This is a genomic window from Oharaeibacter diazotrophicus (genome assembly GCF_004362745.1).
GTDB classification, from domain to species: domain Bacteria; phylum Pseudomonadota; class Alphaproteobacteria; order Rhizobiales; family Pleomorphomonadaceae; genus Oharaeibacter; species Oharaeibacter diazotrophicus.
The window spans coordinates 338,938-395,709 of sequence record NZ_SNXY01000007.1 but is presented as its reverse complement, the minus strand read 5'-3'; the positions used below and the strand labels follow the sequence as shown (position 1 = coordinate 395,709).

Annotated in this window: 51 protein-coding genes (2 of these 51 cut by a window edge); 16 read left to right on the top strand and 35 right to left on the bottom strand. The window is 70.7% G+C overall.

The genetic code is table 11. The annotated features are described in order from the left end of the window. From EDD54_RS10365 to EDD54_RS10345, 5 genes are all read right to left on the bottom strand, one after another. A protein-coding gene (locus tag EDD54_RS10365; RefSeq protein ID WP_126541099.1) for an SMP-30/gluconolactonase/LRE family protein crosses the window boundary here: on the bottom strand, positions 1–726 show its 5' portion. It extends 195 nt beyond the left edge of the window; the window shows 726 of its 921 coding nt (coding positions 1–726); it begins with the start codon at positions 724–726; its stop codon lies off the left edge, out of view. Positions 727–746: 20 nt separating this feature from the next. Beyond that, positions 747–1,688 carry an ABC transporter permease gene (locus EDD54_RS10360; protein WP_126541098.1) on the bottom strand — a complete coding sequence of 314 codons (942 nt, stop codon included), beginning with the start codon at positions 1,686–1,688 and terminating at the stop codon, positions 747–749. Beyond that, positions 1,685–2,629, bottom strand: a complete 945-nt coding sequence (locus tag EDD54_RS10355) for an ABC transporter permease (protein ID WP_126541097.1) — start codon at positions 2,627–2,629, stop codon at positions 1,685–1,687. The genes EDD54_RS10360 and EDD54_RS10355 overlap by 4 nt, the downstream gene beginning before the upstream one ends. Beyond that, a complete protein-coding gene (locus tag EDD54_RS10350) occupies positions 2,626–4,083 on the bottom strand; it encodes an ATP-binding cassette domain-containing protein (RefSeq protein ID WP_126541096.1) in 1,458 nt (485 codons plus the stop codon). Before EDD54_RS10350 ends, EDD54_RS10355 begins: the two co-directional genes overlap by 4 nt. Before the next feature lie 103 nt (positions 4,084–4,186). Then, positions 4,187–5,203 carry an ABC transporter substrate-binding protein gene (locus EDD54_RS10345; protein ID WP_126541095.1) on the bottom strand — a complete coding sequence of 339 codons (1,017 nt, stop codon included), beginning with the start codon at positions 5,201–5,203 and terminating at the stop codon, positions 4,187–4,189. A 578-nt stretch (positions 5,204–5,781) separates the two neighbouring features. On the opposite strand from EDD54_RS10345, the gene EDD54_RS10340 reads away from it, so the two are divergent. The 5 genes from EDD54_RS10340 (at position 5,782) to EDD54_RS10320 (ending at position 11,439) form a co-directional block, all read left to right on the top strand. After that, positions 5,782–8,148, top strand: a complete 2,367-nt coding sequence (locus EDD54_RS10340) for a HAMP domain-containing methyl-accepting chemotaxis protein (protein ID WP_126541094.1) — start codon at positions 5,782–5,784, stop codon at positions 8,146–8,148. 187 nt (positions 8,149–8,335) lie between these two features. Next, entirely contained in the window at positions 8,336–8,641 is a 306-nt protein-coding gene (locus EDD54_RS10335; protein WP_126541093.1) for a ribbon-helix-helix domain-containing protein, read from the top strand. Positions 8,642–8,775: 134 nt separating this feature from the next. Further along, positions 8,776–9,171, top strand: coding sequence for a VOC family protein (locus tag EDD54_RS10330; RefSeq protein WP_126541092.1), 396 nt, complete (start codon positions 8,776–8,778; stop codon positions 9,169–9,171). 66 nt (positions 9,172–9,237) lie between these two features. Next, positions 9,238–9,810 (top strand): gluconate 2-dehydrogenase subunit 3 family protein, encoded by a 573-nt coding sequence (locus tag EDD54_RS10325; RefSeq protein ID WP_126541091.1) that lies wholly within the window; start codon positions 9,238–9,240, stop codon positions 9,808–9,810. 60 nt (positions 9,811–9,870) lie between these two features. After that, positions 9,871–11,439 (top strand): GMC family oxidoreductase, encoded by a 1,569-nt coding sequence (locus EDD54_RS10320; RefSeq protein ID WP_126541090.1) that lies wholly within the window; start codon positions 9,871–9,873, stop codon positions 11,437–11,439. An 80-nt stretch (positions 11,440–11,519) separates the two neighbouring features. Here the strand turns inward: EDD54_RS10320 and EDD54_RS10315 are convergent, their stop codons facing one another. Next, the gene (locus EDD54_RS10315) at positions 11,520–13,187 is read right to left on the bottom strand and encodes a HAMP domain-containing methyl-accepting chemotaxis protein (protein WP_165644426.1); all 1,668 of its coding nucleotides are present in this window, start codon (positions 13,185–13,187) and stop codon (positions 11,520–11,522) included. A 464-nt stretch (positions 13,188–13,651) separates the two neighbouring features. Here EDD54_RS10315 and trhA point away from each other — a divergent pair, with 464 nt between their 5' ends. Together trhA and EDD54_RS10305 are read left to right on the top strand one after the other, a co-directional pair. After that, entirely contained in the window at positions 13,652–14,317 is a 666-nt protein-coding gene (trhA, locus tag EDD54_RS10310; protein ID WP_126541088.1) for a PAQR family membrane homeostasis protein TrhA, read from the top strand. A gap of 124 nt (positions 14,318–14,441) precedes the next feature. After that, positions 14,442–15,146 carry a c-type cytochrome gene (locus EDD54_RS10305; protein WP_126541087.1) on the top strand — a complete coding sequence of 235 codons (705 nt, stop codon included), beginning with the start codon at positions 14,442–14,444 and terminating at the stop codon, positions 15,144–15,146. 149 nt (positions 15,147–15,295) lie between these two features. Here EDD54_RS10305 and EDD54_RS10300 read toward each other — a convergent pair whose 3' ends face one another. Then, a complete protein-coding gene (locus EDD54_RS10300) occupies positions 15,296–15,658 on the bottom strand; it encodes a DMT family protein (RefSeq protein ID WP_126541086.1) in 363 nt (120 codons plus the stop codon). A gap of 209 nt (positions 15,659–15,867) precedes the next feature. Here EDD54_RS10300 and EDD54_RS10295 point away from each other — a divergent pair, with 209 nt between their 5' ends. After that, a complete protein-coding gene (locus EDD54_RS10295) occupies positions 15,868–16,596 on the top strand; it encodes a polysaccharide deacetylase family protein (protein ID WP_126541085.1) in 729 nt (242 codons plus the stop codon). 113 nt (positions 16,597–16,709) lie between these two features. On the opposite strand, the gene EDD54_RS10290 is transcribed toward EDD54_RS10295, so the two are convergent. From EDD54_RS10290 to EDD54_RS10255, 8 genes are all read right to left on the bottom strand, one after another. Then, a complete protein-coding gene (locus EDD54_RS10290) occupies positions 16,710–17,825 on the bottom strand; it encodes an FAD-binding oxidoreductase (RefSeq protein WP_126541084.1) in 1,116 nt (371 codons plus the stop codon). Between the two features lie 272 nt (positions 17,826–18,097). After that, entirely contained in the window at positions 18,098–19,354 is a 1,257-nt protein-coding gene (locus EDD54_RS10285; protein ID WP_126541083.1) for an aromatic ring-hydroxylating oxygenase subunit alpha, read from the bottom strand. Between the two features lie 44 nt (positions 19,355–19,398). Next, positions 19,399–20,481 (bottom strand): GlxA family transcriptional regulator, encoded by a 1,083-nt coding sequence (locus EDD54_RS10280; RefSeq protein WP_126541082.1) that lies wholly within the window; start codon positions 20,479–20,481, stop codon positions 19,399–19,401. Between the two features lie 77 nt (positions 20,482–20,558). Then, positions 20,559–21,143, bottom strand: a complete 585-nt coding sequence (locus tag EDD54_RS10275; RefSeq protein WP_126541081.1) for a sarcosine oxidase subunit gamma — start codon at positions 21,141–21,143, stop codon at positions 20,559–20,561. Further along, complete coding sequence (locus EDD54_RS10270; RefSeq protein ID WP_126541080.1) at positions 21,136–24,138, bottom strand: sarcosine oxidase subunit alpha family protein; 3,003 nt, start codon at positions 24,136–24,138, stop codon at positions 21,136–21,138. The genes EDD54_RS10275 and EDD54_RS10270 overlap by 8 nt, the downstream gene beginning before the upstream one ends. After that, a complete protein-coding gene (locus EDD54_RS10265) occupies positions 24,135–24,431 on the bottom strand; it encodes a sarcosine oxidase subunit delta (protein WP_126541079.1) in 297 nt (98 codons plus the stop codon). Before EDD54_RS10265 ends, EDD54_RS10270 begins: the two co-directional genes overlap by 4 nt. Before the next feature lie 48 nt (positions 24,432–24,479). Next, positions 24,480–25,733: a sarcosine oxidase subunit beta family protein gene (locus tag EDD54_RS10260; protein ID WP_126541078.1), complete on the bottom strand. Its 1,254-nt coding sequence runs from the start codon at positions 25,731–25,733 to the stop codon at positions 24,480–24,482. 202 nt (positions 25,734–25,935) lie between these two features. Next, the gene (locus EDD54_RS10255; protein ID WP_165644421.1) at positions 25,936–26,511 is read right to left on the bottom strand and encodes a TetR/AcrR family transcriptional regulator; all 576 of its coding nucleotides are present in this window, start codon (positions 26,509–26,511) and stop codon (positions 25,936–25,938) included. A gap of 142 nt (positions 26,512–26,653) precedes the next feature. Between EDD54_RS10255 and EDD54_RS10250 the strand changes: the two genes are divergently transcribed. Further along, positions 26,654–27,814 (top strand): efflux RND transporter periplasmic adaptor subunit, encoded by a 1,161-nt coding sequence (locus EDD54_RS10250; RefSeq protein WP_126541076.1) that lies wholly within the window; start codon positions 26,654–26,656, stop codon positions 27,812–27,814. After that, positions 27,811–30,906, top strand: a complete 3,096-nt coding sequence (locus EDD54_RS10245; protein WP_126541075.1) for an efflux RND transporter permease subunit — start codon at positions 27,811–27,813, stop codon at positions 30,904–30,906. Before EDD54_RS10250 ends, EDD54_RS10245 begins: the two co-directional genes overlap by 4 nt. Positions 30,907–30,998: 92 nt before the next feature. Here EDD54_RS10245 and EDD54_RS10240 read toward each other — a convergent pair whose 3' ends face one another. Together EDD54_RS10240 and EDD54_RS10235 are read right to left on the bottom strand one after the other, a co-directional pair. Next, a complete protein-coding gene (locus EDD54_RS10240; protein ID WP_126541074.1) occupies positions 30,999–31,340 on the bottom strand; it encodes a hypothetical protein in 342 nt (113 codons plus the stop codon). Positions 31,341–31,565: 225 nt separating this feature from the next. Further along, on the bottom strand, positions 31,566–32,081 hold the full coding sequence (locus EDD54_RS10235) for a response regulator (protein ID WP_126541073.1): 516 nt from the start codon (positions 32,079–32,081) through the stop codon (positions 31,566–31,568). Between the two features lie 380 nt (positions 32,082–32,461). Between EDD54_RS10235 and hemA the strand changes: the two genes are divergently transcribed. Next, a complete protein-coding gene (gene hemA / locus EDD54_RS10230; protein ID WP_126541072.1) occupies positions 32,462–33,733 on the top strand; it encodes a 5-aminolevulinate synthase in 1,272 nt (423 codons plus the stop codon). A gap of 160 nt (positions 33,734–33,893) precedes the next feature. On the opposite strand, the gene EDD54_RS10225 is transcribed toward hemA, so the two are convergent. Further along, positions 33,894–34,925 carry an aspartate-semialdehyde dehydrogenase gene (locus EDD54_RS10225; RefSeq protein WP_126541071.1) on the bottom strand — a complete coding sequence of 344 codons (1,032 nt, stop codon included), beginning with the start codon at positions 34,923–34,925 and terminating at the stop codon, positions 33,894–33,896. 400 nt (positions 34,926–35,325) lie between these two features. Between EDD54_RS10225 and EDD54_RS10220 the strand changes: the two genes are divergently transcribed. Both EDD54_RS10220 and EDD54_RS10215 read left to right on the top strand, forming a co-directional pair. Beyond that, positions 35,326–36,012: a YggS family pyridoxal phosphate-dependent enzyme gene (locus tag EDD54_RS10220; RefSeq protein WP_126541070.1), complete on the top strand. Its 687-nt coding sequence runs from the start codon at positions 35,326–35,328 to the stop codon at positions 36,010–36,012. Continuing rightward, positions 36,009–36,332: an MmcQ/YjbR family DNA-binding protein gene (locus EDD54_RS10215; RefSeq protein ID WP_126541069.1), complete on the top strand. Its 324-nt coding sequence runs from the start codon at positions 36,009–36,011 to the stop codon at positions 36,330–36,332. Before EDD54_RS10220 ends, EDD54_RS10215 begins: the two co-directional genes overlap by 4 nt. Positions 36,333–36,423: 91 nt before the next feature. On the opposite strand, the gene EDD54_RS10210 is transcribed toward EDD54_RS10215, so the two are convergent. The 7 genes from EDD54_RS10210 to ccoG form a co-directional block, all read right to left on the bottom strand. Beyond that, positions 36,424–37,041 (bottom strand): DsbE family thiol:disulfide interchange protein, encoded by a 618-nt coding sequence (locus EDD54_RS10210; RefSeq protein WP_126541068.1) that lies wholly within the window; start codon positions 37,039–37,041, stop codon positions 36,424–36,426. Then, positions 37,038–37,241: a heme exporter protein CcmD gene (gene ccmD, locus EDD54_RS10205; protein WP_126541067.1), complete on the bottom strand. Its 204-nt coding sequence runs from the start codon at positions 37,239–37,241 to the stop codon at positions 37,038–37,040. Before ccmD ends, EDD54_RS10210 begins: the two co-directional genes overlap by 4 nt. After that, positions 37,238–37,972, bottom strand: coding sequence for a heme ABC transporter permease (locus EDD54_RS10200; RefSeq protein ID WP_126541944.1), 735 nt, complete (start codon positions 37,970–37,972; stop codon positions 37,238–37,240). Before EDD54_RS10200 ends, ccmD begins: the two co-directional genes overlap by 4 nt. Before the next feature lie 110 nt (positions 37,973–38,082). Beyond that, positions 38,083–38,238: a cbb3-type cytochrome oxidase assembly protein CcoS gene (gene ccoS / locus EDD54_RS10195; protein WP_126541066.1), complete on the bottom strand. Its 156-nt coding sequence runs from the start codon at positions 38,236–38,238 to the stop codon at positions 38,083–38,085. Beyond that, on the bottom strand, positions 38,235–40,547 hold the full coding sequence (locus EDD54_RS10190; RefSeq protein ID WP_126541065.1) for a heavy metal translocating P-type ATPase: 2,313 nt from the start codon (positions 40,545–40,547) through the stop codon (positions 38,235–38,237). The genes ccoS and EDD54_RS10190 overlap by 4 nt, the downstream gene beginning before the upstream one ends. Positions 40,548–40,558: 11 nt before the next feature. After that, entirely contained in the window at positions 40,559–41,065 is a 507-nt protein-coding gene (locus EDD54_RS10185; RefSeq protein WP_126541064.1) for a FixH family protein, read from the bottom strand. A gap of 75 nt (positions 41,066–41,140) precedes the next feature. Beyond that, on the bottom strand, positions 41,141–42,634 hold the full coding sequence (gene ccoG / locus EDD54_RS10180) for a cytochrome c oxidase accessory protein CcoG (RefSeq protein ID WP_126541063.1): 1,494 nt from the start codon (positions 42,632–42,634) through the stop codon (positions 41,141–41,143). Between the two features lie 305 nt (positions 42,635–42,939). Here ccoG and EDD54_RS10175 point away from each other — a divergent pair, with 305 nt between their 5' ends. Further along, the gene (locus EDD54_RS10175) at positions 42,940–45,342 is read left to right on the top strand and encodes a membrane-bound PQQ-dependent dehydrogenase, glucose/quinate/shikimate family (RefSeq protein ID WP_126541062.1); all 2,403 of its coding nucleotides are present in this window, start codon (positions 42,940–42,942) and stop codon (positions 45,340–45,342) included. Positions 45,343–45,408: 66 nt separating this feature from the next. Here EDD54_RS10175 and ccoP read toward each other — a convergent pair whose 3' ends face one another. The 5 genes from ccoP to EDD54_RS10150 form a co-directional block, all read right to left on the bottom strand. Beyond that, positions 45,409–46,275, bottom strand: a complete 867-nt coding sequence (ccoP, locus tag EDD54_RS10170) for a cytochrome-c oxidase, cbb3-type subunit III (protein WP_126541061.1) — start codon at positions 46,273–46,275, stop codon at positions 45,409–45,411. 3 nt (positions 46,276–46,278) lie between these two features. Next, positions 46,279–46,434: a cbb3-type cytochrome oxidase subunit 3 gene (locus EDD54_RS10165; protein ID WP_126541060.1), complete on the bottom strand. Its 156-nt coding sequence runs from the start codon at positions 46,432–46,434 to the stop codon at positions 46,279–46,281. A gap of 12 nt (positions 46,435–46,446) precedes the next feature. Then, entirely contained in the window at positions 46,447–47,178 is a 732-nt protein-coding gene (ccoO, locus tag EDD54_RS10160) for a cytochrome-c oxidase, cbb3-type subunit II (RefSeq protein WP_126541059.1), read from the bottom strand. A gap of 13 nt (positions 47,179–47,191) precedes the next feature. After that, positions 47,192–48,727, bottom strand: a complete 1,536-nt coding sequence (ccoN, locus tag EDD54_RS10155) for a cytochrome-c oxidase, cbb3-type subunit I (protein ID WP_425374993.1) — start codon at positions 48,725–48,727, stop codon at positions 47,192–47,194. A 252-nt stretch (positions 48,728–48,979) separates the two neighbouring features. Then, positions 48,980–50,119: an AbrB family transcriptional regulator gene (locus EDD54_RS10150; RefSeq protein ID WP_165644369.1), complete on the bottom strand. Its 1,140-nt coding sequence runs from the start codon at positions 50,117–50,119 to the stop codon at positions 48,980–48,982. A 75-nt stretch (positions 50,120–50,194) separates the two neighbouring features. On the opposite strand from EDD54_RS10150, the gene hemN reads away from it, so the two are divergent. Then, entirely contained in the window at positions 50,195–51,559 is a 1,365-nt protein-coding gene (hemN, locus tag EDD54_RS10145; RefSeq protein WP_126541056.1) for an oxygen-independent coproporphyrinogen III oxidase, read from the top strand. A gap of 73 nt (positions 51,560–51,632) precedes the next feature. Next, positions 51,633–52,079, top strand: coding sequence for a hypothetical protein (locus tag EDD54_RS10140; RefSeq protein ID WP_126541055.1), 447 nt, complete (start codon positions 51,633–51,635; stop codon positions 52,077–52,079). Between the two features lie 160 nt (positions 52,080–52,239). Here the strand turns inward: EDD54_RS10140 and EDD54_RS10135 are convergent, their stop codons facing one another. The 5 genes from EDD54_RS10135 to EDD54_RS10115 all read right to left on the bottom strand — a co-directional run. Further along, positions 52,240–53,001 carry a Crp/Fnr family transcriptional regulator gene (locus tag EDD54_RS10135; protein WP_126541054.1) on the bottom strand — a complete coding sequence of 254 codons (762 nt, stop codon included), beginning with the start codon at positions 52,999–53,001 and terminating at the stop codon, positions 52,240–52,242. A gap of 324 nt (positions 53,002–53,325) precedes the next feature. Continuing rightward, the gene (locus EDD54_RS10130) at positions 53,326–53,673 is read right to left on the bottom strand and encodes a response regulator (RefSeq protein ID WP_281009833.1); all 348 of its coding nucleotides are present in this window, start codon (positions 53,671–53,673) and stop codon (positions 53,326–53,328) included. An 82-nt stretch (positions 53,674–53,755) separates the two neighbouring features. Further along, the gene (locus EDD54_RS10125) at positions 53,756–54,376 is read right to left on the bottom strand and encodes a response regulator transcription factor (protein WP_126541053.1); all 621 of its coding nucleotides are present in this window, start codon (positions 54,374–54,376) and stop codon (positions 53,756–53,758) included. Between the two features lie 2 nt (positions 54,377–54,378). Beyond that, complete coding sequence (locus EDD54_RS10120) at positions 54,379–55,512, bottom strand: two-component system sensor histidine kinase NtrB (RefSeq protein WP_245515719.1); 1,134 nt, start codon at positions 55,510–55,512, stop codon at positions 54,379–54,381. Between the two features lie 122 nt (positions 55,513–55,634). Beyond that, positions 55,635–56,772, bottom strand: partial view of a pyridoxal phosphate-dependent aminotransferase gene (locus tag EDD54_RS10115; protein ID WP_207620276.1) — the 3' portion only. Its footprint extends 71 nt past the window's final position; the window shows 1,138 of its 1,209 coding nt (coding positions 72–1,209); its start codon lies off the right edge, out of view; its stop codon occupies positions 55,635–55,637.

Sequence of the window (56,772 nt, the reverse complement as noted above, 5' to 3'; positions counted from 1 at the left end):
GGCGACGTCGACGCGCAGGCCGTCGGGCAGGCCGACGTCGATGGTGCAGAACACCCCGCCGCCCGAAAGCGTGCCGTCGTCGCGGACGTCGAAGACGCGGATGTGGCTCGGCCAGGACGGGTCGTGGCTGGAGGCGGAATCGGCGACGTAGAGGCGGCGCTCGTCCGGCGAGAAGGCGAGGCCGTTCGGCTGGCCGAAGTCGGTGCAGACGGCGTCGAGCCGGCCGCTCCGCGGGTCGAGCCGGTAGACGTTGCGGGTCGGCTGCTCGGGCTCGGCGGCGTAGCCCTCGTAGTCCGACATGATGCCGTAGGTCGGGTCGGTGAACCACACGCTGTCGTCGGACTTCACCACCACGTCGTTGGGCGAGTTGAGGCGGCGGCCGCCGAAGGCGTCGGCGAGCACGGTCAGGCGGCCGTCGGTCTCGGTGCGCACGACGCGCCGGCCGCCGTGCTCGCAGGAGACCAGCCGGCCCTGGTTGTCGCGGGTGTTGCCGTTGGTGAAGCCGGAGGGCCGGCGGAACACCGAGACGGCACCCTCGCCGACGCCGGAGAAGCACAGCATCCGCTCGTTGGGGATGTCGCTGAAGACGAGGCAGTTGAGGTCGGCGAACCACACCGGCCCCTCCGCCCATCGGCAGCCGGAATAGAGCTCGTCGAGCCCGGCGCTGCCGACCACCAGGTGGCGGAAGCGATCGTCGTGGATCTCGTAGATGGACGAGCCTGCCATGGAACCCTCCCCTCGCCGCCTCAGCGGCCGAACCGGTACCTGCCGCTCGCCACCAGGATCACCGCGATGATGATCAGCCCGGTCAGGATCATCCGGACGCCGGCGCCGAAGCCGTAGGTGTTGAGCATCGAGACCACCAGGAACAGGAACAGCGAGGCGCCCCAGATTCCCGGCACGTTGGAATTGCCGCCGGCGACCGCCGAGCCGCCGATCACCACCACGGCGATCGAGGTCAGCAGGTATTCCGCGCCCATGTTGAGCGCGGCGCCGCCGGAGAAGCAGGCGAACAGGAAGCCGCACAGCGACGCCAGTACCGCCGACAGCACGTAGGTGACGAGCCGCGTGCCGTCGACCGGGATGCCGGCCATGCGGGCGGCGAAGCGCGACTGGCCGATCGCGGCGATCCAGCGGCCGTAGACGCTCTTCTCGAGCAGGATCCAGGCGACGACCGAGAGCAGCAGCGCCAGGATCGCCACGTTGGGCACGCCGAGGGTCGAACTGGTGGTGAAACTCGCCATGCTCTCCGGCGGCTTCACCCGGAGGCCGCGATTCGACCAGATCGCGGTCGACTGCACCACGAAGCTGGTCGACAGCGTCGCGATGATCGGCGGGATCCGGAGCAGCTTGATCAGGCCGTAGTTGCCGGCCCCGACGGCGACGCCGACCACGAGCGCGATGGCGAGGCCGGCCGGCACCACGCCGACGGCGCCGTCCATGTACTTCAGCGACAGCGTGCCTGCGAGCGTCATGGTCGCGGGCACCGAGAGGTCGACGTTGCCGGGCCCGAGCGTGATCACGAACATCTGGCCGAGGCCGACCAGCACCGAGAAGGCCGCGAAGGTCAGCGCCGCTTCCCCGAGCCCGCCGGCGCTGGCGCCGCCGGTGAACAGCACGGTGACGACGAAGACGGCGACCGTCGCGACGTAGGACCAGATCCAGGGCTTGCGCAGGAGGAGGGTCACGGGTGCTTCTCCCGCCGTTCGGTCCGGTCGAGCAGCAGCCTCAGCCCCAGCACGACGATCAGGATCGCGCCCTGGGCGCCGATCTGCCAGTCGGGCGAGATCCTGAGGAAGGACAGGAAGGAGCCGGCGAGCGCCAGCGTCAGCGCGCCGATCACCGCGCCGACCGGCGAGACCCGGCCGCCGACGAACTCGCCGCCGCCGAGGATCACCCCGGCGATCGAGAGGAGCGTGTAGCGCAGCGCGATGTTGGCGTCGGCGGACGTCGTCAGCCCGACCAGCGCGATGCCGGCGAGCACGGCGAGGAAGCCGGCGGCGGCGTAGGCGCCGGCCCGGATCGCCAGCACCGACCAGCCCGAGCGCTCGACCGAGCGGGCGTTGCCGCCGACGCCGCGGATCAGCACGCCGAAGGTCGAGCGCGTCACCACGAGATGGGCGGCCACCGCGATCGCGACCGACGCGACGATGGCGATCGGCACCAGCGGCGGCTTGGCGGTCATGACGGCGCGGGCCCAGTCCGGCGCCGAGCCGCCGGGCGCGGGCAGGATCAGCACGGCGAGGCCGCCCCAGACGAAGCTCATGCCGAGCGTCACCACGATCGACGGCAGGTCGCGCAGGTGGATCACGACGCCGATCACCGCGTAGGTCGCGATCGCGCCGGCGAGGATGGCGACGCCGAGCACGGGCGTGTCGCGCAGGAAGGTGGCGGCGACGCAGGCGGCGAAGCTGACGAAGGTGCCCATCGACAGGTCGAGGTCGTTGACCGCGATGATCAGCATCTGCGCCACGGTGGCGAGCGCGATCGGCACCGCGAGGTTGAACAGGAGGTTCAGCCCGACGTAGCTCATCGCTCGCGGCTGCAGGTAGAACACCGCCGCGAGCAGCACCGCGAGCGACAGCGCCGGCACGATCTGGCGGATGGTGGAGGCCGAAACGCCGCTCATGCCGCCTCCCCCGCGAAGGAGGCCTCGAGCACGGCGTGCTCGGTGACGGCATCGCCGACGAGTTCGGCGACGATGGCGCCGTCGCGGAAGACGTAGACGCGGTCGCAGAGGCGGATCTCGTCCATCTCGGTGGAATACCAGACGAAGGTGCGTCCGGCCGCGGCCTCGGCGCGCAACATGGCGTAGACCTCCTGCTTGGTGCCGACGTCGACGCCGCGCATCGGGTCGTCCATCAGCACCAGGGCGGCGGATGTGGCGAGGGCGCGGGCGAACAGCACCTTCTGCTGGTTGCCGCCCGAGAGCGACAGGATGCCGTTGCCCATGTCCGGGGTGCGGATCTCGATGCGACGGCGCCATTCGGCGCCGAGCGCCGCCTCGCCCGCGCCGTCGACGAGACCGGCCCGAGCCGAACGGCCGATCGCCGAGATCGAGAGATTGCGCAGGATGCTCCACAGCGGGAACGTGCCGTTGAGGCCGCGGTCGCCGGCGACGAAGGCGACGCCGCGGCCGCGGCCGGGCAGCCAGTCGCTGGCGCGGGCGCGGTGGAGGGCGAGCAGCATGTCGGTCTGGCCGTGGCCGGCGAGACCGGCGAGGCCGATCACCTCGCCGGCGAAGGCGCGGAACGGCAGGCCGCGCCCGCCGGGCGACACCGGTTCGACCACCGCCGCGCCGCGGACCGCGGCGGCGGCGCGCGGGCCCTGCTCTTTGACGACGCTGCCCATCGCCTGCACGAGGCCGGCGACGTCGAAGTCGGCCGCCGGGCGGCTGGCGACGACGCGGCCGTCCTTCATCACCACGATGCGGCTCGCGGTCGACAGGATCTCGCCGAGGATGTGCGAGATCAGCACCACCGCGCCGCCGCCCGCGACGAAGCGGCGGACGTGGGCGGTGAGCTGCTCGGCGAGGCCGGCGTCGAGCGAGGAGGTCGGCTCGTCGAGGATGACGAGCCGGGCGGGGCCGGAGACCTCGGCGAAGGCGATCGCGATCTCGACCATCTGCCGCTCGGCGATGGCGAGGTCGCCGACGGTGGCGCCGCAGTCGATCCCGTTGCCGGGGAAGATCTCGGCGAGTTTGGCACGGACGATCCCGAGCGCCCGGCGGCGCCAGCCGAAGCCGCCGAGACCGGCGTGCATCACCCGCATGTTCTCCGCCACCGTCAGGTTGGGGCAGAGCGACAGCTCCTGGAACACGCAGCGCACGCCGTTGGCGCGGGCGACCGCGATGCCGGTGCCGGCGTCCCGGCCGGCGTAGCGCACGCTGCCGGCGTGCGGGGTGAGGCCGCCGTTGACGACGTTGACGATGGTGGACTTGCCGGCGCCGTTGTGGCCGACCAGCCCGACGCATTCGCCGGGGGCGATGGAAAGGTCGACGCCGTCGAGCGCGCGGACGGCGCCGAACCGGACCTCGACCGCCTCGACGGCGACGATCGCCGCCTCGTGGGATGCACTGCTCATCGATACGGATCGTCCCGGGAGGCGGGCGGCGGGGAAGGCCGGCGCGGCGAGGCGCCGCGCCGGAGCCGCGCACCCGGACCGGCCGGGTGCGCGCCGGGTCCCGTCACTTGGCGGAGGCGATGACCTTCTTGGCGTCGTCGAGCGAATATTCGACGTTGGCGACGCCGCCCTTCTGGGTGGTCGCGAGGTTCTGCTCGAGATTGTCCTGGTCGATGCGCAGGAACGGCACGACGAGGTCCTTCGACACGGTCTGGCCGTCGAGCACCTGCTGGGCGACCCAGAAGGCGAGCGTCGAGACGCCCGGCGCGATCGAGACCGACATGGTCTCGTAGCCGTTGGCGTCCTTCTGCTGCTTCCACCACTGCAGCTCGTCCTCGCGGTTGCCCATGATGATCAGCGGCGTCGGCCGCCCGGCCGCGGCGAAGGCCTGGGCCGCGCCGTAGCCGTCGCCGCCCTGGGTCACCACCGCGGCGATCTCCGGCAGGCTCGGCAGGATGCCGGCGACGTTCTTCTGGGCGACGTCCTGCGCCCAGTCGCCGTGGACCGAGCCGACGATCTTGAACTGCGGGTACTTCTCGACGCCCGCGTGGATGCCGGCGGAGATCTCGTCGTCGACGAAGACGCCGGCGAGGCCGCGGATCTCGAGCAGGTTGCCGCCCTGCGGCATCTTCTTGGCGAGGTATTCGACCTCGCTGAGGCCCATCGCCTTGAAGTCGACCGCGATGCGGTAGGCGCAGGGCTCGGTGACGATGCCGTCGAAGGAGACGACCACGATGCCGGCGTCACAGGCCTCCTTGACCGCGCCGTTCAGCGCCGTCGGCGAGGCGGCGTTGATCACGATGGCGTCGTAACCCTGCAGGATCATGTTCTGGATCTGCGCGGCCTGCTCGGTCGCCTGGTTCTCGGCGGTGGTGAACGGGTCGGCGGCGGCGACCACGCCGGCGGCGACGGCCTCCTTGGTCACCTTGTCCCAGCTCGTCAGCATCGCCTGACGCCAGGAATTGCCGGCGTAGTTGTTGGAGAGCGCGATCTTCTTGCCCGAGGTGTCGGCGGACGCGGACATCGGAACGGCGACGGCCAGCACCGCCGCCGACGCCAGCAGCATCGTTGCGAACTTCATCGATCTTCCTCCCTGACGACCGCCCTTCGCGAGAACGGCGCGGCACGGCCGTCTCCTCCACGGCAGCGCCTTGTTATTGCTCCGGGTCCTCCGACCCGGCCGGCGCATCATGTCCGAGAACCGCGGGGGTGCCTAGAGGATCGCCGCCGTCGGCCTCGGTTTTTTCCGCCCGATCCTGACGAGATCCCATCATTACCGAACCATGGCGCGCTCCGCTCCACGGCACACGCCGCGACGGCCGGCTCGCCCACGGCGCCACGGTAGACCCGATACGGGACAGCCGTCGGACCTGTCTGCGGTTTGTTCTACAACGATCGGTATTTTGCACGATTCTCCACTCTCTTCCCGCCGGATCCTCCGTCGAGGTCACCATTGGGATGGTCGTCGTGCCGATCTCGAGCGTCGTGCCGAGGTAGAGGCCCGAGCCGAACGAACGACGACCCCGCGATCCACCTTGGCCGCGCCGCTTCGATCGCCGCGGGAACTTGTCCCCATCGTTACGGAATTCCAACGTTAACCGTTCGTTTTTGAATGGACGACTAGTTTGCCGTGGCAAGGACACCAGCGGAGAGCAAGTCGTGACCTTCATCGGCAGACGTCTGGCCAACGCCTCGATCAGCGCCAAGATCGTGTTCGGTTTCGGCGTCGTCCTCGCCATCACCGCGGCCGTCGGTGGCGCCGGCATCCTGGCGACCTCGGCGCTGCGGGCGCGCATGGAACAGAGCGCGGGCGTCGCGACCGCGATGCGATCGTTGCAGGAACTGACCTCCAAGGCCCAGGCCTATGCCGGCAGTGGCGATCCCGCCCTCGCCACGGCGATCCGCGCCGACGTCGCCACCCTCGCCGCCGCCGTCGACGCCTCCTCGCCGGAAGGTGCCCGCGTCGCCGCGTCGCTCGCCGCCATGTCGGAGAGCCTGGATGCCGCGGCCGCCGCGCACGACCGTCAGGTGACCGCCGAGACGGCCGTGCTCGACGGGCTGAAGCAGATGCAGGGGCAGAGCCTGAAGCTCGAGGACATCTCGACCAAGACGCTGAAGGCCGTCACCGCCGAAGAGAACGCGCTGCGTCAGGTCGTCAAGGATTCCTCGCGCCTGCTCGGCGCCCTCCAGGAGGTGCTGGTCCACGTCGACGCCGTCGACGCCCGCTTCGCCGCGCCCGCGTCGCCCGAGGACGCCACCGTGCTCGCGGTCGACGTCGCCAAGGCGATGCGGCGCGGCGCGACCGCCGTACCGAAGGGCGCGCCGCATACGATGGACGACGTCAAGGCGGCCGTCACGGCGATGCGCGAGGCCGCAACGGCCGCGGTCGAGGGCCGCGGACCGCGCGAGGCGGTGAAGCCGGCCGCCGCCGCCGTCCGCGCCGTCGCGATGCAGCTCGTCTACGTCGCCTCCGCCGCGTCTGAGAAGGCGAGCCGGGGCTTCACCGACGTCGCGGTGCGCGCGGTCGCGGCCTCGGCGTCGAACAAGAACGCGATCCGCTATGCGGCGATGACGCAGAAGCTCGAGGTCGAGGTGTCGCGCTTCCAGGGCGCGATCTCCGACAAGGCGGTCGGCAACGTCGTCACCCAGCTCGGTCTCGTCACCGCCACCTCCAAGCAGATCGCCAACGACGGCGGCGCCATCGAGGGCCTCGCCGGCTTCGACGCGGCGATGCAGCCGATCTACGCGAGCTTCCGCGACCAGGTGAAGGCGGTGGCGGTCGCGCACGCCGCGTTCCGCCAGGGCGTCGAGGCCATCGACGCCGGGCTCGGCGCCGCCAGCGAGGCGATGAACGGCATCGTGCACGCGCAGGACACCGCCGCCGGAGCCGACGAGCGCGCCGCGACGGCGACCATCACCGGCGCCCTCGCGGTCGCCGTGGTGCTGTCGGCACTGGTCGGCTTCGGCCTGATCCTGCTGATCCGCCGCCCGATCGCCCGCCTCACCGCGGCCATGGGCCGCCTCGCCGAGGGCGACGTCTCGGTCACCGTCGACGACGCCACCCGCCGCGACGAGATCGGCGGCATGAGCCGGGCCGTCGCGGTGTTCCGCGACAACGCGGTCGAACGCCGGCGCCTCGAGGCCGCGGCCGCCGCCGAACAGGCCGCCCGCGAGGCCCACAACGCCAAGCTCGAAGCGCTGATCGCCGGCTTCGAGGACCGCGCGACCTCTTTGGTCACCGCGGTGACGACCTCCGGCGAGGCGCTGCGCACCACCGCCCGCTCGCTCGACGGCATCGCCGAGAGCTCGAAGGAACGCGCCACGTCGGCGACCTCGGCGACCGAGCAGGCCGCCCACGGCGTCCAGGCCGTCGCGGCGGCGGCGGAACAGCTGTCGGCCTCGATCGCCGAGATCGCGGGTCAGGTGACGCGGACCAAGTCGGTCGTCGACGACGCGCTCGGCCGGGCCCACCGCACCAACGGCGAGATCCAGGGCCTCTCCGGCATGGCGACCCGGATCGGCGACGTGGTGCGGATGATCAAGGCGGTCGCCGACCAGACCAACCTGCTGGCGCTCAACGCCACCATCGAGGCGGCCCGGGCCGGCGAGGCCGGCAAGGGCTTCGCGGTTGTCGCCGGCGAGGTCAAGGGCCTCGCCAAGCAGACCGCCGACGCCACCGAGGAGATCTCGCGCCAGATCGCGGCGATCCAGGCGGCGACGATCGCCTCGGTCGACGCCATCGCAGGCATCGTCTCGACCATGGACGAGATCGGCGCCCACACCGCCGGTGTCGCCGCCGCCGTCGAGCAACAGGGGGCGGCCACCGCGGCGATCTCCTCGACGGTGCAGCAGGTCGCCTCCAACTCGCGCAGCGTCGCCGACGACGTCGGCGGTCTCGGCGACGCCGTCGCCGAGACCAGCGCCATGGCCGGCACCGTGATGGACGCCGGCGGCGAGATGGCGGCCACCGCCGAGGAGCTCGAGGCCGCGATCCACCGCTTCCTCCACGACGTCGCCGCGGCGTGAGCCAAGGCCGCCGCGGCGCGAGCCGTCGGCGACGTCGTCGTCGCAGGTTGGAAATCCTCCAAAGAAGCATGGAGTGGACGGCCGTCCCGCCCTATCCTCCCCTTTCGCGCCGGAAGGATCCCGCCGCCAAGAGCCCCTTCGAGGGAGACGGATCCGCCGGTCGCGCCGATGGTCCAGGGAGGACGGCATGTGCCATTTCTTCGCCAACCAACCGCCCGAGAGCTACGCGTCGGAGACGCGGTCGATTCGCCTCAACGGCCAGAGCACCAGCATCCGGCTCGAGAAGGTGTTCTGGGACATCCTCGCGCTGGTCGCCGAGCAGCAGGGCTTCTCCTCGGTGCCGCGCTTCATCTCGACGCTGCACAGCGAGGTGCTGGCGCTGCGCGGCGAGGCGCAGAACTTCACCTCGCACCTGCGCTGCATCTGCCTGCTGGCGCTCGAGCGCGGTCTTGTGACCCCCGCCCGCGACGAGGCCGACCGGGCCGCGGCCTGACCGTGCCCCCGCGCCCGCGTTGGCGCGCCGTGGTATCGGGTTAACACCTACACCGCGCGGCGGCTCCGTAATCTCCTTTGCGTCGACGTTTCCGAACCGGGGAACGACGGCGGACCGAGACCGACGGAGGCGGGATGGCCAAGGCGATACACATGATGATCCGCGTCCTCGACGAGGCGCGGTCGGTGGACTTCTATGCGCGTGCGTTCGGGCTGGCGGTCGCCGACCGCCTCGACTTCCCCGATTTCACGCTGATCTACATGAGCAACGCGGAAGCGCCCTTCGAGGTCGAGCTGACCGTGAACAAGGGCCGCACCGAGCCCTACGACCTCGGCACCGGCTACGGCCACGTCGCCTTCGTCGTCGACGACCTCGACGGCGAGCACGCCCGCTTCACCGACGCCGGCTTCAACCCCCGCAAGATCGTCGAGTTCAAGACCGAGGCCGGCCTGATCGCCCGCTTCTTCTTCGTCGAGGACCCCGACGGCTACAAGATCGAAGTCCTGCAGAAGCTCGGCCGGTTCCGCTGACCGGACGGCCGTTCGGCACAATCGAGGCGAACCGGCCGAAGCAGCCGGCGCCCGGGAGGAGACCCCATGGACCACCATCACCACCACCACGACGAGCCCCACGGCCACGGACCGGCGCGGCGGCCGATCAGCCGGCGCCTGTTCCTGCGCCGCTCGTCCGAGCTCAGCCTCGCCGCCGCGATCACCGTCGTCGCCGGCAACGCGCTGCTCAACGCCGGCGAGGCCTGGGCCGTCGAGGTCAAGGCGCTGAAGCCGGAGACCATGCGCACGCTGATCCAGCTCGCGCGCGACATCTACCCGCACGACCGCATCGCCGACCGCTTCTACGCCATCGCGGTCAAGGGCCACGACGACAAGGCCGGCGCCGATTCGGCGCACCGCTCCCTGATCGAGGAGGGCGTCGCCGGGCTCGACGAGGCCGCCGGTCCGAACGGCTACGTCGGCCTCGGCTGGGAGGCCGAGCGCGTCGCGCTGCTGCGCAAGATCGAGGACGGCGCCTTCTTCCAGGCGGTCCGCTCCGACCTCGTGGTCAGCCTCTACAACCAGCAGGACGTCTGGCCGATCTTCGGCTACGAGGGCGAATCCTATTCCAAGGGCGGCTATCTCGAACGCGGCTTCGACGACATCGACTGGCTCTGACGCCCGTCCGCGCGACGACCTCGTCCCCTCGAAATTTCAATCGATTCAGAGAACACGATCATGGCAGCTCCCTACGATCTCGACGACGACGGCGTCGTCGTCATCATCGGTTCCGGCGCGGGCGGCGGCACGCTCGGCAACGAACTGGCGCAGAAGGGCATCGACGTCGTGGTGCTGGAGGCCGGCGCCCGGCACGAGTACGACGACTTCGTCAACGACGAGTGGGCGAGCTTCTCGCAGCTCGCCTGGACCGACGTGCGCACCACCTCCGGCAGCTGGCGCGTCCACGAGAACTTCCCGAACCTGCCGGCGTGGATCGTCAAGTCGGTCGGCGGCTCGACGACGCACTGGGCCGGCGCCTCGCTGCGCTTCCAGGAGCACGAGTTCAGGACTCTGACCACCTACGGCAAGGTCGAGGGCGCCAACCTCCTCGACTGGCCGATCACGCTGAAGGACCTCGAGCCCTGGTACGAAAAGGCCGAGGCGAAGATGGGCGTGACGCGCACCAACGACCTGCCCGGCCTGCCCGGCAACAACAACTTCAAGATCCTGAAGGCCGGCGCCGACAAGCTCGGCTACAAGGAATGCAACACCGGCCACATGGCGATCAATTCGGTGGAGCGCGACGGCCGCAACAAGTGCCACCAGACCGGCTTCTGCTTCCAGGGCTGCAAGTGGGGCGCCAAGTGGTCGACGCTCTACACCGAGATCCCCAAGGGCGAGGCAACCGGCAAGATGGAGGTGCGGCCGCAGAGCCACGTCACCCGCATCGAGCACGACGCGTCCGGCAAGGTCACCGGCGTCGTCTACATGGACAAGGACGGCAAGGAGCAGCGGCAGAAGGCGCGGATCGTCTGCGTCGCGGGCAACTCGATCGAGAGCCCGCGACTGCTGCTGAACTCGGCCTCCAACATGTTCAAGGACGGCCTCGCCAACTCCTCCGGCCAGGTCGGGCGCAACTACATGCGCCACATGACCGGGTCGGTCTACGCCGTGTTCGAGAAGCCGGTTCACATGTACCGCGGCACCACCATGGCCGGCATCGTCCGCGACGAGGCCCGGCACGACCCGAGCCGCGGCTTCGTCGGCGGCTACGAGATGGAGACGCTGTCGCTCGGCATCCCGTTCATGGCCGCCTTCCTCGATCCCGGCGCCTGGGGCCGCGAGTTCACCTCGGCGCTCGACGGCTACTCCAACATGGCCGGTATGTGGCTGGTCGGCGAGGACATGCCGCAGGAGGGCAACCGGATCACCTTGTCCGACGCCAAGGACAAGTGGGGCGTGCCGGTCGCCAACGTCAACTTCGACGACCATCCCAACGACGTCGCCATGCGCAACCACGCCTACGAACGCGGCCAGGAGCTCTACCGCGCCGTCGGCGCGGTGCGCACCTTCCCGACGCCGCCCTATCCGTCGACGCACAACCTCGGCACCAACCGGATGAGCGAGAAGGCGTCCGACGGCGTGGTGGACAAGCACGGCCGGACGCACGACATCAAGAACCTGTTCGTGTCCGACGGCAGCCAGTTCACCACCGGCGGCGCCGAGAACCCGACCCTGACGATCGTCGCTCTGGCGATCCGGCAGGCCGACTTCATCGCCCGCGAGATGGCCGCCGGATCGATCTGACGACGAAATCCGCCGGGTGGCGAGACGAGACGGCCCCGGCCGCGGTGTTCCCGCGGCCGGGGCCGGTCGTTCGCGCCCCCTCAGGCGGCGCGGATCTCGGCGAAGAAGCCGTCGACCTTGCCCTTCAGCGTCTCGGCGCCGCGGGCGAGTTCTCCCGAGGACGACAGCACCTGGGTCGCGCCGGCACCGGTGTGGGTCGCCGCCTCGGTGACGCCGGCGATGTTGGCGGTCACCTGCTGGGTACCGGCCGAGGCCTGGGCGACGTTGCGGGCGATCTCCTTGGTGGCGGAGCCCTGCTGCTCGACGGCGGCGGCGATGGCCGCGGCGTTGTCCGACATCCGGCGGATCACCGTGCCGATCGCCTGGATCGAGGTGGCGACGCGGCCCGTGGCGGCCTGCATCTCCTGGATCTGCGCGCCGATCTCGCCGGTGGCCTTGGCGGTCTGGCCGGCGAGGTCCTTGACCTCGGCGGCGACGACCGCGAATCCGCGGCCTGCCTCCCCGGCGCGAGCGGCCTCGATCGTGGCGTTGAGGGCGAGCAGGTTGGTCTGCTCGGCGATCGCGGAGATCAGCTGCAGCACGTTGCCGATCCGCTCCGCCGAATCGACGAGGCCGCGGACGGTGCCCTCGGTGGCGGAAGCCGCGACGATCGCCTCGTCGGCGACGCGGGCGGACGACTGCACCTGGCCGGTGATCTCGCCGATCGAGGCGGCGAGTTCCTCCGAGGCGGCGGCGACGGTCTCGACGTTGGTGGAGGCCTCCTCCGAGGCGGCCGCCACGGCGGTGGCGCTGCGGGCGCTCTCCTCCGCGGTCGCCGACAGCGCCCCGGCGGTGGCCTCGAGTTCCGACGAGGCGGCCGTCACCGTGCGCAGGATCGTGCCGACGTCGGCGTCGAAGGCGGCGATGATCCGCTCGACCCGGGCGGCACGGCGCTCGCGAGCCTCGCGCTCGGCCGCGCTCTCGGCCTCGAGCCGCGCGCGCTCCAACCCGTTGTCGCGGAACACCTGGACGGCCGCGGCCATCGCGCCGATCTCGTCGGCACGCCCGACGTGGGGCACCTCGACGGAGAGATCGCCGTGGGCGAGCCGCCGCATCGCGTCCTCCATGCGCGACAGCGGCCGCGACACGCCGGCGAGCACGGTGCGGACCGCCCAGGCCAGCACGGCGAGCGCGCCCGTGCCGATCGCGGCCATCGTCCATTTGGACGTCGCGGTCGTCGCCTCCGACCGGGCGAACTCCTCCCGTGCGACTCGGATCTGCAGGTCGACCAGCTTGCCGATCGGGCCGCCGATCGGGTCGATGGTGGGATAGAGCTCGCGCGTCACGAAGGCGTCGAGCGCGGCGGCGTCGCGCGCGTCGACGATCGCGAGCAGGCGCCCGATCGGCTCGGCGGCGCGGTCCATGCCGGCGCGCGCTTCCTTCGCCAGCGCGCGTTCCTCGTCGGTCATGGTCGTGGCCTCGTAGGCGGCCCAGTCCTGCTCGATCAGCAGCAGCGCCCGGCGGATGCCCTGTCCGCCCTGCTCGAAGGTCAGCGCGCCGCTGCGGACCTTGTGCGCGGTGTCGACGATGTCGACGGCGTACTTGTCCGACACGGTCTTCAGCTGCTCGAGCGGAACGACCCGGTCCGCCACGATCGTGCGCGTCCCCTCGTTCGAGACGTCGAGGGCGTGCCAGCCCTCGAAGGCGACCACGCCGAGCGCTAGGGCCAGCAGGGCGAGGCTGGCGATCAGTCGCGTACGAATCTTCACGTCGTTCTCCCGAAGGCCCCGGCGAGCCATTCACTTCGAATGATCACCGATCGCTTGCGATCCGGTTGCCCGGATTCCACGGATTTTACGGCTCCGCGCCGCCGATCCCGCGCGTCCGTTCCGACGTCGGGCCGACGTGCGTATTTCCCCGCGCACGTCGAGACGTGAGATACGGCCCCGGCCGACCCGAGATCTGCTTCAAGATACGCTAAGACAATTGATACTTGACCAATCGGAACCGGATCGACTCGAATTTTACGTCCGTCATTAAACAACTACCAGCTTTACATATTGGCGAGACTAGCCCTCGCCGGCCCTTTCCGCATCGCTCCCCGCAAGCCGGTCCCGCCCGGCGTGCGGCACGGCGTCTGCTTGGCATGGGGTGGACAGCGCGCGCCGGCAGCGGCGATGATGCCCATGTCCCGGAACGGGACGCCGGCCGCCGACACGGAGGAGGAGACGCCATGAACGGCTTCGCGGAGCTCGTCCGGATCTACGACCGCCACGAGACCATCGCCGATGCGATCGTCCACGCGGTCGGCCTCGCCCTCGCGGTGGTGGGTGTCGTGGCGCTGCTGGTGGCGACCGCGTCGACCGAGCACCGCGCCGACGTCGTCGTCGCCGTGGTCTACGGGCTCGGCCTCGTCGGGGCGCTCACCGCGTCGCTCGTCTACAACATGTGGCCGCGCGGTCCGGTGAAGTGGGTGCTGCGGCGGGTCGACCACTCCGCGATCTTCGTGCTGATCGCGGCGACCTACACGCCCTTCCTGGCCCGCCTGCCCGAGAGCCCGTTCGCGATCGGGCTGTTCGCCGGCGTCTGGGCGACGGCGATCGCCGGCGTGGTCCTGAAGTGCGCCTTCCCCGGCCGGTTCGAGCGGCTGGCGATCCTGGTCTACCTCGCGCTCGGCTGGAGCGGCGTCGCGGCATGGCCCGAGCTCGAGACCGCGCTCGGCGCCGGCACGCTGCCGCTGGTGCTCGCCGGCGGGCTGGTCTACTCGGCCGGCGTGATCTTCCACGTCTGGGACAGATTGCGCTTCCAGAACGCGATCTGGCACGGCTTCGTCGTCGCCGGCGCCGGCCTGCACTACGCGGCGGTGTTCAACTGCCTCGTGCTGACCCAGGGCGCCTGACGCGCGGCGGAGCGCCGTCCGGATCGCCCTGCGCTCTACGCGATTCGACGGATTCGGGATACGCTTCGGCAAGCCCCGCCTCCCAGGATGGCGGGGCGACGCCACGCACGCCGGAGACGATCCCTTGCCGCCCCACCGCATCCTCGCCGCGCTGGCGACGCTCCTCGCCCTCCTCGCCGCCCTGCCCGCCGCTGCGTCGGGCCGGCTGGTGGTGACGACCGGCCCCTTCGCCTTCGACCGTTACGACGACACCACCTTCCGGCCGGCCAGGATCCGGATCAAGGTGACGAGCACCGAGGGATCGATCCCGTTCGCGGTGACGGGCCTACCGGACGGTCTCGCGATCGACCGCACCACCGCCACCGCGACCCCCGCCGGCGTCACGCTGACGCTGACCGCCGACAACGCCCTGCCGCGCCGGCTCGGCACGGTCTCGGGCCATCTGGCGATCACGCCGACCGTCGCCGGCAAGGGCGCCGCCGCGAGCCGGCAGGTGCTGCTGCGCAGCTTCGGCAGCCGGACGCGCGGCCGGACGCTGTTCGAGAGCCGCTGCCAGGGCTGCCACCAGCCCAACGGCCAGGGATCGGCGCCGCTGCTGTTCGCCGTGTTCGGCCGCAAGGCGGCCTCGCTGACGACCTTTTCCTATTCGCAGGCGCTGACCGACTGGGGCCGGACCTGGAACTACCCGCTGCTGGTGTCCTGGCTGCGCGACCCGCAGGCGCTCGTGCCCGGCGCCCGCATGGGCACCAGCGTGGTGATCGGCCTCGGCGAGCGCCAGCGCTACGACCTCGTCGCCTACCTGCGCTCGATCTCCGAGGGCGGCCAGTGACAGTCCGGCCGCGGCGGGATCATACCGAGTTCGCAAAGTTCCGACCTCTGGTCGGAGCATTGCGGGCGAGGAGCGCCCGACCGGGTGCCGGCCGTATGGCCGAAGCCTCGCACAAGTCCCGACAAGTCGGGACTTGTGCGAGATAGGTATCAGTGCCCGAGCGGCCCCTTGAAGATGAAGAAGGCGCCGACGCCGATGAAGGCGAAGCCGATCAGGTGGTTCCAGGTGATCGCCTCGCGCAGGTAGAACACCGAGAAGACCATGAACACGGCGAGGGTGATGACCTCCTGCATGGTCTTCAACTCGGCGGCCGAATAGGCCTGGATGCCGATGCGGTTGGCCGGCACCGCCAGGCAATATTCGACGAGGGCGATGCCCCAGGACACCAGGATCACGATCCAGAGCGGCTTGTCGGTGAACTTGAGGTGGCCGTACCAGGCCAGCGTCATGAACAGGTTGGAGCTGATCAGGAGGACGATCGGCGCGATCTGGGGCGACAGCAGCAGGTTCATGACCGGGTGGTTCCGTGGCTCGTCCGGGGACTGTTGCGGGGCGTGTCGGTACGACTGCGGACGTGATGCCGCGTTCCGGCCGTGGTGACCAGCGCTTCGGCGCAGGGCTGGCCCGCGTCCGCCGACCGGGCCGGCGACCCCGACGGCCATGATTTCGCCCAAGCCACGGTCGATCGGGAGAACGATCCCACGCCCCGGAGCGTTCCCGCGTGCCGCCCTTCCGTAGTCGCCTCGCCGCCCTCGCATTCCTCGCCGCGCTCGCCGGCGCCCCGCCCGCCCGCGCCGGCGACGTCGAACCCCGCCTCGTGCTGGTGCCGCCGACGGCCGGCGACAAGGTGGTGGCGCTGACCTTCGACGCCTGTTCGGGTGCTTTCGACAAGCGGATCGGCGACTATCTCGTCGCCAACGCGATCCCGGCGACGATCTTCGTCACCCACCGCTGGATCCGACGCAACGCCGACGCGATGGCGACCTTCACCGCCCGTCCGGACCTGTTCCAGATCGAGGACCACGGCGAGGACCACATCCCCGCGGTCACCGACCGCTCCTTCGTGTTCGGCCTGAAGACCGCCGGCGACCTCGACACCGTCAAGGCCGAGGTCGAGGGCGGCGCCGCGGCGATCCTCGCCGCCACCGGCGTCGCGCCGCACTGGTTCCGCGGCGCCACCGCCCGCTACAGCACCGACGCCGTCGCCGCCATCGAGGCCGAGGGCTACCGGGTCGCCGGCTACTCGCTCAACGCCGACGTCGGCGCCTCGCTGCCCGAGAAGACCGTCGCCCGCCGCATCGCCGCCGCCCGCCCCGGCGACGTCGTCATCGCCCACATCAACCAGCCCGGCCGCCCCGCCGGCGCCGGCGTCGTCGACGGCATCGAGACCCTCCGCACCGCCGGCTGGCGCTTCGTGCGGCTGGACGACGTGGAGGCGGTGGGGAAGTAGGCAGTAGGCAGTAGGCAGTAGAAGGTCGCGTCTCCGCGGCCCCAAGGCGAGCGTTCGGGCACGCGGCTTTCACCGCCCCCTACTGCCTACTGCCTAAGCCCGACTGCCTCCCATCACCTATCCACCACCAGATCGCTCTTCGGCTTCGAGCAGCACGGCAGGAACAGGCCCTGGTCGACCTCCTTCTTGCGGATGCCGCCCTTGTGGGACATGTCGACGGTGCCGGAGACGATCTTGGCCTTGCAGGTGCCGCAGAGGCCCTCGGTGCAGGAAGCGGCGAGGCGGACGCCCTGGTCGCGGGCGGCCGCCAGGATGAACTGGTCGGCGCGCACCTTCACGGTCTGCCCCAGCTTGGTGAAGGTGACGTCGTAGGTCGGCACCGCCGCCGCCTCGGCGGCCTCGGCGTCCAGCACCTCGGCGGCAACCTCGGGCTCCGCGCTCGCCAGCTTGGCGAAGTCGAAGCTCTCCTGGTGGTAGAGGCGCGGGTCGTGGCCGAGGGCGCCGAGCAGCGAACGCGCCGCGTTCATGAACGGCTCGGGGCCGCAGCACCAGACCGAGCGCTCCTTGAAGTCGGGGGCGACCAGCGCCAGGAACTCGGCCGACAGACGGCCGAGCGGACCGGCCCAGCCCGCCTCGCCGCCCGCCCGTTCCGGCAGGTGCGCGACGCGGAAGCCCGGCAGGCGGCGGGCGATCAGGTCGAGTTCGGCGCGGAACACGATGTCGCCGGGCGTGCGCGCGGCATGGACGAACACCACGTCGACGGGACGGCCGAGGTCGGCGAAGGCACGGCTCATCGCCATCAGCGGCGTGATGCCGGAGCCCCCGGAGAGGAAGAGATACTTCGGCGCGGGATCGTCGAGGCAGGAGAACTCGCCCATCGGGCCGATCGCCTTGACCGCCGTGCCCGGCGCGCAGTGGTCGTGCAGCCAGTTCGAGACCGGGCCGTTCGGGACGCGCTTGACGGTGATCGCGACCGTGTGCGGCCTGAGCGGCGACGACGAGATGGTGTAGCAGCGGTTCACCGGCCCGGACGGCAGCGCGAACTCGAAGGTCAGGAATTGCCCCGGCCGATAGGCGAAGCGCCGCGGCTCCGGCGGCTCGAACACGAAGGTCCTGACGTCGTGGGTCTCGTCCACGACGGCGGTGCAGACCAGCGTGTCGTCGGCTTCCGAATCCCAGGTCTGGAGGTCGGCGAGGTGACGGGCGAGATGGGCGGTGGCGTCGGTCATGGTCGTTGACATCGTCTCGTCGTCGAAGCCGCCGCCGTCGCGGCCGGTGGAAAATGGGATGCCCCCTCTCCCCGACCGTCCCCCTCCAGGGGGGGGGAGCGCAGTTGACGCGTTCGGGATCGGGTGGACGGGGTGAGCCGGACGAAAGCTGCCGTGACGCCGACATCGCGTTCCCTCCCCCCTGGAGGGGGAGGGACAGGGAGAGGGGGGAGTCGCCGACGCCGGCGTCGGACGAGCGACCGGCTCGACGCCCGCCCCCTCCCCGCCGACGGTCAGCCGAGGTGGTCGGCGAGGCGCAGGCAGTACCAGTTGACGAACTTCTCGACGAGGCCCTCGGTATAGGGCGAGTAGGGACCGGGCTCGTAGGCCGGGCTCTTCACGCCCGAGTGCTGATAGCCGACCAGCGTGCCGTCCTGGTCGTTGGTGGCGATCCAGACCTCGGTGAGGCGCTTCAGGTCGTAGTCGACGCCCTCGACCGCGTCCTTGTGGACCAGCCACTTGGTGCGCAGCAGCGTGCGGTCGGGCGAAAGCGGGATCACCGAGAAGGTGACGATGTGGTCGCTCATGAAGTGGTGCCAGCTGTTCGGCTGGGTCCAGAACGACAGGCCGCCCATCTTCGCCTCGGTCAGTTCGCCGAGCAGCTTGGTGGAGGCGACCTTGGTGTCGAGCGTCTGGCTCTCGCCGGCGCGGTCGATCGGCAGGCGCTGGGTGCGGAAGCCGGTGACGCGGTCGTCGAGGTGGTCGATCTCCTTGGACGGGAAGCCGGAGCCCTCCCACTCGCCGTGCAGGTCGTCGACCATGCACTCGTAGCGGTGCGCCTCCTTGGCCTTGGTCTCGTCCATCGATTCCGGCGAGAAGCCGAAGCCGTATTCGAACAGCGGGATGGTGAGTTCGGGATGGTTGCCCGCGCAGTGGTAGCACTCGCGGTTGTTCTCCATCGTGATCTTCCAGTTGCCGAGCTCGATCAGGTCGACCTGGTGCGCCACCTTGGTGTCGCGGATCGCGTGGGGCTTCAGATACGGCCCCATCTTCTCGGCGAGGTCGTCGATGTCGGCGGGCGCCTCGTCGGCGAGGCAGATGAACAGCAGGCCCTCGACCGACTTCAGGTGCACCGGCTTCAGGCCGTGGCAGGAGGTGTCGAAGTCCGCGCCCATGTGCTCGGCGCGCAGGAGCTTGCCGTCGAGGTCGTAGGTCCAGGCGTGGTACTTGCAGACCAGCTTGCCGACCGAGCTCTTCTCGTCGTGGACGATGCGGGCGCCGCGGTGGCGGCAGACGTTGTGGAAGGCGCGGATCTCGCCGTCGTCGTCGCGCAGGATCAGCACCGAGGCGCGACCGATGTCGACCACCATGACGTCGCCCTCGTCGGGCACGTCCGGCTCGACGCCGACGTAGATCCAGGTGCGGAAGAAGATCGCCTCGAGGTCGAGGTCGAAGATCTCCTGGCTGGTGTAGAACGCCTGCTCCAGGCTGAAGCCGGGCTTGCGTCGGGCCAACAGGGCGCGCGGGCTGACGGAGGTGGTGTCGAGCATCTCAGGTCTCCCTCCCGAAAGGGACTTCGGTTCGATCAATCGTTTCAGCCGAACAGCCGGGGGCCGGCGAGTTCGATCGCGCTCACCGGCGGCACCGCCGGTCCGTCCGTCTCGGCGCGGGCCTCGCGGGCGCGCCGGTCCGAGGGCGAGAAGCCGTGCAGCGCCTTGAAGTGGCGCGAGAAGTGGGCGCAGTCGGCAAAGCCCGCCTCGAGGGCGATGTCGGTGACCGACCGGTCCGTGTTGTCGAGCAGCCAGCGGGCGTATTTGAGGCGCAGCGCCCGGTAGAACGCCGCCGGCCGCATGCCGAGCACGTTCTGGAACAGCCGCTCGAGCTGACGGGTCGAGAGCTGCAGGCGGACCGCGATGTCGGCGATCAGCAGCGGGTCGGCGAGGTGCTGCTCCATCAGCAGCAGGGCGCGACGGACCCGCTCGTCGGCGATGGTGTCGACCAGCGGAGGATGCGGCTGCGAGGCGTTGCCGGGGCGGGCTTGGTCGAGCACCAGGATCTGCCGACTCTTCTGCGCCACCGCCCGGCCGAGCGAGCGCTCGACGATCCAGGACGCGAGGTCCCCCACCGAGCCGCCGCCCGGGCAGGTGATGCGGTCGCCGTCGACCACGAACAGCCGGTCGGCCACCGGCACGTGGTGCGGGAACTCGTCGAGGAAGTCCTGGTAGTGGTACCAGTTCACGCAGACCCGCCGGCCGGTCATCAGCCCGGCGCGGGCGAGGATGAACGACCCGGTGCACAGGCCCACGAGCGGCACGCCGGCCCGCGCCGCCTGCCGCAGATAGTCCATCGTCGCCTCGTCGACCTGCTTGCCGGCGTGCAGGATGCCGCCGACCACCGCGATGTAGTCGAACCGGCGCGGGTCGACGAAGCCGGAGGTGCGCGACACCGTCACGCCGCAGGAGGCGCGGACCGGCTCGGAGCGCGACCCCATGATGGTCCACTGGCAGTTGATCGGACGCGACAGGTCGCCCTCGTCGGCGGCGAGGCGGAGCTGGTCGACGAACAGCGAGAAGGCCGACAGCGTGAAATTCTCGGCGAGGATGAAGCCGACGGACAGGCGCGGCCGCGCCGGCGTCGCGGACTCCACGGTCCGTTTCGGGCTCTTCGCCGAGGCCATGCCGTCGCTCTCCCCTTGGATCGTCCACCCCCGTCGAGCCGCCCGATCCACCATGATCGTCCGAGCGGCCGTACTACTCAAGCCGGTCGGCCGGCGACCTCGAATTCGCGCCGGGCCTCTTCGAGCAGGCCGGCGACGTAGGGCGCGTAGGAGCGCCAGACCTCGATCCGGAAGGCGTCCGGCCCGGTTCGCCACAGCACGATCTCGGCCTTGCCGAACAGCGTGCGCGAGGCGGTGCCGACCGGGAAGGCCGCCGGCGAGAGGTCGCGCGGGCAGCCGTGGTTCAGCACGAAGGCGGCGCGGGGCCCCGCGAGCGCGAGGCCGGTGTTGCGGTGGGAGACGTCGACGACCGCGTGCGGCACGCCGGCCAGCGCCGTCTCCAGCGCCAGCGCGAGGTCGTCGCGGCCGGCCGGGGCGATCACCAGCCACTCGTCCGGAGACAGCCAGAGCGCGGCGATCCCGCCGGCCTCGGCGACGGCGCAGACGTCGGTCGGCAGCGGGAAACCTATTGCGGCCGCGGCCGCGGCGGCGACGGCCGGGCGTCCGCGGACGACGAGCCGGGTCGCGGGCGCCACCGGCGCGATCGCGAGCGCGTGGTCGGCCGGCGAGGCGAAGGCGCGGCCGTCGAAGACGGCGCGGCGGGCGGAGCCGAGGTCAGCCATCGAGGCGCTTCCCTTCCTTGTCGTAGAACACCGGGTCGACCACCGTCGCCTCGATCACGCCGTCCGGCATCGGCACGAACACGCTCTCGCCGATTTTCGAGCGGCCGGCCTTGACCACGGCGATCGCGATCGACCGGCCGAGCGTGGCGCTGCGGTAGGACGAGGTGACGTGGCCGATCATCTTCGCCGGGATCTCGTAATCCCGCGTGGCGACGATCTGCGCGCCCTCCTCGAGCACCACGGCCGGGTCCTTCGTCAGGAGGCCGACCATCTGCTTGCGGCCCGCCGCCACCATCGCCGGGCGGGCGAGCGCGCGCTTGCCGACGAAGTCCGGCTTGTTCTTGCCGACCGCCCAGGCGAGGCCGACGTCGTCGGGTGTCTGGGTGCCGTCGGTCTCCTGGCCGACGATGATGTAGCCCTTCTCGGCGCGGGCGACGTGCATCGCCTCGGTGCCGTAGGGGGTGATGCCGTGGGCCTTGCCGGCCTCGTAGACCGCCTCCCAGACCGCGCGGCCGTAGTCGGCGGGCACGTTGATCTCGTAGCCGAGCTCGCCGGTGAAGGAGACGCGGAACAGGCGGCAGGGCACGCCGGCGAAGCGGCATTCGCGCACGCTCATGTGCGGGAAGGCCTCGTTGCCGAGGTCGACGCCCTCGACGAAGGGCGCGATCACCTCGCGCGCCTTCGGGCCCTGCACCGCGATCACCGCCCACTGCTCGGTGGTCGAGGTGAGCCAGACGTCGAGATGCGGGAACTCGGTCTGGAGATAGTCCTCCATGTGCTGCAGCACCCGCGGCGCGCCGCCCGTCGTCGTCGTGACGTGGAAGCGGTCGGCGGCGAGGCGGCCGACGACGCCGTCGTCCATCACGAAGCCGTCCTCGCGCAGCATCACACCGTAGCGGCAGCGGCCGACGCCGAGCTTGGCCCAGGCGTTGGTGTACATCAGTTCCATGAAGGCGGCGGCGTCGGGGCCGACGACCTCGATCTTGCCGAGGGTGGAGGCGTCGAACAGGCCGACCGAGGTGCGGATCGCCTTGACCTCGCGGTCGACGGCGGCGTGCATGTCCTCCCCGGCTTTCGGGAAGTACCAGGCGCGCATCCACTGCCCGACCGGCTCGAAGGCGGCGCCGGCGGCGGCGGCCCAGTCGTGGCTCGGCGTGCGGCGCACCGGGTCGAACAGCTCGCCGCGCGAGCCGCCGGCGAAGGCGCCGAAGGTCACGGGCGTATAGGGCGGCCGGAAGGTGGTGAGGCCGACCGTCGGGATCGGCAGCCCGAGCGCCTCGGAGACGATGCCGAGGGCGTTCATGTTGGAGGTCTTGCCCTGGTCGGTCGCCATGCCCGTGGTGGTGTAGCGCTTGACGTGCTCGATCGAGCGCAGCCCCTCGCGGGTGGCGAGCGCGACGTCCTTGGCGGTGACGTCGTTCTGGTAGTCGACGAAGGCCTTGACCGACGACGGGTTCCGTCCGTGCGGCAGCGCACCGAGGGTGCCGCCGGTGCCGGGCGCGTCGGCCGAGACCGTGAAGCCCTTGCCGAGCACCGCGCCGCCGCGGATCGCGGAGACCGCCGACGCGCCGGCGCAATAGCCGTCGTCGAGCACGGCGGCGAGACCGTAGACGCCGCGGCAGGCGCCGGCCGAGCGCTCGCGCTCCACCGAGGTGCCGGGCACGTAGGCCTGGAGCGCGTCGTCGAAGCGGAGCTTGCCACGCGACTGCGAGAACAGGTGCACCGTCGGCGTCCAGCCGCCGGACATGGCGAGCAGATCGGCCGCGACCGGCTCGGGCGCCGAAACCGCGCCGCCGGCCCCGAGCCGGGCGACGTGGACCTCGCCGAGGCGGAGCCGGCCACGGGTGCCGGTCACCACCGCGCCGGCCTCGACGCGCAGGCCCGCGGCGCGGGCGGCGTCGACCAGCGGGCCTGCCGGATTCGGTCGGAGATCGGCGATCATGGCGATCTCGACGCCGGCGGCGGAAAGATCGAGCGCAGCGCGATAGGCGCCGTCGTGGGCGGTCGCGATCACCGCCCGGCGGCCGGGCTTGGCGGCCCAGCGATTGGCGTAGGCGCGGGCGGCGTCGGCGAGCATGACGCCCGGACGGTCGTTGTCCGGGAACACCAGCGGCCGTTCGATCGAGCCGGTGGCGAGCACGACTTCGCGGGCCCGCACGTGGCGCATCCGCTCGCGCGGCAGGCGCGGATCGGGGTCCTTCAGGTGGTCGGTCAGGCGCTCGACCACGCCGATCATGTTGTGGGGCGAATAGGCGAAGGCGGTGGCGCGGGTCAGCACCTCGACCCCAGCCGCCTTCAGCGTCGCGACGGTCTCGGCGACCCAGGTGGCGGCCGGCCGGCCGTCGATCGTCGCGCCGAGGTCGTGCAGCAGCGAGCCGCCGCATTCCGGCTGCTCGTCGACCAGCATCACCGACAGCCCGGAGCCGGAGGCGGCGAGCGCGGCGGCGAGGCCGGCCGGGCCGGCGCCGACCACCAGCACGTCGACGTGGTCGTTGACCTGGGTGTAGCGCGCCGCGTCGGCGGCGGTCGGGGCGCGGCCGAGGCCGGCGGCGGCGCGGATCTTCGGCTCGTAGACCTTGGTCCAGAAGGTCCGCGGCCACATGAAGGTCTTGTAGTAGAAGCCGGCCGGCAGGAAGCGGCCGAGGCGATCGTTGATCGCGCCGACGTCGAAGGCGAGCGAGGGCCAGCGGTTCTGGCTCTCGGCGACGAGGCCGTCGTGGAGCTCGACGGCGGGCGCGCGCAGGTTCGGCGTGTAGTGCGCCTCGTCGGCGCCGACGCCGACCAGGGCGTTGGGCTCGTCGACGCCCGCGGTCAGGATGCCGCGCGGACGATGGTACTTGAACGAGCGGCCGAGCAGGTGGACGCCGTTGGCGATCAGCGCCGAGGCGAGCGTGTCGCCGGCAAAGCCCTCGTAGCGCTTGCCGTCGAAGGTGAAGGCGAGCGGGCGGGCGCGGTCGATGCGACCGCCGGAGGCGAGGCGGAACGGGGCAGTCACCGGCCGGTCTCCTTGTCGGTCGGCGCGGGAAGCGGCGCGCCGGCGGGATAGGTCGTCTCGAAGAAGTCGGTGGTGGTGTCGCGGACCGCGTTGAAGAACTTGCCGCAGCCGTGGACGTGCCGCCAGCGCTCGGCGTGGCGCCCCTTCGGATTGGCGCGGAAGTAGAGCCGCTCGGCGACGGTCTGGTCGTCGAGGGCCTCGGTCGCGGCCGGGCGGGCGACGTGCGCCTCGCCGCCGTAGCGGAACTCGACTTCTGGCCGCGGCCCGCAGATCGGGCAGGTGATGATCAGCATGACGGGCACCGGGCGAAGGTTGCGGAACGGATCGGGGCGTCGCGCATCTCAGTGCGCCACCGCCGCCGCCGCGGCCTCGTCGATGAGGACGCCGTCACGGAAGCGGTCGATGGTGAAGGGGGCGGCGATCGGGTGCGGCTCGTCGCGCGCGATGGTGTGGGCGAAGACGTGGCCGGAGCCCGGCGTCGCCTTGAAGCCGCCGGTGCCCCAGCCGCAGTTGACGTAGAGGCCGGGCACCGCCGTCTTCGACAGGATCGGCGAGCGGTCCGGCGTGACGTCGACGATGCCGCCCCAGTTGCGCAGCATCCGCATGCGTCGGAACATCGGCGCCAGCTCGCAGATGGCGTCGAGCGTGTGCTCGGCGATGTGGAGCGCGCCGCGCTGGGTGTAGCTGGTGTAGGCGTCGGTGCCGGCGCCGATGACGAGCTCGCCCTTGTCGGACTGCGAGATGTAGGCGTGGATCGTGTTGGACATCACCACGCAGGGGAAGGCCGGCTTGACCGGTTCCGACACCAGCGCCTGCAGCGGATAGCTCTCGAGCGGCATCCGGAGGCCCGCCATCGCCATCACCACCGAGGTGTGGCCGGCCGCGACCACGCCGACCTTCTTGGTCGCGACGAAGCCCTTGGAGGTCTCGACGCCGGTGACGGCGCCGTCGGGGCCGCGGCGGATGCCGGTGACCTCGCAGTTCTGGATGATGTCGACGCCGAGGGCGTCGGCGCCGCGGGCGTAGCCCCAGGCGACCGCGTCGTGGCGGGCGGTGCCGCCGCGGCGCTGCAGGGCGGCACCGAGGATCGGGTAGCGGATGTCCTTGGAGATGTTGAGCGGCGGACAGAATTCCTTCGCCTCTTCGGGCGTCAGCCACTCGTTGTCGATTCCGTTCAGACGGTTGGCGTGGACGTGGCGCTTGAACGACTGGATGTCGTGGACGGTGTGCGCCAGCATCATGACGCCGCGGGCGGAGTACATGACGTTGTAGTTCAGCTCCTGGGACAGGCCCTCCCAGAGCTTGACCGCGTGCTCGTAGAGCGCCGCGCTCTCGTCGAACAGGTAGTTCGAGCGGATGATCGTGGTGTTGCGGCCGGTGTTGCCGCCGCCGAGCCAGCCGCGCTCGATCACCGCGATGTTACGGACGCCGTGCTCCTTGGCGAGATAGTAGGCGGTGGCGAGGCCGTGCCCGCCGGCGCCGACGATCACGACGTCGTAGGCCGGTTTCAGTGCCGGCTGCCGCCACAGCGGCTGCCAGCCCTTGTGGCCGGAGAGGCCGTGCCGGACGAGGGAGAGAAGGGAATACTTCTGCATGGGACAGCCGCCGGCGCCAGGACCGTTGATGACGTCACTATCCGCCGGAACCGGACCGCGGCGAAGGGCGACAATCGGCAGTCGGGTTGAACGTTTGCGACATCGGGTGTCGGATCGATCGGGCGGCGTCGCATTCGCCTTACCCGCCGGTGCGACGCAGGCTCGCCCGCGCCGAGGGGCCGGGACGCTCCGCCGGCCGCCGTCACGCCGCCCCGAGGATGCGCCCGAGGCGGGCCAGAACCGCGGCGCGCTCGTCGGCGGTCAGCGGGTTGATCTCGAAGAGGTCGAGCGAATTCAATCCCTCGACCGCGAGGAAGGCGATCAACGAGAGCTCCGGATCGTCGGCCTCGCGCAGGCGGCCGGCGAAGGCGGCGACGTTGGCTCGGACGGGGGCGAGCAGGTCGGGGTTCTCGGCGAAGGCCGCCAGCAGGCCGCAGGGCGGTGGACCGACGTCGCAACCGCCCTTGACGGCGAGATGGGCGCGGGCCGCGGCGTTGCGCCCGCCGGCGACGGTCTCCTCGGCGTCGGCGCGGCGCAGGTCGAGGTCGATCAGGTGCTCGGCGACCAGCGCCTTGAGCAGGGTCTGCTTGTTGGGGAAATTGTAGAGCAGGCCGCCCTTGGAGACGCCGGCGCGCTCGGCGACCGCGTCGAGCGACACGTGCACGGCACCGGCCTCGGCGACGAGGTCGGCGGCGGCGGTCAGGATGCGGTCCCGCGAGTTCGGACGCCCACGGGCCGGCTTGCCCGCCGCGGCGGGCTTGTGCGTGACGGGCGCCAAGACTCTCCCCGATGCCGTTTTTTTGCCAGACTTGAATTGACTTGACCGTCCGGACGGTACAGTTTCCCGCTTCCTGCCGCAAGCCCGCCCCGCGGTGGACCGCCACGCCGGTCCCGCAGGGGCGACGACCCGGGTCCGCTCCATGATCAAACGCTTCATCATCGCCGTCATCCTGCTCACGCTCGTGGCCGGTGGTCTGGTCGGGTTCAACCTGTTCCGGCAGAAGGCGATCGCGGACTTCTTCGCCAACATGCCGCGTCCGACCTCGCCGGTGTCGACCGTGAAGGTCGAGCCGACCACCTGGACGCCGGGCATCGAGGCGGTCGGCACCGCCTACGCCCGCCAGGGCGTCGACGTGCCGACCCAGGTCGCCGGCGTCGTCGAGGAGATCCTGTTCACGCCGAGCCAGAAGGTCGCCGCCGGCGCGCCGCTGGTCCGGCTCGACACCGACCTCGAGCAGGCCGAGCGCATCGCCGCCGAGGCCGCGGTCCGGCGCGACCGTCAGGCGCTGGAGCGCTCGCAGGCCCTGCAGGGCCGCGGCGTCAGCACCCAGGCCAATCTCCAGGACGCCCAGGCCCAACTCGACACCTCGCGCTCCACCCTCGAGCGGCTCAACGTGGTGATCGGCCAGAAGGAGATCCGGGCGCCCTTCGCCGGCACCATCGGCATCGCCAAGGTCGACGTCGGCCAGTATCTCACCGCCGGCACGGTGATCGCGACCCTGCAGGACCTCGACACCATCAAGGTCGACTTCACCGTCCCCGAGCAGCAGCTCGACGCGGTGCGGATCGGCCAGGAGGCCAGCTTCGGCGCCACCCGCGACGCGATGAACTACCGCGGCCGCATCACCGGCATCGACCCGAAGATCGACCCGGCCTCGCGCCTCGTCACGCTGCAGGCCGAGGTCGCCAACGCCGACGGCGGGCTGACGCCCGGCCAGTTCGTCAACGTCCGCGTCGAGCAGCCGGCCGAGACGAACGTGATCGCGCTGCCGCAGACCGCGGTGATCACCTCGCTCTATGGCTCCTACGTCTACGTCGTGAGGCCCGACGACAAGGCGGCCGCGACGCCGCCGAAGGACGGCGCGGCCGCCGCCCCGGCGCTGCTCGTCCGTCAGGTCTTCGTCCAGACCGGCCGGCGCAACGCCGACGCGATCGAGATCGTCTCGGGTCTGAAGGCCGGCGACGAGGTCGTCACGGCAGGCCAGAACCGGCTCTCCGGCGGCGCGCCGGTGGTCGTCGACAACTCCACCGGTCCGGCGCCCGCGGGCACGCCGACCGCCGCCGCGGAGGGCGCCTCGTGAACTTCTCCGAGATCTTCATCCGGCGGCCGGTGCTTTCCACCGTCGTCGCCCTGATGATCCTGCTCGTCGGCGCGCAGGGCATCCTCAACATGGCGATCCGGCAGTATCCCAAGGTCGAGGAGACGGTGATCACCGTCACCACGACCTACGCCGGTGCCTCGCCCGACCTGATCCAGGGCTTCATCACCACGCCGGTCGCCAAGGCGGTGTCCTCGGCCGAGGGCGTCGACTACGTGACGTCGTCGTCGCGCCAGTCGGCGAGCCAGGTGCAGGTGCACATGCGCCTCAACACCGACCCGAACGCGGCGCTGACCGAGGTGATCTCCAAGGTCCAGCAGGTCCGCGGCCAGCTGCCGAGCGAGGCCGACGACCCGGTCATCGTCAAGGGCACCGGCCAGCAGTTCGCGCTGATGTATCTCGCGGTCCAGAGCGAGGTGATGAACGCGCGCGAGATCACCGAGTTCATCACCCGCGTGATCCAGCCGCGCCTCGCCACGGTGGAGGGCGTCGCCGACGCCCAGATCCTCGGCGGCCAGGAATTCGCCATGCGCGTCTGGATCGACCCGGTCCGCCTCGCCTCGCGCGGGGCGACGGCGACCGACGTGCTGACCGCGATCCGCAACGCCAACTTCCTGTCGGCGCCGGGCAGCACCAAGAACCAGTACGTCGCCTACGCGATCGAAACCGAGACCACGCTGCAGACCCCCGAGGCCTTCGGTGCGTTGCCGATCCGCTCGGACGGCGACGAGGTCGTGCGCCTGCGCGACGTCGCCGACGTCGAACTCGGCGCCGAGAACGAGGAGACCCACGTCCGCTTCAACGGCCTGCAGGGCGTGTTCCTCGGCGTGTACCCGACGCCGGCGGCCAACCCGCTCGACGTCGCCTCCGCCGTGCGCACCGCGCTGCCGGCGGTGCAGGAGACGCTGCCCGAGGGCACGAGGATCGAGCTCGTCTACGACAGCACGGTCGCGATCTCGGCTTCGATCGAGGAGGTGTTCAAGACCATCGGCGAGGCGGTCGCGATCGTCATCCTGGTGATCCTGCTGTTCCTCGGCTCGTTCCGCTCGGTGGTGATCCCGATCGTCACCATTCCGCTGTCGCTGGTCGGCGTCTGCTTCTTCCTCTACGGCCTCGACTATTCGCTGAACACGCTGACGCTGCTCGCCATGGTGCTCGCCATCGGCCTCGTGGTCGACGACGCCATCGTCGTGGTGGAGAACATCCACCGCCACATCGAGGAGGGCCTGAAACCGCTCGACGCCGCGATCGTCGGAATGCGCGAGATCTTCGGCCCGGTCGTGGCGATGACCATCACGCTCGCCGCGGTCTACGCCCCGATCGGCTTCACCCAGGGCCTCACCGGTTCGCTGTTCCGGGAGTTCGCCTTCACGCTCGCCGGCGCGGTGATCCTGTCCGGCTTCGTGGCGGTGACGCTGTCGCCGATGATGTCGGCGCGGCTGCTGAAGTCCGGCCACCAGGGCGGGTTCGCCGGCTTCGTCGACCGCACCTTCGACGGCCTCGCCGGCTGGTACGGCCGCCGGCTCGACGGTTCGCTGTCGTTCCGGCCGGTGACCTTGCTGGTGGTCGCGGTGCTGCTCGCCACCACCGGCTTCCTGTTCGTCAACACCACCACCGAACTCGCCCCCGAGGAGGACCAGGGCGCGCTGTTCTCCGTCGTCAACGCCCCGGCCTACGCCACCAGCGAATACACCGCGTACTATGCCGATCAGATCGACGAACAGACCAAGTCGATCCCCGAGCTCGCCGCCCGCTTCCAGGTGGTCGGCGGCGACAGCGCCACGTCCGGCTTCGTCGGCTTCGTGATGAAGCCCTGGGCCGAGCGCGAGCGCTCGCAGCAGCAGATCCAGCCGGACCTGCAGGCGATCGTCGGCAAGTCCACCGGCCTGCAGGGCTTCGTGTTCTCGATCCCCTCGCTGCCGGGCTCGGGCGGCGGCCTGCCGGTCCAGGTGGTGGTGCAGTCGACCGCCGACGCGGCCCGGGTCTACGAGGTCGCCGAGGAGATCAAGAAGCGCGCCATGGGGGCCGGCCGGTTCATCGTGGTGCAGGATTCGCTCTCCTTCGAGACGCCGCAGGTGCGCGTCCTGATCGACCGCGACCGCGCCGCCGCCCTCGGCGTCTCGATCGCCGACATCGGCAACACGCTGAACATCCTGGTCGGCGAGAGTTCGGTGTCGAAATTCGACCGCGACGCCCGCGCCTACGACATCATTCCGCAGGTCCGGCGCTCGGACCGCATGAACCCGGAGAGCCTCGGCGCCTTCTTCGTGCGCAGCCAGTCCGGCGAGATGGTGCCGCTGTCCTCGGTGGTGTCCGTCACCACCCAGGCGTCGGCGCCGGCGATCGAGCAGTTCAACCAGCTGAACTCGGCGACCATCTCGGCGCTGCCGCAGCCGGGCGTCACCACCGGCGACGCGCTGGCGACGATCCAGCAGATCGCCCGCGAGGTGATGCCGGACGGCTACTTCCTGGAATACGCCGGCCAGTCGCGTCTCGAACTCGAGGCCGGCAACACCCTGCTGATCGCCTTCGGCCTCGCCGTGCTGGTGATCTACCTCGTGCTCGCCGCCCAGTTCGAGAGCTTCCGCGATCCGTTCATCATCATGATGTCGGTACCGCTGTCGATCTTCGGCGCGATCGTGCCGCTCAACATCGGCCTCGGGACGCTGAACATTTACACCCAGGTCGGCCTGATCACCCTGGTCGGGCTGATCACCAAGCATGGCATCCTGATGGTGGAGTTCGCCAACGGCCTGCGCGAGACCCGCGGCCTCGGCAAGCGCGAGGCGATCGTCGAGGCGGCCAAGGTGCGCCTCCGGCCGATCCTGATGACCACGGCCGCCATGGTGCTCGGCGTCATCCCGCTGATCACCGCCGACGGCGCCGGCGCCGCCGCGCGCTACTCGATCGGCCTCGTGATCGCCACCGGCATGTCGGTCGGCACCCTCTTCACCCTGTTCGTGGTGCCGATGTTCTACACCCTGCTCTCCCACGCCGACCACGCGGTCGGCGAGGACACCGCCGCGCACGCGTCGAACGGCCACGGCACCGCCCTGCCCCACCCGGCCGAATGAAAAAGAACGCCCGGCGCGAGGGGAGCGCCGGGCGAAGTCGGGGAGAGTCTGGACGTCAGGGGAGAGAGAGCGGGAACGAGTCGGAGGTCGTGTCAGTCGAGCGCGGCGACGGCCGGGGTGGGAGCCGACGCCGCGGCGTTGCCGCCGCAGGCGATGGAGAAACCGCCGGAACCCGGGGTGTCCAAGTCGACGGTCTCGCCGTTGGCGACGGTGAGGGCGAAGCCCGGACCGGCGATCGAACCGTCGACGAGGTCGACGGCGCAGCCGGCGCCGGCGGCCACCGAGGCGACCGCCTTCGGCGTGGCGTAGACGAGGTCGGCGTAGCGCGGCTGGGCGATGTCGTCCGAACGGGAGATGGCGGCGATGCCGGTGGCCGTGCCGAAGGCGGCGAGCGCAATGGCGGCGAAGCCGAAGATGCGGGCCTTGTCGAACATCTGAACCATCCTCCTGCGGTCGTCGCGGAGCCCTTACGGTCTGCCCGGCGGCTAAGACGCCGGTGCCGCTCGCCCTTCTTCAACGTTTCATGGCGCCACAAGGTTTCAGTCGCGTCCCGCCGGAGGGGCACGCGGCCGAAACGATCGTGACGAGAGGGATACCCGCGCCGGGATCGGCTCCCGGAAACGGCAATGGACGGTCGAGGTCCGGAACCGCGCGCGGCCTCAGGCGACCTGCGCGGTTTCCTTCGCCGAGGCGGCCTCGCCGGGCTTGGTCTGCCAGATGTTCTGGCGGTTGCGCACCTCGCGCGGGGCCGGACCGAAATAGGTCGGCGTCTTCACGAAGTCGCGCGGGGCGAGGATGACGCTCTGGATGCGCTGGTAGAGCGACTTCGCCGAGATCGGCTTGCAGAGCAGCTCGTGGATGCCGAGCCGGCGCGCCTCGATGATCCGGCTGCGCTCCGTGTGGCCGGTCACCATGATGATCGGGATGTAGGCGAACGGGTTGGTCGGCACGCGGATCATGCGCACCATGTCGGCGCCGTCGAGGATCGGCATCACCCAGTCGAGGATCAGGATGTCCGGGTTGGCGCGGTCCATCGCCTCGAGGCCCGAGGCGCCGTCTTCGGCCTCCACGATGCGGCGGGCGCCGAAGCCCTGGAGCATCGTACGCAGGATCGTCCTCATGTAGGCGCTATCTTCCACGACCAGGAAGGTCAGGGAGGACAGGTCGAGCTGCACCGGCCGCACTCCTCGTTCGGTTCGACCTTCGGCGGGAAAGATGAAGATCAGGTTGAACCGGTCCGGAGAAGTCGCCACGTTCGCCGACGTCAGCTCGGCGACGGCTTCGCCGGTGTAACGAAGGGGACAGCGCCGCCCCCTCGTCCGGGGGTATCGATCGCTTGGACGACGACCATGCGGGGGCGGCACCGGACCGGGATCGGAGCGACGACGGAGAGCGCCGCGATTGATCCCGATCAACGACGGGCCGGCGACGCGGCGGCAGTGTCGCGACGTCGCATCCGCCCGGACGGACGGGGCGAGGCGCGGCGAAACGGCTTTCGACAGAGGGCCGGCGCGGCTATAAGGTGGTCGCGACCGAGGAGGCATCGGATCTGATCATGGACTATGACACCTTCTTCGACGATGCGGTGCGGGCGCTCCAGGCCGAGAAGCGGTACCGGGTGTTCGCCGATCTCGAGCGCATCGCCGGACGCTTCCCGGTCGCGCTGTGGCGCCGCGAGGGCGACACGCGCGAGATCACGGTCTGGTGCTCCAACGACTATCTCGGCATGGGCCAGCACCCGTCCGTGATCGGCGCCATGTGCGAGGCGGCACAGCGCATGGGCGCCGGCGCCGGCGGCACGCGCAACATCTCAGGCACCAACCATCCGCTGGTCGAGCTCGAGGCCGAGCTCGCCGACCTCCACGGCAAGGAGGCGGCGCTGATCTTCACCTCCGGCTACATCTCCAACGAGGCGGCGATTTCGACGATCGCCAAGCTGCTGCCGGACTGCCTGATCCTCTCCGACCAGCTCAACCACGCCTCGATGATCCACGGCGTGCGCTCCTCCGGCGTCGCCAAGCAGGTCTGGCGCCACAACGACCTCGGCCACCTCGAGGACCTGCTCAAGGCCGCCGGCCGCGAGCGCGCCAAGCTGGTTGTGTTCGAGTCGGTCTACTCGATGGACGGCGACGTCGCGCCGATCGAGGCGATCGCCGACCTCGCCGACAAGTACAACGCCTTCACCTACATCGACGAGGTCCACGCCGTCGGCATGTACGGCCCGCGCGGCGCCGGCATCTGCGAGCGCGACGGCGTGATGGACCGCATCGACGTCATCGAGGGCACCCTCGCCAAGGGCTTCGGCGTGATGGGCGGCTACGTCACCGGCAAGGCCGCCGTGGTCGACTCGGTGCGCTCCTACGCGCCGGGCTTCATCTTCACCACCGCGCTGCCGCCCGGCCTCTGCGCCGCCGCCACCGCCTCGATCCGCCACCTCAAGCAGAGTTCGGTCGAGCGCGAGGCGCACCAGCGCCAGTCCGCCCGCACCAAGGCGGTGCTGAAGGCGCGCGGCCTGCCGGTGATGCCGTCCGAGACGCACATCGTCCCGCTGCTGGTCGGCAACCCCGACCTTTGCAAGCAGGCCACCGACATCCTGCTCGAGAAGCACGGCATCTACATCCAGCCGATCAACTACCCGACCGTGCCGCGCGGCACCGAGCGCCTGCGCATCACGCCGACGCCGTTCCACCACGACGGCCTGATCGACCATCTCGCCGAAGCACTGGTCGACGTCTGGCAGACCCTCGGCCTGCCCTTCTCGACCCCGCAGCCGATGGCCGACGACACGGTCGTCCGCCCCCAGATCTTCCGCGCCGCCGGCGGCTGAGCCGCCGGACGAGCGACCGACCTACGAGAGGCGGGTCCTTGCGGGGGCCCGCCTCTTTCGTTTTCCGGTCCCGGGCCGATCCCCTCTGCCGAAACGACGACGGGCGGTCCCGAGGGACCGCCCGTACCGAAAGTCGTAGAGCGTCGCGCGTCGCGCCGCGTCAGGCGGCGGCGCGGTCGCCGATCAGGCCGCGGTTGACCAGGACCTCCGCGATCTGGACGGCGTTCAGCGCGGCGCCCTTGCGCAGGTTGTCGGCGACGATCCACATCGACAGGCCGTTCTCGACCGTGATGTCCTCGCGGATGCGGCTGATGTAGGTCGCGTCCTCGCCGGTCGCCTCGTAGGGCGTGACGTAGCCGCCGGGCTCGTGCTTGTCGACCACGAGGCAGCCGGGCGCCTCGCGCAGGATCGAACGGGCCTCGTCGGCCGAGATCGGGTTCTCGAACTCGATGTTGACGGCTTCCGAGTGCGAGACGAACACCGGCACGCGCACGCAAGTCGCCGTCAGCTTGATCTTCGGGTCGAGGATCTTCTTGGTCTCGGCCGTCATCTTCCACTCTTCCTTCGTGAACCCGTCCTCCATGAACACGTCGATCTGGGGGATCAGGTTGAAGGCGATCCGCTTCGGGAACTTCTGCGGCTCCACGGGATCGTTGACGAAGATGGCGCGGGTCTGGCTGAACAGCTCGTCCATGGCGTCCTTGCCGGCGCCGGAGACGGACTGGTAGGTGGCGACGACGACGCGCTTGATGGTGGCGCGCTCGTGCAGCGGCTTCAGCGCCACCACGAGCTGCGCGGTCGAGCAGTTCGGGTTGGCGATGATGTTCTTCTTGGCGAAGCCGGCGACGGCGTCGGCGTTGACCTCGGGGACGATCAGCGGCACGTCCGGGTCCATGCGCCAAGCCGACGAATTGTCGATGACGACGCAGCCGGCGGCGCCGATCTTCGGCGACCATTCCTTCGAGATCGCCCCGCCCGCCGACATCAGGCAGATGTCGTACTGCGAGAAGTCGACGGTCTCGAGCGCCTTCACCTTCAGCGTCTTGTCGCCGTAGGAGACCTCGGTGCCCTGGCTGCGCCGCGAGGCGACCGCGAGCACCTCGTCGGCGGGAAAGCCGCGTTCGGCCAGGATTTCGAGCATTTCGCGGCCCACGTTGCCCGTGGCGCCGACTACGGCGACCTTGTAGCCCATCGGATCTCTTCCTCGTCCTCGACCGTCCCCCGCTCGTCGTTTCCGTCAGCGGCCGGTCGTCGGGTTGCCTTGGCAAAGGATCCGAGGGGCTCGCCGTCCGCCCCCTCGAACCCCGAGGAGGACGATGCGGGGCGAGAGAGCGTCGATCACGTGGTCGTCGTCGTTTTCGTCCCCGTCGCCATGGCGCGCGCGACCGCCGAGCGGACCCGGGCGGCGGAGGCGACGATCATCTGGCGGCTGGCGGACGGCACGACACGAACCCTCTCGAACGGCGCATCTCATGCGGAAAGATGCCGCGGAAGTCAAGGCCGACGGCCAGCCCGTCGCGCCGCGGCCTTGACAGCGGCGTACGGGTGCGATCTCCCCGTCGACGAACCGCCCCATGCGCCAGGAGGACCCGATGACCGTCGCCGCCAACCTCGCCGAGATCCGCGACCGGATCGCCGCGGCCGAGCGCGCCGCCGGGCGCCCCGCCGGGTCGGCGACCCTGGTGGCGGTGTCGAAGACCTTCCCCGCCGACGACGTCCGCGCCGCGATCGCCGCGGGACAGCGCGTGTTCGGCGAGAACCGCGTCCAGGAGGCCGAGGGCAAGTTCCCGGCCCTGAAGGCGGAGACGGCGGGTCTCGAGCTGCACCTGATCGGGCCGTTGCAGTCCAACAAGGCCCGCGAGGCGGTCGCACTGTTCGACGTGATCCACACCGTCGACCGCGACAAGATCGCCGCGGCGCTCGCCGCCGAGATGACCCGGCAGGGCCGGGCGCCAAAGCTGCTCGTCCAGGTCAATACCGGCGAGGAGCCGCAGAAGGCCGGCATCCCGCCCGCCGAGGCGGTCGACTTCGTCGCCCGCTGCCGCGACGTCCACGGGCTCGCCATCGCCGGGCTGATGTGCATCCCGCCTGTCGACGAGAACCCGGCGCTGCACTTCGCCCTCCTCGACGAACTCGCCGGCCGCGCCGGCGTCGCGTGGCGATCCATGGGCATGTCCGGCGACTTCGAGACCGCGATCGCCCACGGCGCCACCCACGTCCGCGTCGGCAGCGCCGTCTTCGGCGTTCGGCCGAGGCCGGCCGCGGAGCAGCCGTCGTGACCGGCGACGACCTCCGCCGCCTCGCACTCGCCCTGCCGGAGGCCGAGGAGAAGTCGCACTTCGGCAAGGCCGACTTCCGGGTGCGCGACAAGATCTTCGCGAGCCTGCCCGACGACGCCCGCGCGGTGGTGAAACTAACGCCCGAGGAGCAGGCCTTCACGATGGCGGCCGAACCGGACCTGATCGCCCCGGCGACCGGCGCCTGGGGCCGCAAGGGCTGGACGGTCGTCCACCTCGCCGACGCCGACGAGACGCTGATCGCCGACCTCCTCCGCCGTGCCTGGAACAACGTCGCACCGAAGCGGCTCCGCGGCGGGTGAAAAGGCGCGGTCGACGCCTGCACCGCATCGGCTGCCGCCGACAGCGCCCGACCGCGGTGCAGGAGGCCCTTTCGGACGCAGCCGGGAAGGATCAGCCGGCCGGCTTCGGCGCGGCCTTGGCCAGCGCCTTCTCGACCTCGGGCAGCAGCACGGTGCGCACACTCTCCGGCGTCAGCGGGCCGACGTGCTTGTAGGCGATGGTGCCGTCGGGGGCGACGACGAAGGTCTCCGGCACGCCGTAGACGCCCCAGTCGATGCCGACGCGGCCGCGCTCGTCGGCGCCGACGGCGGCATAGGGGTTGCCGAGGGCCCCGAGGAAGCGCGTCGCGTTGTCGGCGGCGTCCTTGTAGTTGAGGCCGACGAGGCGGAAGCGGTCGTCCTTGGCGAGTTCGACCAGCACCGGATGCTCGTCGCGGCAGGGCACGCACCACGACGCGAACACGTTGACGAGCGTGACCCCGCCACCGGCGAGTTCGGCGCTCGAGAAGCCCGGCACAGCTGCTCCGTCGCGCGTCAGGCCGGCGACCGGCGGCAGGTCGAAGGTCGGCACCGGCTTGCCGATCAGCACCGACGGCAGTTCCGACGGGTCGCCGGCACCGAGGCGCGAATAGAACACCGCGGCGAGCGCGACGAACAGGATCAGCGGCAGGAAGGCGACGACGCGCCGCCGCGGCCGCGGCGCGCCGCTGTCCGTGGGGGCGGTCGTCATGCGGTCTCGCGTCCCTCGCTCGCGGAGGCGGCCGGGCGGGCGGACCGCCGGCGGATGCCGCGCTCCTCCATCGCCTTCAGCCGGCGGGTCAGCATCGCGTGGTCGACCAGCACCCAGGCGACCAGCCCGGCGATCACCGCACCGGTCAGGCCGTAGGACGACAGGATGTAGCCCGCGTAGGGGCCGAGCGCCTCGATCATCGCGCCCCTCCGGCGGCGGTGAGGCCGAGCGTGCGCAGGCGCCGGCGCAGGATTTCGTTGCGCATCGCCATCCAGTGCAGCGCCACCATCAGGAGCGTGAAGGCGATCGCCATCACGAGCAGCGGCCACAGCATCGAGCCGTCGATGGTGGGGCCGTCCATGCGGAACACCGAGGCCGGCTGGTGCAGCGTGTTCCACCAGTCGACGCTGAACTTGATGATCGGCAGGTTGACCGTGCCGACCAGCGTCAGCACCGCGGCCGAGCGGGCGGCCCGCGAGGGATCCTCGATCGTGCGCCACAGCGCGATCAGGCCGAGATACATGATGAACAGCACCAGCACCGAGGTCAGCCGGGCGTCCCACTCCCACCACGTCCCCCACATCGGCTTGCCCCAGAGCGAGCCGGTGACGAGGGCGAGGAAGGTGAAGGCGGCGCCGATCGGCGCGGCGGCCTTGGCCGAGACGTCGGCGAGCGGATGGCGCCAGACCAGCGTGCCGACCGACGACACCGCCATCAGGCCGTAGGTGAAGGTCGACAGCCACGCGGACGGCACGTGGATGTACATGATCTTGACCGTCTCGCCCTGCTGGTAGTCGGCCGGCGAGTGCCAGACCATCCACAGGCCCCAGGCGAAGACGACGGCGGTCAGCCCGACGAGCCACGGCAGGACGCGCTCGACGAAGCCGATGAAGCGGGTGGGATTGGCGAGTTCGGTGATCGACAGGGCCATGGCGTTCCAGACATAGGCGAGCACGGGCCCGCCGGCAACGCGGCCGGCCCGCCCCGCGACCGACGGTCGCTCGCCGGACGCGGAAACGCAAGGGCCGGCCGGCGGCGGGATCACTCCCGGCCGGGCAGATCGTCGTCCTGGATGGCGCGCCAGGCGGCGCCGTCGAGGTCCTCGAACTGGCCGGTCTTCAGCGACCACAGGAAGGCCGCGAGGCCGAGGAGCCCGAGCGAAAGGGCGATCGGGACGAGGTAGACGAGGATGTTCATGCGCTCACCGGGGCGGACACGGCACCAGTCTCGCCGACGATCGCGGCGGAAGCCGGGCGGGCCGTCGGCGGCGGCGCGACCCGGCGCAGCCGGAGCGCGTTGACCGTGACGATCAGCGACGATCCGGACATCGCCAGCGCCGCGATCAGCGGGGTGACGTAGCCGAGGATCGCGATCGGCACGGCGACGGCGTTGTAGACCACGGCGATCCAGAGGTTCTCCATCATCAGCCGGCGCGCCGCGCGGGCAACGTCGAGGGCGATCGCCACCGGCGCCAGCCGGTCGCCGAGGAAGACCGCGTCGGAGGCGCTCTGGGCGACGTGGGCGGCCGTCACCGGCGACAGCGAGACGTGGGCGGCGGCGAGCGAGGGCGCGTCGTTGAGACCGTCGCCGACCATCAGGACACGCCGGCCCTCGGCCTTCAGGGCGTCGAGCCGGGCGATCTTCGCGGCGGGATCGCGCTCGGCACGCCAGTCGGCGACGTCGAGGGCGCGGGCGGCCTCGGCGACGGCGGCCTCGCGGTCGCCGGAGAGGATCTCGATCCGGTAGCCCTCGCGCTTCAGCCGCGCGACCGTGGCGACGGCGTCGGCCTTGAGGCTCTGTCCGAGCGCGAACAGCACCGGCGCGGCGCGGCCTTCGCGATAGGCGATCAGCGAGGCCGTCGGGTGGGCGGCGCGCATGGCCGCGACGGCGGCCGGCTCGACGCCGCAGAAGCCGAGCGCGCCGAGGCGGACGTCGATCCCGTCGACGACGGCGGCGACGCCCTCGCCGGCCCTTTCGCGGATGCCCGGCAGCGGTTCGGCGGCCCCGGCGGCGCGGGCGAGCGCGCGGGCGAGCGGGTGGCGGCTGCCGAGGGCGAGGCGACCGGCGCGGGCGAGCAGCGCCGGGTCGACGTCGGCGGCGCCGAGGAGGCGCGGCTCCGGCTCGGTCAGGGTGCCGGTCTTGTCGAACACGATCGTGTCGGCGGCGGCGAGCCGCTCGATGGCGTCGCCGGCGTTGAGCAGGATGCCGTTGCGGAAGAGGCGGCCCGCCGCCACCACCTGCACCGCCGGGATGGCGAGCGCGAGGGCGCAGGGGCACGTGATGATCAGCACGGCGATGGCGATCACCAGCGCCTCGTTCCAGTGGGCGCCGACGAGCATCCAGCCTAGGAAGGTCAGCGCCGCCGCCGAGTGCACCACCGGCGCGTAGGTCCGGGCGGCACGGTCGGCGAGGCGCATCGCGCCGGCCTTCATCGACTGCGCCTCGGCGATCAGCCGCTCGATCTCGGCGATCAGCGTGCCCTCGGCCACCGCGGTGACCTCGACCACCAGCGCGCCGAAGCCGTTCAGCGTGCCGGCGTGGACGGTGTCGCCGCGGCCGACCGCGGCCGGCGTGGTCTCGCCGGTGACGAGGCTCGCGTCGATCTCGGAGGCGCCGTCGCGGACGACGCCGTCGACGGCGACGCGCTCGCCGGGGCGCACCAGCACCCGGTCGCCCGGGCGGATCCGCGACACCGGCGTCTCGATCAGCCCGCCGTCGGCGCGCATCACCACGGCGCTGTCGGCGCGCAGCGCGGCCAGCGTCTCGGCTTCGACCGCGGTGCGGCGGCGCATGTTCTCGTCGAGGAAGCGGCCGAGCAGCAGGAAGAACAGCAGCATCAGGGCGCTGTCGAAGAAGGCCTCGCGGGCGTGCGTCATGGTGTTGACGAGGGAGAGCGCCATCGCCAGCGTCACGCCGATGGAGATCGGCACGTCCATGTTGACGGCACGCCGGCGGACCGCCGCGATCGCGCTGCGGAAGAACGGCTGCGCAGCGTAGGCGACCGTCGGGATCGCCACCAGCGCCGAGACCCAGTGGAAGAAGTCGCGCGTCTCCGGCGTGATGTCGGTGACGTTGCCGGACCATACCGACACCGACATCAGCATCACGTTCATGCCGCCGAAGCCGGCGACGGCGAGGCACTTCAGGAGCCGCTTGGACTCCTCCGAGCGTGTCCCGCGGGCGGCGGCCGGATCGAACGGATGGGCCGGGTAGCCGATCGCGGCCATGCGGTCGAGGATGGCGTCGGGCGCGATCCGGCCGGGCTTGTAGACCACGGCGACGCGGCGCGAGGCGACGTTGACGCGCGCGGCGCCGACGCCGTCGACCCGGCGCAGGCCGCGCTCGATGTCGCCCATGCAGGCGGCGCAGGTGATGTTCTCGACCGCGAGCTCGAGACGGCGCCGGCCGTCCGGCTCGGCGACCGTGTAGGCCGACCAGTCGCGCTCGGGCGCGATCCGGCAGGCGTCCGCCGCCGCGTCGGCGGGGAGCGTTGCGACGGCGCTCATGGTCTCCTCCGTCACCGCTGGAGGTCGACGACGTTGCGGCTCATGAACACGCGCTCGCCACGGCGTTCGGCGTCGAGCACCAGGGTCCAGCGGCCGGCACGGATGCCGTCAAGTTCGCCGGAATAGGCGCCGGGCGCCGTCTCGGTCAGGACGACGGTGCGGTCGTGGGCGGTGTCGACGGTGTGCGCCAGCGTCACCGTGACGTCGAGGCCGGCGATGGCGACGCCGTCGCGGTCGTGGAAGGTCACCGAGACCGCGGCGCCGGCGGCGTTCAGCGCCGGGTGGGCGTCGACGACCCAGCCGCGGGCGGCCTGCGCCTCGGCGGCGGCGACGTCGGCCTCGTAATCCTGGCCGGCCTTGTAGCTCGAGGCGACCTCGACGCCGGGGAAGGTCGAAACGGCGAGGTAGATGAAGGCGCCGTTGGCGGCGAAGATCACGGCGAAGAAGCCGATCACCCAGGCGAGCACGCCCCATCCGGTGAGCGGGCGGCCGTTGGCGGCGTCGGTCGAAGCGGTCATGTCCAGGTCCTCCTCGGGCGGGATGGCCCCCGGCGTCGGCGCCCGTCCGCGCCGCCGCCGGGGTCGTCGGTCCGGTCAGTCGTGACCGTCGTGGTCGCCCTTGTGGTGGTCGTCGTAATTCTCGGGCGTCTTGAAGAAGTCCTTCGCCGTCGCGGTCTCGCCGTCGGCGAGGTCGACGATGCGGAACACCACCGGGGTGGCGTGCGGCATCGTCACGCCGCCGGGCACCGCCACGGTGACGCGGACCTCGCGGGTGGTGTCCGGATCGAGGGCGATGACCGGGCGGCCCGAGATCTTCTCCTCGACGCCGACAGCCTCGACCACCGCCTCCGGCGGCAGGCCCTCGACGGCGAGCGCGAAGGTGCGCGGCTCGGTGCGCTTGTTGAGCAGGCGCACGGTGTAGCCGTTGCGGATGCCACCGTCCGACAGCAGCACCGCGATCGGGTTGCGGTCGTGCAGGACGTTGACGTCCTGGAACGAGCGGGTCGCCAGCGCGTAACTCATGATGCCGCCGACGACGGCGATCACCGCGGCGTAGAGCACCGTGCGCGGCCGCACGATCCGGTAGATCGGCGGCTTGCCGGCGGCGCGCCGAGCGATGTTCATGTCGGTGTCGTAGCCGATCAGGCCGGGCTCGCGGCCGACCTTGGCCATCATCGTGTCGCAGGCGTCGATGCACAGGCCGCACTGGATGCAGCCGAGTTGCAGGCCGTCGCGGATGTCGACGCCGGTCGGGCAGGCGTTGACGCAGGCGCGGCAGTCGATGCAGTCGCCGGCCGGCTGGTGGGCGGCGCGCGCCTTCTCCGCGGTCTTGACCGACATGCGCGGCTCGCCGCGGTCGCCACGGTAGGTGACGTTGAGCGCCCACTCGTCGGTCAGCGCCGCCTGGATGCGCGGCCACGGGCACATATAGAGGCAGACCTGCTCGCGCATGAAGCCGGCGAGCGCGTAGGTCGTGAAGGTCAGGATGCCGATCCAGACGTAGACCGCCAGCGGCGCCTGATTGGTGATCAGATCGTGCACCAGCGTCGGAGCGTCGGCGAAGTAGAGCACCCAGGCGCCACCCGTCCACCACGCGATCATCACCCAGGTGACGTGCTTCATGGTCTTGCGGGCGATCTTCTCCCCGGTCCACGGCGCCTTGTCGAGGATCATCCGGTCGCGGCGATCACCCTCCCAGAAGCGCTCGACCTCGAAGAACAGGTCGGTCCACACGGTCTGCGGGCAGAGGTAGCCGCACCAGATCCGGCCGGCGACCGCGTTCATCAGGAACAGCGCGACGGCGGCGAGCACGAGCAGGCCGGTGAGGTAGTAGACCTCCTGCGGCCAGATCTCGATGAAGAAGAAGTACGCCCGGCGACCGGCCATGTCGATCAGGACGGCCTGGTCGGGTGCGTTCGGGCCACGGTCCCAGCGCACGAAGGGCAGGAAATAGTAGATGCCGAGGGTGATGAACAGGATCGCCCACTTGATCGTGCGCAGGCGCCCGCTGACCTTGGCGGGATAGTTCTTCTTCGCCGCGGCGTAGAGAACCTCTCCACCCGGCGCCTCGTCTTGTTCGACGCGCATGTGCCGTCACGCTCCTCGCGGACGCGAAAGGCTCTTCCGTCCGCCCCGGTCCGCGGGCCCGACTATGCCGCGGATGTGGTGCCGGCACTTTGACTTCTGTCAAAGGGCGGCTCTCCGGCCGGCGTCGGATCGTCGCGGCGGATCGCGCGGAGAACCGCGCGTTCCCGCGCCCGTGGCCGCCATCCACCGTACCGTCGGCGCGGGCCCTGCGAAATCCGACGGTCCGCACCGCGCCGGACGCAGGGAACGACCCCGCGCTCGCGCGGTTCGCTCGGGCAGACCCGTCCCGCACCGGAGGATCCCCCATGCGCTTCCCGCGCCGTCGAACCGTCGTCGTCGCCACGGGCGTCGTCTTCGCCCTGGTCGGGCTGGCTCTGATCGGCGGCGGTGGCTGGCTCGCCGCCCTCGGCGGCAGTTGGGCCTATGCGGTGATCGGCATCGGCACGCTCCTGACCGGGCTGCTGCTCGTCGCCGACCGCCTCTCCGCCTTCACCGTCTTCGCGCTGGTGATCCTCGGCACCCTCGCCTGGGCGCTCATGGAGCGCGGCTTCGACTGGTGGCCGATGGCCGCGCGCGGCGACGTCGTGTTCCTGCTCGGCGCCTGGCTGGTCGTGCTCGGCCTGCTCCGGCCGGGCCGACGGCTGGTCGCCGCGGGGCCGGTGGCGGCGACGCTGCTGGTGGCGGGCGGCTGCGGCGTCTACGCCATGACGCGCGACGTCCACGACGTCGCCGGCAGCCTGCCGGGACCGGTCGCGGGCGCGACGGCCGCGCCGCGCGGTGGCTTCTCCGACGGCGACTGGCCGGCCTGGGGCGGCACCAACCACGGCGACCGCTATTCCACCGTCGCCGAGATCACGCCCGCCAACGCCGACCGGCTCGAGGTGGCGTGGCACTACCACACCGGCGACCTGCCGCGGGCGGGCGATCCCGGCGAGACCACCTTCGAGCTGACGCCGGTCAAGGTCGGCGACCGGCTCTACGTCTGCACCCCGCACGACTACGCCATCGCCCTCGACGCCGAGACCGGACGCGAGATCTGGCGCTACGACCCGAAGATCGCGGTGCGCTCCAACCTGCAGCACCTCACCTGTCGCGGCGTCTCCTACCACGGCCCGGAGAACGGCGGCGCCGCCGCGGCGAACGGCGAGTGCCCGGCGCGGATCTTCCTGCCCACCGCCGACGCCCGGCTGATCGCGCTCGACGCCGCCACCGGCAAGCCCTGCGCCGGCTTCGGCGACGGCGGCGCGGTCGACCTCTGGCAGGGCATGCCCGACCCGAAGGGCCACGCCGGCATGTACTACTCGACCTCGCCGCCGGTGGTGACCGCCAGCCTCGTGATCATCGCCGGCGAGGTCACCGACAACTATTCCACCGACGAGCCGTCGGGCGTGATCCGGGCCTACGACGTCGTCACCGGCCGCCTCGTCTGGAACTTCGATCCCGGCCGGCCCGACGTCACCACCCCGATCGGCCCGGGCGAGACCTACACCCGCAACTCGCCGAACAGCTGGATCGTCTCGGCGGCCGACGAGGCGCTCGGGCTCGTCTACGTGCCGCTCGGCAACCCGACGCCGGACCAGTTCGGTGGCCACCGGACGGCCGAGATGGAGCGCTTCTCCTCCTCGATCGTGGCGCTCGAAATCGCGACCGGGCGGCTGCGCTGGGTCTACCAGACCGTCCACCACGACCTCTGGGACATGGACGTGCCCGCCCAGCCCTCCCTGGTCGACATCGACACCGCCAAGGGCCGCGTCCCGGCCCTGGTCCAGCCGACCAAGCGCGGCGACCTCTACGTGCTGGACCGCCGGACCGGCGAGCCGATCGTTCCCGCCCCGGAGAAGCCGGTGCCGCAGGGCGCCGCGCCCGGTGACCGCACCAGCCCGACCCAGCCCTTCTCGGCGCTGACCTTCCTGCCGCCGCCGCTGGTCGAGGCCGACATGTGGGGGGCGACGCTGTTCGACCAGCTCGCCTGCCGGATCGCCTTCCGGCAGCTGCGCTACGAGGGCATCTTCACGCCGCCGTCGCTCGAGGGTTCGCTGGTCTATCCCGGCAACTTCGGCATCATCGACTGGGGCGGCATCGCCGTCGATCCGGTCCGGCAGGTCGCCTTCGCCAACCCGAGTTACTTCGCCTTCCATTCGCAGCTGATCCCCCGCGCGCCGGAGGAAGCGGCGCGCACCGGCTCGCAGCCGCCCCCGGGCGGCGGGTCGGGCCAGGAGCACGCCGACGAGACCGGCGCCAACCCGATGCACGGCACGCCCTACTCCGTCGAGATGGGGCCGCTGGTATCGCCGATCGGCCTGCCGTGCCAGCAGCCGCCGTGGGGCTACGTCGCCGGCGTCGACCTGCGGTCGGGCACGGTGGTCTACCGCCACCGCAACGGCACGGTGCGCGACCAGTCGCCGGTGCCGCTGCCCTTCGAGATGGGGGTGCCGAGCCTCGGCGGGCCGCTCGTCACGGCGGGTGGCGTCGGCTTCCTGACCTCGACGCTCGACTACTACATCCGCGCCTACGACGTCACGACCGGCCGCGAGCTCTGGAAGGACCGCCTGCCCGCCGGCGGTCAGGCCAACACCATGACCTATCGCGCGCCGAGCGGCCGCCAGATGGTGCTCGCCATGGCCGGCGGCCACGGCTCGCTCGGCACCAAGACTGGCGATTCGATCGTCGCCTACGCCCTGCCCCGGCGGGCGGCGGCCGCGCCGTGAAAAAGAAAGGCGGCAGCACCCTCTCGGATGCCGCCGCCCCGTTCGCTCGTGCCCTCCGGAGCGCCGTCAGGCGCCGCCGCCGAGCGAATGCACGTAGACCGCCAGCGACTTGATGGTGACCGGGTCGAGCTTGCCGCCCCAGGTCGGCATCACGCCGCGACGGGCGTTGGTGATCGTCTCGACCACCGTCTTCTCGTCGCCGCCGTAGAGCCAGATCGCGTCGGTCAGGTTGGGCGCGCCCATCTCGGGCAGGCCCTTGGCGTCCTCGCCGTGGCAGGCGGCGCAGTTCTCCGCGAAGAGCTGCTGGCCGGCCGCGGTGTCGGCGCCCTCGACCTTGCCGCCCGAGAGCGACAGGACGTAGCCGGCGACGTTCTTGATCTGCGTGGCGTCCAGAATGCCGTCCTTGCCGAAGGCCGGCATGTCGTTGACGCGGGTGTCCGGGCTGGTCGAACGGATGCCGACGGTGATCGTGGTGTGGATGTCGTCGAGCGTGCCGCCCCACAGCCAGTCGTCGTCCTGCAGGTTCGGGAAGCCCTTGGACCCGGTCGCGCCCGTGCCGTGGCACGGGGCGCAGTTGTCGCCGAAGGCGGCCTTGCCGTTGGCGAGCGCGAACTCCAGCAGCTTCGGATCGTCGTTGATCTGCTGCAGGGTCGCGTCCTTCAGGCCACCGCCGAGCTGGAGCCGGGCGGCCTGTCCGGCGGCGGCGTCGGCGAGGGCGGCCTCGCGCTGGGAGTAGCCGAGGAAGCCCTTGGTGTAGCCGCTGACCAGGGGCCAGGAGGGATACACGAAGTAGTACCCGATCGAGAAGGCGATGCAGAGGTAGAACATCCACAGCCACCAGCGCGGCAGCGGATTGTTCAGTTCCTTGAGGCCGTCCCACTCGTGACCGGTGGTCGAGACCCCGGACACGTGGTCGATTTCCTGGTGAGCCATGGCTCAGTCCTCCTTGAACGGGATCTGGGCCGCGTGATCGAACTTGGCCTTGTTCTTGGGCCAGACCGCGTAGACGACGACGGCGAGGAAGATGAGGAAGAAGTAGACGGTGCCACCCTGCTGGGCGAAGGCCGCCACCTGCTCGTAGGAGAGTTCCATGTCGGGCCCTCCTCAGCGCAGGTTGGCTTTGTCGTCGTAGGCCGAGAAGTCGACCAACGTGCCGAGCATCTGCAGATAGGCGACCAGGGCGTCCATCTCAGTGAGCTTCGCCGGATCGCCGTCGAAGTCGCGGACCACCGCCTTCGGATAGCGCTTGAGGAAGTCCTCGACGTCGCCGTCCGGGTTGACCTGGGCCGCGAAGTCGGCACGGGCCTTCTCGATGTCCTCGTCGGTGTAGGGCGTGCCCTCGATCTTCAGCACGGTCATGTCGTCGGCGATGCGGGCGCCGTCGAGCGTCTTGCTCGCCAGGAAGGCGTAGCGCGGCATGATCGAGGCCGGGACGACGTCACGGGGGTTGATCAGATGCGCCACGTGCCAAGCGTCGGAGTACTTGCCGCCGACGCGGGCGAGGTCCGGACCGGTGCGCTTGGAGCCCCACTGGAACGGATGGTCGTACTGGCTCTCCGTCGCCAGCGAGAAGTGGCCGTAGCGCTCGATCTCGTCGCGCATCGGGCGGATCATCTGGCTGTGGCAGAGGTAGCAGCCCTCGCGGACGTAGACGTTGCGCCCGGCGAGCTCGAGCGGCGTGTAGGGACGCATCCCGTCCGCCGTCTCGATGGTGCTCTTCAGGTAGAAGAGCGGGACGATCTCGACGAGGCCGCCGATGGCGACCACGAGGAGGATGCCGACGAGAAGGAGGATCGAGTTCTTCTCGAAGATCGCGTGCTTGTTGAAGAGTGACATCTGGCGCTCCTCCTCACTCGGCCGGGGCCAGGGCCACCCGCGGGGAGGCCTCTTCGGCCTCGCCGTAGCGGATGGTCATGTACAGGTTGTAGGCCATGATCAGCGAGCCGACGAGGAACAGGCCGCCGCCCGCCGCGCGGATCAGGTAGTAGGGGTGCATCGCCTCGACGGTCTCGATGAACGAGTATTCGAGGAAGCCGAGCTCGGTGTAGGCGCGCCACATCAGGCCCTGCATGATGCCCGAGACCCACATCGCCGAGATGTACAGGACGATGCCGAGGGTCGAGACCCAGAAGTGCCAGTCGACGAGCTTCAGCGAGTAGAGCTGCTTGCGGTTGAACACCCACGGCACCAAGCAGTAGAGCGCGCCGAAGGAGACGTAGCCGACCCAGCCGAGGGCACCGGAGTGCACGTGGCCGATGGTCCAGTCGGTGTAGTGGCTGAGGCTGTTGACGGCCTTCACCGACATCAGCGGGCCTTCGAAGGTCGACATGCCGTAGAAGGCGACCGACACCACGAGCAGGCGCAGGACCGGGTCGGTGCGCAGCTTGTCCCAGGCGCCCGAGAGCGTCATCAGACCGTTGATCATGCCGCCCCAGGAGGGCATCCACAGCATCACCGAGAAGGTCATGCCGAGGGTCGAGGCCCACTCGGGAAGAGCGGTGTAGTGCAGGTGGTGCGGACCGGCCCAGATGTAGAGGAAGATCAGGGCCCAGAAGTGCACGATCGACAGGCGGTAGGAGTAGACCGGCCGCTCGGCGCGCTTCGGCACGAAGTAGTACATGATCGCCAGGAAGCCGGCGGTCAGGAAGAAGCCCACGGCGTTGTGGCCGTACCACCACTGGACCATGGCGTCCTGGACGCCGGACCAGACGATGTAGGACTTGGTGCCGAACACCGAGACCGGGATCGTCACGTTGTTGCCGAGGTGCAGCATCGCGATCGTGACGATGAAGGCGAGGTAGAACCAGTTCGCCACGTAGATGTGCGGCTCCTTGCGCTTCCAGATGGTCGCGAGGAACAGCAGCAGGTAGGCGACCCAGACCACGGTCAGCCAGAGGTCGGCGTACCACTCGGGCTCGGCGTATTCCTTGCCCTGGGTGACGCCGAGCAGGTAGCCCGTGCCGGCGATGACGATGAACACGTTGTAGCCGAGGATCACGAACCACGGCGTGATCCGGCCCGGCATGCGGACCTGGCAGGTGCGCTGGACCACGTAGAACGAGGTCGCCAGCAGCACGTTGCCGCCGAAGGCGAAGATCACGGCCGAGGTGTGCAGCGGGCGCAGCCGGCCGAAGTTGATCCACTCCAGACCCATGGAGAGGTCGGGATAGGCGAGCTCCAGGGCGATGATCAGGCCGACCAGGAAGCCGGCGATGCCCCAGAACATGGCGGCGATCGAGGCGAACCGGATCGGACCGTAGTTGTAGTTCGGCTTGCCGTTGATCTCGGCGGGCGCGGTGGCGCCGTGGGCGTCGAGATAGGTCTTGACGATGAGGTACACGCCCGCCGCGGCGGCGAGCGCGCCGATGGCGGCGTGGAACGCCATCACCGGGTCCAGGGCCTTGCCGGCGATCAGCAGGCAGCCCAAGGACAGGAGGCCCAGGAAGACGGCGAAGCCACCCTCCTCGAGCGACATGAGAGGTGACGACCTCTGTGCTGTCATGTTTGTCGCCCCGTTCCTTTACGAAAGCATCTCGAACCCGCGCGAATTTGCGCGAGGGATCGGGGGCGACCGTAGAGACGACGGGGGGCCTCCACCTTGATCGAGATCAACCGACCGTGAACGACCGCGTTGTCCTCATGGGGGAGAAGACGTATCCACCGCGCCGGCGGCGTCGGGGTCGTCCGGCAATACCTCGTTCTCGAAGTCGGATTCCCGCGGGACCGGCTCGCGCGGCGAGGCCCACCCGGCCCCGAGCACGAGGCGGGCGAGCAGCGGCACCAGGGCGGTCATCGCGACGAATCGCGCCAGGTGGTGCGCGGCGACGAAGGCCGGATCGACGTCGAGGGCGAAGGCGAGGATCACCATCACCTCGAGGCCGCCGGGCGCGTAGGCGATCAGCAGGCGCGAGAGGTCGATGCCGGTGAGGACCGACACCGCGACCGCGCCGGCGACCGCCATCGCGAAGGCGGTGAGGAACGCGCCGATGCCGGCGGTCAGCGTCGCGACCAGCAGGCGCGGGCTGGTGCCGGCGAAGCGCAGGCCGAGCATGGCGCCGAGACCGACCATCGCCGGCACCAGCAGCGCCGGCGGCAGCGCGCCGCCAACGACGCCGAACCCGTGCAGGAGGCCGCTGGCGACGAAGGCGCCGAGCAGGATGCCGGCGGGCACGCGGGCGAAATGGCCCGCCGCCGCGCCGGCGAGGCCGGTGGCGAGCAGCAGCGCCAGCGATCCGATCCCCTCCACCGCCGGTGTCGGCGGCGGGGCGGACGCGGCGGGGTCGACGGCGGTGACCACCAGCGGCAGCACGCCGACCAGCATGAACAGGCGCAGCGTCTGCGACAGCGCGACCCGGCGAATGTCGGCCCGGCTCGCCTCGGCGGTGGCGAGGGTCATCGACAGCGCCCCGGGGATCGAGCCGAAGAAGGCCGACGGCGCGTCCCAGCCGGCGACGCGGCGCAGGTAGAGGTAGGAGCCGGCGATCATCGCGATCACGGATACCGCGAGGCCGGCGAGCGACGGCGGCCACTCGCCGAGCCGGGCGAGCAGGTCGCGGTCGATGCCGCCGGCCATGGAGACGCCGAGCAGCACGTAGATCCCGTCGCGCAGCCGCACCGGCACCTTGGCGTCGAGACCGAGGAGCGCGGCGGCGGCGACCACCACCATCGAGCCGGACAGGAAAGCCGCGGGCAGGCCGACCGCGGCGAAGACCGCCCCGCCCGCCGCGCCGAGCGCGAAGACGACGGCGAGACGCAGGGCGTTGCCGGATGCGGTCACGACGGCGCGCCCGATGCGCGGGATGTTTGACCTCCGTCAATGAACGCGGGCGCCGGCCGCATCACGATAGGATCCATGAACGCACATCCGCACATCGCCACGGACCTCGGCTCGGTGATCCGCCGTCAGGTCCCCCGCTACACCTCCTATCCCACCGCGCCGCACTTCACCACCGACGTCGGCCCGGAGGCGTACGAGGACTGGCTCCGACGCGCCGGCGCGAGCGGCCTGCCGGTGTCGCTCTATCTCCACGTGCCCTACTGCCGCTCGATCTGCCACTACTGCGGCTGCAGCACCAAGGCCTCGCGCAAGGACGGTCCGGTCCGCGCCTACGTCGAGGTGCTCCGGCGCGAGATCGCGATGGTGGCCGAACGGCTCGGCCCGGTCGCGGTCTCCCACGTCCACTGGGGCGGCGGCACGCCGAACCTGCTCGGCCACGCCGACTTCGAGACCCTGGTCGGCGATCTGCACGCGCATTTCGACCTTTCCGCCGTCGTCGAGCACGCCATCGAGCTCGACCCGCGCGAGATGGGGCCGGACGACGCCCGCTTCCTCGCCCGCATGGGCGTCAACCGCGCCAGCCTCGGCGTCCAGGATCTCGATTCGACCGTGCAGGAGGCGATCGGCCGGCACCAGCCGCTGGAGCTGGTCGAGGCCGCGGTGTCGCAGCTCCACCGCGCCGGCATCGGCGCGATCAACATGGACCTGATCTACGGCCTGCCGTTCCAGACCCACCAGACGATCCGGCGCACCGCCATGCACGTCGCCGGCCTCGCACCGAGCCGGATCTCGCTGTTCGGCTACGCCCACGTGCCGTGGTTCCGTCCGAATCAGCGCCTGATCGACGAGGCCAGCCTGCCCGGCGGCGACCTGCGCCTCGCCCTGTCCAGGACGGCGCGCGAGACCATCGACGCCTTCGGCTACGAGGCGATCGGAATCGACCACTTCGCCCGCCCCGAGGACCCGCTGACGCTGGCGCGCGACGCCCGCACCCTGCACCGCAACTTCCAGGGCTACACCACCGACGACGCGCAGATCCTGGTCGGCTTCGGCTCGTCCTCGATCGGGCGGACGCCGTGGGGCTACGTCCAAAACGCGGTCGCCAACGGCGTCTGGCGTCGCGCGATCGAGCAGGACCGGCTGCCGGTCGAGCGCGGCCGCGCCTATGCCGGCGAGGACCTCCTGCGCGCCGCGGTGATCGAGGAACTCCTGTGCTTCTTCGACGTCGACCTCGCCGCGGTCGCCGCCCGCCACGGCGCCGACCCGGCGGTGCTCGCCGGCGGGATCGACACCCTGCGCCCGCTGATCGCGGCCGGCTGGGTCGAGGTCGACGGCTGGCGCGTCGCGATCCGCACCCACGGCCCCGAGATCGCCCGCGTCGTCGCCAGCGCCTTCGACGCCTATCTCGGCACCGGCGGGCGGCATTCGGTTGCGGTGTAAGGACGCGGTGATGTGCGGAACGGAACTCGTGCCGTAGGTTGCTTCCCGATCCCTCCCCACCGGGAACGACGACATGAGCGATCGGGATACCGCTGGCGCCGCGTTCTTCACGCTGGACGTCCGATTCTACTGCCGACCGGAAGAACGGGAAGCGATCACGGCGATGCTCGGCTTCGAGCCGACGAAGTTCCTGCCCCCGAGGACGAAAGGTTCCAGACCGGCTTCGGGCACATGGATCCACGACGGCAGCGACACGGCCGGCTACCAGGACGAGTGGACTTCGGTGGCCGATTCCTTCGACTTCATGTTCGGTGTCCTCGCCGATCGCGCCACGGCCATCCGGCAGGTATCGGAGCGATACGAAGGATACTGGTGGCTGGGGAACTTCTTCTCCATCTGCGAACGCAGTTTCGTCCTCGAGCGACGACACCTGCTGCGGTTGCCGGAATACGGCCTCGGCCTCTATTGCGGCAGTTTCGTGTTTTCGGACGATCCGGAGACCGGCGATGCCACGTCGTGACGGGCACCCTCGTCCGAAAACGAAGAAGCGCCCCGTCGTCGCCGACGGGGCGCGAGTCGGCCTCGGGGATCGCGAGGCCCGGGAGGGGCCGCGAGAGGGGAGAGTCGCGGCCGATGGCGGAAGGGAGGAGATGCGGGCGCCGGCCTGCCGGCGCAGCCGGTCAGTGGATGCCGGTGAGGCGGCAGACGCGGCAGACGTCGGGGAGACGGATGCGGTCGTTCTTCTCGATCGAGATGATGCCGCGGCGCTTGAGGTCGGACAGGACCCGGCTCACCGTCTCGATGGTGAGGCCGAGATAGTCGGCGATCTCCTGGCGGGTCATGCGCAGGACGACGACCTTGTCGTCGCCGCCGGCGGCCTTCGGGCCGGTGCAGCCGATCATGCCGCGGTTCGGCACGAAGCGCATCAGGAAGCTGGCGACGCGTTCGGCGGCGGACTTGCGGCCGAGCAGGACGGCGTGGGAGTGCAGCGCCTCGATCCGGCCCATCAGGCAGCGGTTGACGTGGTTCTGCAGGTCGGCCGAGCGCTCGATCTCGCGCTTGTCGAGGACGCGGACGTCGCTCGGCACCAGCGTCTCGGCCGAGCAGTCGTAGACGCCGGTCACGGACATGCCGAACAGGTCGCCGGCCGAGAGGATGTCGACCACCTGGCGGCGGCCGTCGGCGAGCAGGCGGTAGAGCATGATCGAGCCCGACGCCACCTCGTAGAGATGGTCGGCGGTGTCGTCCTCGTGGAACAGCACCTCGTGGCTGTCGAAGCGCTCGATCCGGGTGCGGGCCGCGGCGAGATAGTCGGTCCAGGCGGTGTCGTCGACGTGGCGCGGCGCCCGGGTGCCGTGGTAGCGGCCGACCGTACGCGGCGCGAAACCGCTGTCGGAGATCGCGTCGGCGGTGTCGAGGCGCTGCTTGGTGTCTACGTACATGGTCCCTCCTCGGACGCCGTGACGGCGTCCCGCTGCTCGAGGGCTTCGTCCGATCGGGCCGCCCGTCCGCGGCTTGCGATCGTCGACCGTACCCTGTCCGGGCACTCGGGTTCCGGGGCCGTCCGCCCCTTCTCCCAGGTCCGCCGCTCGATGGGGAAACGATACGGGGACCCGGCCCCGGGAGAAATTCCGTTCCGCTACGTAGGACTTGTTGCTTACGTCGAATGGCGGAGGTGAAAACGGCGGAGGCCGCGCCGCCGCTCGGCGCACATTCGTCGACCACCGCCACGGGTGGCGGCGGTGGCGGATACGCCGGTGGCGCGATCAGTGCGGCGGGCTGGCGGTGGTCATCGCCTCGAGCCAGTCGGCCGAAGGCGGCTTGCGCAGGACCTGGACCGGGCGCAGGTGGCGCGTCTCGCGCTCGATCGTCAGCGACGACTTGCCGGAAATCACGATGATGCGCGGCGGATCGGCGAGCGCCGACAACCAGGCGACGAGGACCGCGCCGCCGATTCCGGGCAGGCCGAGGTCGACGATCACGGTGTCGCCGCCCCTGGGCGGCGCGCTCGAGAACAGACTCTCGGCGGAGGAGCGGACGGTCGCGTCGTGCCCTGCTCCCACGAGCAACGCCTGAAGCGCGTCGGCCACCGCCGGATCATCCTCGACGATCACGAAAGACACATCACGTCCCCGACCTGGGCGGACGCCCGGCTGGGCACCCGCCACATAATCTGCCCCTGTTGGTCGTGATTTATTATCCGTGTTCGCCCGTACCCGCAGTCAACACGATGCGGACGAGGTCGGCGGCGTTGCGGGCGCCGAGCTTCTCCATGATCCGGGCGCGGTGCACCTCGATGGTGCGCGGGGAGATGCCGAGCCGGCGGCCGGCCTCCTTGTTGGAGGCGCCGGCGGTGATCTCGCGCAGCACGTCGCGCTCGCGCGGGGTCAGCAGTTCGGCCCCCGGGAAGTGGTGGGCGTCGCGCGGCTTGGCGTCGGCCCGGCGCATCGCCTCCATGGCCTGCCGGACCCGGCCGACCACGGTCTCGGCGTCGAACGGCTTCTCGATGAAGTCGACCGCGCCGAGCTTGATGGCGCTCACCGCCATCGGGATGTCGCCCTGGCCGGAGATCACGAACACCGGCGCCGCGAAGGTCGAGAGGTCGATCGCCTTGAGCACGTCGAGGCCGGAGCGGCCGGGCATGTGGACGTCGAGCAGCACGCAGTCGGGGGCGTCGGTGCCGATCGCCTCCAGGAAGTCGTCGCCGTTGGCGAAGGCGCGCGCGGTGAAGCCCTCCAGGTCGAAGACGACCGTCAGGGCGTCCCGGACCGACGAATCGTCGTCGACGATGAAAACGCTGCCGCTGCTCTCGCCCATGGTCACCCCTTCGTATCCTCGTCTCTGCGGGCCCGCGCGCCGTCGCCGATCGGGAGCGACAGCGTGAACGTGGCTCCCCGCCCGTCGCCACCCGGAAGGGCGGAGAGATCGCCGCCGTGATTCTGGGCGATCGAACGGGAGATCGCGAGCCCGAGCCCCATGCCGGATTTCTTGGTCGTCGTGAAGGTGCGGAACAGCGTCTGCGCCGCCTCGGGCGACAGGCCGGGACCGCTGTCCGAGATCGAGACGGTGGCGACGCGCTCGTCGCCGCCGATGTCGACCTCGACCCAGCGCCCGGCGCTGTCCTTGGCGACCTCGACCGCGTTGCGCAGCAGGTTGACGATGATCTGCTGGATCTGGATCGGGTCGACGTCGACCACCTTGTGCTTGTCGCGGTAGCTGCGCCGGATCGTCACCGTCGAGCCCTGGGCGACGAAGTCGGAGAGGTCGATCACCTCGTCGACGAGGTCGTGCAGGTCGATTCGCGTGCGCTCGGGCTCGCGCTTCTCGACCATCTGGCGCATGCGCTGGATGATGCCGGCGGCGCGCTCGGCCTCGGCGAGCGCCTTCTCGAGCACGCCCAGCACCTTGTCGCCGGCGGGAGCGGCGGGCGCGGCCCTGCTCTGGCGGATCACCGCCTGCATGTAGAGCATCAGCGCGGTCAGCGGCTGGTTGAGCTCGTGCGCCATGGCGGCGCCCATCTCGTCCATCGCCGACAGCCGCGTCATGTGCATGATCTGCGCCTGCAACTGCGAGACCCGCAGCTCCACCGCCTTGCGCTGCCTCAGATCGCGCAGCACGCCGATGAACTGCCGGCCCTCGGACGTCGCCGCCTCGCCGACCGACAGCTCGATCGGGAACACCGTGCCGTCCTTGTGCCGTCCTGCGACTTCGCGGCCGATCCCGATGATCTTGCGGTGCCCGGTGCGGCGATAGTTCTCCATGTAGCCGTCGTGGGCGTCGGCGTAGGACGGCGGCATGATCAGTTTGACGTTCTGGCCGACCGCCTCCACGGCGGTGAAGCCGAACAGGGCCTCGCAGCTCTTGTTGAACGCGAGGATCCGCCCGAGTTCGTCGATCACGATGATGCCGTCGGCCGCCGTGTCGAGGAGGCTCTCGAAACGGGCCTCCGACACGCCGGACCGCTCACGCTCGCCGGAGGTATCGTCCACCCCGCGGAAGTTGTGCATCCCCAGCCTGCCCCTGCCCCTTCACCCGAGCGAGAATCGCGGCCCCATCCACGGATCCCGATCGTATTTCACCCCATGGACCGGCCGTTGTCCAACCATACCTTCAAGCGCTCGGCGGCGATTTGCAGGTTTGCCGATCCCCTCGCGAAGCAGAGGCGCATGAACCCCGCCCCGGCGTGTCCGAAGGCCGTCCCGGGCGCCAGACCGACGTTCGCCTCGTCCACGAGACGCAACCCGAGGCGGCGGACGTCGGGTTCGCCGTCGATCGAGAAGAACAGGTAGAACGCCCCCTCGGGCCGGGAGAAGCGGACCCGCCCGCTCGCCTCGAGCGCGCCGGCGACGATGTCGCGGCCGGTGCGGGCGCGGGCGACCTGTTCGGCGAGGAAGCCGTCGCCGTCGCCGAGCGCGGCGATCGCGGCGCGTTGCATGAACACCGCCGTGCCCGAACTCGAATACTGGATCAGGTTCTGGATCGTCTCCGACAGCGCGGTCGGCACCTCGATCCAACCGATCCGCCAGCCGGTCATCGCCCAGTTCTTGGAGAAGGTGTTGACGAAGATCACCCGGTCGTCCTCGTCGATCAGGTGGTGGAACGACGGCGCCACCGGCCGTCCCTCGACGTAGTGGAAGCGGCCATAGACCTCGTCGGCGACGATCCAGAGCCCGTGGCGGCGGGAAAGCTCGAGGATGGCGGCGAGCGTCGCCGCGTCGGCCGTCCATCCGGTCGGGTTGGACGGCGAGTTGACGAAGATCGCCCGGGTCGCCGGCGTGATCGCCGCGGCGAGGTCGTCGAGGTCGAGCGTGAAACCGTCGTTGCCGAAGCGCATCGGCACCTCGACCGGGCGGGCGCCGCGGATGCCGACGGCGGCGGCGAAGTTCGGCCACGCCGGCGTCGGCACCAGCACCTCGTCGCCCGGGCCGGCGATCGCGGTAACCGCGAGTTGGATCGCGTGCATGCCGCCGCCGGTGACGAGGAAGCGCGCCGGTTCGAACGGGCGGCCGAACAGCGGGCCGTAGACGCGATCGTGATAGGCCGCCAGCGCCGCGCGGAACTCCGGCAGGCCGGTCTGCAGCGTGTAGAAGGTTTCGCCGGCGGCGAGCGATCGCGCCGCCGCCTCGTGGACGAAGGCCGGCGTCGGCAGGTCGCCCTCGCCGGCCCAGAGCGGCACGATTCCGGGCTTGCCGTGACCGTGCCGCATCACCTCG

What these genes read in the sequence shown, in the direction of transcription:
- EDD54_RS10260 (WP_126541078.1), bottom strand. Translation starts at nt 25,733, where the DNA reads ATGCAGAAGTATTCCCTTCTCTCCCTCGTCCGGCACGGCCTCTCCGGC.
- EDD54_RS10325 (WP_126541091.1), top strand. Translation starts at nt 9,238, where the DNA reads ATGGACCACCATCACCACCACCACGACGAGCCCCACGGCCACGGACCG.
- EDD54_RS10320 (WP_126541090.1), top strand. Translation starts at nt 9,871, where the DNA reads ATGGCAGCTCCCTACGATCTCGACGACGACGGCGTCGTCGTCATCATC.
- EDD54_RS10275 (WP_126541081.1), bottom strand. Translation starts at nt 21,143, where the DNA reads ATGGCTGACCTCGGCTCCGCCCGCCGCGCCGTCTTCGACGGCCGCGCC.
- hemN (WP_126541056.1), top strand. Translation starts at nt 50,195, where the DNA reads ATGAACGCACATCCGCACATCGCCACGGACCTCGGCTCGGTGATCCGC.
- EDD54_RS10350 (WP_126541096.1), bottom strand. Translation starts at nt 4,083, where the DNA reads ATGAGCAGTGCATCCCACGAGGCGGCGATCGTCGCCGTCGAGGCGGTC.
- hemA (WP_126541072.1), top strand. Translation starts at nt 32,462, where the DNA reads ATGGACTATGACACCTTCTTCGACGATGCGGTGCGGGCGCTCCAGGCC.
- EDD54_RS10175 (WP_126541062.1), top strand. Translation starts at nt 42,940, where the DNA reads ATGCGCTTCCCGCGCCGTCGAACCGTCGTCGTCGCCACGGGCGTCGTC.
- EDD54_RS10225 (WP_126541071.1), bottom strand. Translation starts at nt 34,925, where the DNA reads ATGGGCTACAAGGTCGCCGTAGTCGGCGCCACGGGCAACGTGGGCCGC.
- EDD54_RS10280 (WP_126541082.1), bottom strand. Translation starts at nt 20,481, where the DNA reads ATGGCCTCGGCGAAGAGCCCGAAACGGACCGTGGAGTCCGCGACGCCG.
- EDD54_RS10165 (WP_126541060.1), bottom strand. Translation starts at nt 46,434, where the DNA reads ATGGAACTCTCCTACGAGCAGGTGGCGGCCTTCGCCCAGCAGGGTGGC.
- EDD54_RS10345 (WP_126541095.1), bottom strand. Translation starts at nt 5,203, where the DNA reads ATGAAGTTCGCAACGATGCTGCTGGCGTCGGCGGCGGTGCTGGCCGTC.
- trhA (WP_126541088.1), top strand. Translation starts at nt 13,652, where the DNA reads ATGAACGGCTTCGCGGAGCTCGTCCGGATCTACGACCGCCACGAGACC.
- EDD54_RS10285 (WP_126541083.1), bottom strand. Translation starts at nt 19,354, where the DNA reads ATGCTCGACACCACCTCCGTCAGCCCGCGCGCCCTGTTGGCCCGACGC.
- ccoP (WP_126541061.1), bottom strand. Translation starts at nt 46,275, where the DNA reads ATGGCTCACCAGGAAATCGACCACGTGTCCGGGGTCTCGACCACCGGT.
- EDD54_RS10330 (WP_126541092.1), top strand. Translation starts at nt 8,776, where the DNA reads ATGGCCAAGGCGATACACATGATGATCCGCGTCCTCGACGAGGCGCGG.
- EDD54_RS10335 (WP_126541093.1), top strand. Translation starts at nt 8,336, where the DNA reads ATGTGCCATTTCTTCGCCAACCAACCGCCCGAGAGCTACGCGTCGGAG.
- ccoO (WP_126541059.1), bottom strand. Translation starts at nt 47,178, where the DNA reads ATGTCACTCTTCAACAAGCACGCGATCTTCGAGAAGAACTCGATCCTC.
- EDD54_RS10140 (WP_126541055.1), top strand. Translation starts at nt 51,633, where the DNA reads ATGAGCGATCGGGATACCGCTGGCGCCGCGTTCTTCACGCTGGACGTC.
- EDD54_RS10240 (WP_126541074.1), bottom strand. Translation starts at nt 31,340, where the DNA reads ATGTTCGACAAGGCCCGCATCTTCGGCTTCGCCGCCATTGCGCTCGCC.
- EDD54_RS10135 (WP_126541054.1), bottom strand. Translation starts at nt 53,001, where the DNA reads ATGTACGTAGACACCAAGCAGCGCCTCGACACCGCCGACGCGATCTCC.
- ccoS (WP_126541066.1), bottom strand. Translation starts at nt 38,238, where the DNA reads ATGAACATCCTCGTCTACCTCGTCCCGATCGCCCTTTCGCTCGGGCTC.
- ccoN (WP_425374993.1), bottom strand. Translation starts at nt 48,727, where the DNA reads ATGGCGTTCCACGCCGCCATCGGCGCGCTCGCCGCCGCGGCGGGCGTG.
- EDD54_RS10265 (WP_126541079.1), bottom strand. Translation starts at nt 24,431, where the DNA reads ATGCTGATCATCACCTGCCCGATCTGCGGGCCGCGGCCAGAAGTCGAG.
- EDD54_RS10355 (WP_126541097.1), bottom strand. Translation starts at nt 2,629, where the DNA reads ATGAGCGGCGTTTCGGCCTCCACCATCCGCCAGATCGTGCCGGCGCTG.
- EDD54_RS10210 (WP_126541068.1), bottom strand. Translation starts at nt 37,041, where the DNA reads ATGACGACCGCCCCCACGGACAGCGGCGCGCCGCGGCCGCGGCGGCGC.
- EDD54_RS10290 (WP_126541084.1), bottom strand. Translation starts at nt 17,825, where the DNA reads ATGACCGACGCCACCGCCCATCTCGCCCGTCACCTCGCCGACCTCCAG.
- EDD54_RS10190 (WP_126541065.1), bottom strand. Translation starts at nt 40,547, where the DNA reads ATGAGCGCCGTCGCAACGCTCCCCGCCGACGCGGCGGCGGACGCCTGC.
- EDD54_RS10300 (WP_126541086.1), bottom strand. Translation starts at nt 15,658, where the DNA reads ATGAACCTGCTGCTGTCGCCCCAGATCGCGCCGATCGTCCTCCTGATC.
- EDD54_RS10200 (WP_126541944.1), bottom strand. Translation starts at nt 37,972, where the DNA reads ATGGCCCTGTCGATCACCGAACTCGCCAATCCCACCCGCTTCATCGGC.
- ccoG (WP_126541063.1), bottom strand. Translation starts at nt 42,634, where the DNA reads ATGCGCGTCGAACAAGACGAGGCGCCGGGTGGAGAGGTTCTCTACGCC.
- EDD54_RS10250 (WP_126541076.1), top strand. Translation starts at nt 26,654, where the DNA reads ATGATCAAACGCTTCATCATCGCCGTCATCCTGCTCACGCTCGTGGCC.
- EDD54_RS10125 (WP_126541053.1), bottom strand. Translation starts at nt 54,376, where the DNA reads ATGGGCGAGAGCAGCGGCAGCGTTTTCATCGTCGACGACGATTCGTCG.
- EDD54_RS10185 (WP_126541064.1), bottom strand. Translation starts at nt 41,065, where the DNA reads ATGACCGCTTCGACCGACGCCGCCAACGGCCGCCCGCTCACCGGATGG.
- EDD54_RS10220 (WP_126541070.1), top strand. Translation starts at nt 35,326, where the DNA reads ATGACCGTCGCCGCCAACCTCGCCGAGATCCGCGACCGGATCGCCGCG.
- ccmD (WP_126541067.1), bottom strand. Translation starts at nt 37,241, where the DNA reads ATGATCGAGGCGCTCGGCCCCTACGCGGGCTACATCCTGTCGTCCTAC.